Annotated in this window: 41 protein-coding genes, 16 tRNA genes, 6 rRNA genes, 1 other RNA gene, 1 pseudogene and 1 other annotated feature; of the genes and pseudogenes, 61 read left to right on the plus strand and 4 right to left on the minus strand. The window is 33.4% G+C overall.

Going from position 1 to position 57671, the window contains the following annotated elements:
• From dnaA to G9F70_RS00150, 30 genes and pseudogenes are all read left to right on the plus strand, one after another.
• A partial coding sequence (gene dnaA / locus G9F70_RS00005; protein ID WP_224617358.1) for a chromosomal replication initiator protein DnaA occupies positions 1 to 1029 on the plus strand: 1029 nt, incomplete at its 5' end.
• A gap of 271 nt (positions 1030 to 1300) precedes the next feature.
• The gene (gene dnaN, locus G9F70_RS00010) at positions 1301 to 2410 is read left to right on the plus strand and encodes a DNA polymerase III subunit beta (protein WP_164945977.1); all 1110 of its coding nucleotides are present in this window, start codon (positions 1301 to 1303) and stop codon (positions 2408 to 2410) included.
• Positions 2411 to 2448: 38 nt separating this feature from the next.
• The gene (locus G9F70_RS00015) at positions 2449 to 2655 is read left to right on the plus strand and encodes an RNA-binding S4 domain-containing protein (RefSeq protein ID WP_124998850.1); all 207 of its coding nucleotides are present in this window, start codon (positions 2449 to 2451) and stop codon (positions 2653 to 2655) included.
• A gap of 144 nt (positions 2656 to 2799) precedes the next feature.
• Positions 2800 to 3891: a DNA replication/repair protein RecF gene (gene recF, locus G9F70_RS00020; RefSeq protein WP_164945978.1), complete on the plus strand. Its 1092-nt coding sequence runs from the start codon at positions 2800 to 2802 to the stop codon at positions 3889 to 3891.
• A gap of 40 nt (positions 3892 to 3931) precedes the next feature.
• Positions 3932 to 4195 (plus strand): extracellular matrix regulator RemB, encoded by a 264-nt coding sequence (remB, locus tag G9F70_RS00025; protein ID WP_124998854.1) that lies wholly within the window; start codon positions 3932 to 3934, stop codon positions 4193 to 4195.
• A 20-nt stretch (positions 4196 to 4215) separates the two neighbouring features.
• Positions 4216 to 6120, plus strand: a complete 1905-nt coding sequence (gyrB, locus tag G9F70_RS00030; RefSeq protein ID WP_164945979.1) for a DNA topoisomerase (ATP-hydrolyzing) subunit B — start codon at positions 4216 to 4218, stop codon at positions 6118 to 6120.
• An 89-nt stretch (positions 6121 to 6209) separates the two neighbouring features.
• Positions 6210 to 8780: a DNA gyrase subunit A gene (gene gyrA, locus G9F70_RS00035; RefSeq protein ID WP_164945980.1), complete on the plus strand. Its 2571-nt coding sequence runs from the start codon at positions 6210 to 6212 to the stop codon at positions 8778 to 8780.
• A 154-nt stretch (positions 8781 to 8934) separates the two neighbouring features.
• On the plus strand, positions 8935 to 10158 hold the full coding sequence (locus G9F70_RS00040) for a transposase (protein ID WP_224617359.1): 1224 nt from the start codon (positions 8935 to 8937) through the stop codon (positions 10156 to 10158).
• Positions 10127 to 10381: a hypothetical protein gene (locus G9F70_RS00045; RefSeq protein ID WP_224617360.1), complete on the plus strand. Its 255-nt coding sequence runs from the start codon at positions 10127 to 10129 to the stop codon at positions 10379 to 10381. Before G9F70_RS00040 ends, G9F70_RS00045 begins: the two co-directional genes overlap by 32 nt.
• Positions 10382 to 10913: 532 nt before the next feature.
• Positions 10914 to 12432, plus strand: a 16S ribosomal RNA gene (locus G9F70_RS00050).
• A 336-nt stretch (positions 12433 to 12768) separates the two neighbouring features.
• Positions 12769 to 15694, plus strand: a 23S ribosomal RNA gene (locus G9F70_RS00055).
• Between the two features lie 139 nt (positions 15695 to 15833).
• Positions 15834 to 15950, plus strand: a 5S ribosomal RNA gene (rrf, locus tag G9F70_RS00060).
• The 16S, 23S and 5S rRNA genes sit together here with 2 tRNA genes alongside, the layout of an rRNA operon.
• A 7-nt stretch (positions 15951 to 15957) precedes the next feature.
• Positions 15958 to 16034, plus strand: a tRNA-Ile gene (locus G9F70_RS00065).
• A 3-nt stretch (positions 16035 to 16037) separates the two neighbouring features.
• Positions 16038 to 16113 (plus strand) — tRNA-Ala (locus G9F70_RS00070).
• Between the two features lie 137 nt (positions 16114 to 16250).
• Positions 16251 to 16745: an HDIG domain-containing metalloprotein gene (locus G9F70_RS00075; protein WP_164947157.1), complete on the plus strand. Its 495-nt coding sequence runs from the start codon at positions 16251 to 16253 to the stop codon at positions 16743 to 16745.
• Positions 16746 to 16871: 126 nt separating this feature from the next.
• On the plus strand, positions 16872 to 17387 hold the full coding sequence (locus G9F70_RS00080) for a transcription repressor NadR (RefSeq protein WP_164947158.1): 516 nt from the start codon (positions 16872 to 16874) through the stop codon (positions 17385 to 17387).
• Positions 17388 to 17436: 49 nt separating this feature from the next.
• On the plus strand, positions 17437 to 18603 hold the full coding sequence (locus G9F70_RS00085) for a DUF362 domain-containing protein (RefSeq protein WP_164947159.1): 1167 nt from the start codon (positions 17437 to 17439) through the stop codon (positions 18601 to 18603).
• A gap of 5 nt (positions 18604 to 18608) precedes the next feature.
• Positions 18609 to 21320 (plus strand): UPF0182 family protein, encoded by a 2712-nt coding sequence (locus G9F70_RS00090; RefSeq protein WP_164947160.1) that lies wholly within the window; start codon positions 18609 to 18611, stop codon positions 21318 to 21320.
• A 262-nt stretch (positions 21321 to 21582) separates the two neighbouring features.
• Positions 21583 to 23802, plus strand: a complete 2220-nt coding sequence (locus G9F70_RS00095; protein ID WP_164947161.1) for a hybrid sensor histidine kinase/response regulator — start codon at positions 21583 to 21585, stop codon at positions 23800 to 23802.
• A 91-nt stretch (positions 23803 to 23893) separates the two neighbouring features.
• On the plus strand, positions 23894 to 25291 hold the full coding sequence (locus G9F70_RS00100) for an NAD(P)/FAD-dependent oxidoreductase (protein WP_164947162.1): 1398 nt from the start codon (positions 23894 to 23896) through the stop codon (positions 25289 to 25291).
• A 16-nt stretch (positions 25292 to 25307) separates the two neighbouring features.
• Positions 25308 to 25556, plus strand: a pseudogene (locus G9F70_RS00105) (DUF1667 domain-containing protein); the annotation flags it as partial.
• 137 nt (positions 25557 to 25693) lie between these two features.
• Positions 25694 to 25895: a binding site (T-box leader), on the plus strand.
• 102 nt (positions 25896 to 25997) lie between these two features.
• Positions 25998 to 27281 carry a serine--tRNA ligase gene (gene serS, locus G9F70_RS00110; protein WP_164947164.1) on the plus strand — a complete coding sequence of 428 codons (1284 nt, stop codon included), beginning with the start codon at positions 25998 to 26000 and terminating at the stop codon, positions 27279 to 27281.
• A 220-nt stretch (positions 27282 to 27501) separates the two neighbouring features.
• Positions 27502 to 27592: transfer RNA gene (locus G9F70_RS00115), tRNA-Ser, on the plus strand.
• Positions 27593 to 27624: 32 nt separating this feature from the next.
• A tRNA-Ser gene (locus G9F70_RS00120) sits at positions 27625 to 27715 on the plus strand.
• Between the two features lie 117 nt (positions 27716 to 27832).
• Positions 27833 to 27923 (plus strand) — tRNA-Ser (locus tag G9F70_RS00125).
• Between the two features lie 31 nt (positions 27924 to 27954).
• Positions 27955 to 28045, plus strand: a tRNA-Ser gene (locus tag G9F70_RS00130).
• A gap of 165 nt (positions 28046 to 28210) precedes the next feature.
• Positions 28211 to 28756, plus strand: a complete 546-nt coding sequence (locus G9F70_RS00135; RefSeq protein WP_164947165.1) for a GNAT family N-acetyltransferase — start codon at positions 28211 to 28213, stop codon at positions 28754 to 28756.
• Positions 28757 to 28789: 33 nt separating this feature from the next.
• Positions 28790 to 28866, plus strand: a tRNA-Arg gene (locus G9F70_RS00140).
• 390 nt (positions 28867 to 29256) lie between these two features.
• Positions 29257 to 29442 carry a hypothetical protein gene (locus G9F70_RS00145; RefSeq protein WP_164947166.1) on the plus strand — a complete coding sequence of 62 codons (186 nt, stop codon included), beginning with the start codon at positions 29257 to 29259 and terminating at the stop codon, positions 29440 to 29442.
• 210 nt (positions 29443 to 29652) lie between these two features.
• Entirely contained in the window at positions 29653 to 30018 is a 366-nt protein-coding gene (locus G9F70_RS00150) for a hypothetical protein (protein WP_164947167.1), read from the plus strand.
• Positions 30019 to 30112: 94 nt separating this feature from the next.
• On the opposite strand, the gene G9F70_RS00155 is transcribed toward G9F70_RS00150, so the two are convergent.
• Entirely contained in the window at positions 30113 to 30280 is a 168-nt protein-coding gene (locus G9F70_RS00155; RefSeq protein ID WP_164947168.1) for a hypothetical protein, read from the minus strand.
• A 343-nt stretch (positions 30281 to 30623) separates the two neighbouring features.
• Between G9F70_RS00155 and G9F70_RS00160 the strand changes: the two genes are divergently transcribed.
• Positions 30624 to 32882, plus strand: a complete 2259-nt coding sequence (locus G9F70_RS00160; protein ID WP_164947169.1) for a methyl-accepting chemotaxis protein — start codon at positions 30624 to 30626, stop codon at positions 32880 to 32882.
• Positions 32883 to 32901: 19 nt separating this feature from the next.
• Here the strand turns inward: G9F70_RS00160 and G9F70_RS00165 are convergent, their stop codons facing one another.
• From G9F70_RS00165 to G9F70_RS00175, 3 genes are all read right to left on the minus strand, one after another.
• The gene (locus G9F70_RS00165; RefSeq protein WP_164947170.1) at positions 32902 to 33786 is read right to left on the minus strand and encodes a phosphatidylserine decarboxylase; all 885 of its coding nucleotides are present in this window, start codon (positions 33784 to 33786) and stop codon (positions 32902 to 32904) included.
• Between the two features lie 21 nt (positions 33787 to 33807).
• On the minus strand, positions 33808 to 35409 hold the full coding sequence (locus tag G9F70_RS00170; RefSeq protein ID WP_164947188.1) for an ABC1 kinase family protein: 1602 nt from the start codon (positions 35407 to 35409) through the stop codon (positions 33808 to 33810).
• A gap of 101 nt (positions 35410 to 35510) precedes the next feature.
• Complete coding sequence (locus G9F70_RS00175; protein WP_164947171.1) at positions 35511 to 35825, minus strand: phasin family protein; 315 nt, start codon at positions 35823 to 35825, stop codon at positions 35511 to 35513.
• A gap of 316 nt (positions 35826 to 36141) precedes the next feature.
• Between G9F70_RS00175 and G9F70_RS00180 the strand changes: the two genes are divergently transcribed.
• The 30 genes from G9F70_RS00180 (at position 36142) to G9F70_RS00325 (ending at position 57514) form a co-directional block, all read left to right on the plus strand.
• Positions 36142 to 36218 (plus strand) — tRNA-Arg (locus G9F70_RS00180).
• 159 nt (positions 36219 to 36377) lie between these two features.
• Positions 36378 to 37052, plus strand: a complete 675-nt coding sequence (locus G9F70_RS00185; RefSeq protein WP_164947172.1) for a response regulator transcription factor — start codon at positions 36378 to 36380, stop codon at positions 37050 to 37052.
• Positions 37049 to 38080, plus strand: coding sequence for a sensor histidine kinase (locus G9F70_RS00190; protein ID WP_224617361.1), 1032 nt, complete (start codon positions 37049 to 37051; stop codon positions 38078 to 38080). The genes G9F70_RS00185 and G9F70_RS00190 overlap by 4 nt, the downstream gene beginning before the upstream one ends.
• 176 nt (positions 38081 to 38256) lie before the next feature.
• Complete coding sequence (locus tag G9F70_RS00195; RefSeq protein WP_164947174.1) at positions 38257 to 39027, plus strand: ABC transporter ATP-binding protein; 771 nt, start codon at positions 38257 to 38259, stop codon at positions 39025 to 39027.
• Positions 39028 to 39048: 21 nt separating this feature from the next.
• On the plus strand, positions 39049 to 40974 hold the full coding sequence (locus G9F70_RS00200; RefSeq protein WP_164947175.1) for an FtsX-like permease family protein: 1926 nt from the start codon (positions 39049 to 39051) through the stop codon (positions 40972 to 40974).
• 92 nt (positions 40975 to 41066) lie between these two features.
• Positions 41067 to 41507: a nucleoside deaminase gene (locus G9F70_RS00205; protein WP_164947176.1), complete on the plus strand. Its 441-nt coding sequence runs from the start codon at positions 41067 to 41069 to the stop codon at positions 41505 to 41507.
• A 20-nt stretch (positions 41508 to 41527) separates the two neighbouring features.
• On the plus strand, positions 41528 to 41743 hold the full coding sequence (locus tag G9F70_RS00210) for a (2Fe-2S)-binding protein (RefSeq protein WP_164947177.1): 216 nt from the start codon (positions 41528 to 41530) through the stop codon (positions 41741 to 41743).
• Positions 41744 to 41994: 251 nt separating this feature from the next.
• Entirely contained in the window at positions 41995 to 42756 is a 762-nt protein-coding gene (locus tag G9F70_RS00215; protein WP_164947178.1) for a DeoR/GlpR family DNA-binding transcription regulator, read from the plus strand.
• A gap of 14 nt (positions 42757 to 42770) precedes the next feature.
• Complete coding sequence (pfkB, locus tag G9F70_RS00220) at positions 42771 to 43721, plus strand: 1-phosphofructokinase (protein WP_164947179.1); 951 nt, start codon at positions 42771 to 42773, stop codon at positions 43719 to 43721.
• A complete protein-coding gene (locus G9F70_RS00225) occupies positions 43711 to 43884 on the plus strand; it encodes a hypothetical protein (RefSeq protein WP_164947180.1) in 174 nt (57 codons plus the stop codon). The genes pfkB and G9F70_RS00225 overlap by 11 nt, the downstream gene beginning before the upstream one ends.
• 127 nt (positions 43885 to 44011) lie before the next feature.
• On the plus strand, positions 44012 to 44278 hold the full coding sequence (locus G9F70_RS00230) for an HPr family phosphocarrier protein (protein WP_164947181.1): 267 nt from the start codon (positions 44012 to 44014) through the stop codon (positions 44276 to 44278).
• Positions 44279 to 44387: 109 nt separating this feature from the next.
• Positions 44388 to 46100: a phosphoenolpyruvate--protein phosphotransferase gene (gene ptsP / locus G9F70_RS00235; protein WP_164947182.1), complete on the plus strand. Its 1713-nt coding sequence runs from the start codon at positions 44388 to 44390 to the stop codon at positions 46098 to 46100.
• Between the two features lie 109 nt (positions 46101 to 46209).
• Positions 46210 to 46974: a prolipoprotein diacylglyceryl transferase gene (gene lgt, locus G9F70_RS00240; protein ID WP_164947183.1), complete on the plus strand. Its 765-nt coding sequence runs from the start codon at positions 46210 to 46212 to the stop codon at positions 46972 to 46974.
• Between the two features lie 123 nt (positions 46975 to 47097).
• A tRNA-Ser gene (locus G9F70_RS00245) sits at positions 47098 to 47187 on the plus strand.
• A gap of 10 nt (positions 47188 to 47197) precedes the next feature.
• Positions 47198 to 47463, plus strand: an RNA gene (ffs, locus tag G9F70_RS00250) — signal recognition particle sRNA large type.
• 168 nt (positions 47464 to 47631) lie between these two features.
• Positions 47632 to 49248, plus strand: a complete 1617-nt coding sequence (dnaX, locus tag G9F70_RS00255; RefSeq protein ID WP_164947184.1) for a DNA polymerase III subunit gamma/tau — start codon at positions 47632 to 47634, stop codon at positions 49246 to 49248.
• Positions 49249 to 49453: 205 nt separating this feature from the next.
• Positions 49454 to 49792 (plus strand): YbaB/EbfC family nucleoid-associated protein, encoded by a 339-nt coding sequence (locus G9F70_RS00260; protein WP_164947185.1) that lies wholly within the window; start codon positions 49454 to 49456, stop codon positions 49790 to 49792.
• A 43-nt stretch (positions 49793 to 49835) separates the two neighbouring features.
• Positions 49836 to 50432, plus strand: coding sequence for a recombination mediator RecR (gene recR, locus G9F70_RS00265; RefSeq protein WP_164947186.1), 597 nt, complete (start codon positions 49836 to 49838; stop codon positions 50430 to 50432).
• Positions 50433 to 50494: 62 nt separating this feature from the next.
• Positions 50495 to 50773 (plus strand): DUF2508 family protein, encoded by a 279-nt coding sequence (locus G9F70_RS00270; RefSeq protein ID WP_164947187.1) that lies wholly within the window; start codon positions 50495 to 50497, stop codon positions 50771 to 50773.
• Between the two features lie 101 nt (positions 50774 to 50874).
• Positions 50875 to 51129 carry a pro-sigmaK processing inhibitor BofA family protein gene (locus tag G9F70_RS00275; RefSeq protein WP_125006112.1) on the plus strand — a complete coding sequence of 85 codons (255 nt, stop codon included), beginning with the start codon at positions 50875 to 50877 and terminating at the stop codon, positions 51127 to 51129.
• A 697-nt stretch (positions 51130 to 51826) separates the two neighbouring features.
• Positions 51827 to 53345, plus strand: a 16S ribosomal RNA gene (locus tag G9F70_RS00280).
• 341 nt (positions 53346 to 53686) lie between these two features.
• Positions 53687 to 56612, plus strand: a 23S ribosomal RNA gene (locus G9F70_RS00285).
• Positions 56613 to 56797: 185 nt separating this feature from the next.
• Positions 56798 to 56914: ribosomal RNA gene (gene rrf / locus G9F70_RS00290) — 5S ribosomal RNA — on the plus strand.
• A gap of 5 nt (positions 56915 to 56919) precedes the next feature.
• Positions 56920 to 56994: transfer RNA gene (locus G9F70_RS00295), tRNA-Glu, on the plus strand.
• Between the two features lie 10 nt (positions 56995 to 57004).
• Positions 57005 to 57088: transfer RNA gene (locus tag G9F70_RS00300), tRNA-Leu, on the plus strand.
• Positions 57089 to 57098: 10 nt separating this feature from the next.
• Positions 57099 to 57172, plus strand: a tRNA-Gly gene (locus G9F70_RS00305).
• A gap of 16 nt (positions 57173 to 57188) precedes the next feature.
• A tRNA-Arg gene (locus G9F70_RS00310) sits at positions 57189 to 57265 on the plus strand.
• A 9-nt stretch (positions 57266 to 57274) separates the two neighbouring features.
• Positions 57275 to 57349 (plus strand) — tRNA-Gln (locus G9F70_RS00315).
• 4 nt (positions 57350 to 57353) lie between these two features.
• Positions 57354 to 57429, plus strand: a tRNA-Lys gene (locus G9F70_RS00320).
• A gap of 10 nt (positions 57430 to 57439) precedes the next feature.
• Positions 57440 to 57514 (plus strand) — tRNA-Glu (locus G9F70_RS00325).
• The last annotated feature ends 157 nt before the right edge of the window (positions 57515 to 57671 follow it).

A 57671-nucleotide genomic window follows, 5' to 3' on the forward strand; every position in this document is an offset into this window, starting at 1 on the left:
ATGTCTGCAACACTAAACCCAAAGTATACATTTGATTCTTTTGTAATTGGAAATAGTAATAGATTTGCCCATGCTGCGTCTCTTGCTGTAGCCGAATCACCTGCTAAGGCCTATAACCCGCTATTTATTTATGGAGGCGTTGGTCTTGGAAAAACACATTTAATGCATGCTATTGGTCATTATATATTATCAAACAACCCAAAATCCAAGGTTGTTTACGTTTCTTCTGAAAAATTTACAAATGAACTTATAAATTCTATTAAAGATGACAAAAACGTAGAATTTAGAAATAAGTACAGAAATGTAGATGTACTTCTAATCGATGATATTCAATTTATTGCAGGAAAAGAACGTACACAGGAGGAATTCTTTCATACATTTAACGATCTTCATGAAGCAAATAAGCAAATTATCTTATCTAGTGATAGACCTCCTAAAGAGATCCCAACCCTAGAGGATAGGCTGCGTTCTAGATTTGAATGGGGTCTTATAGCTGATATACAACCACCTGATTTTGAAACTAGAATCGCCATATTAAAGAAGAAAGCAGATGTAGAAAATTTAAATATTCCAAATGAAGTAATGGTCTATATTGCTACTAAAATAAAATCCAATATACGGGAACTAGAAGGTGCTCTTATTAGAATAGTAGCTTTTTCTTCTCTAACTAATAAAGAAATTGGAATAGATTTAGCATCAGAAGCACTTAAAGATATTATTTCTAGTAGAAATTCAAAGCAAGTAACTATCGAGCTAATCCAAGATATAGTTTCTAGCTATTTTAATTTAAAAGTTGAGGATTTTAAATCTTCAAGAAGGACTAGGAACATAACCTTCCCAAGACAAATCGCAATGTATTTATGTAGAAAGCTTACAGATATGTCACTGCCTAAAATAGGTGAGGAATTTGGAGGTCGCGATCATACAACTGTAATCCATGCCTGTGAGAAAATTTCAAAAGGTCTTAAAGAAGATGAAAATTTGCAAGATAACGTAGCAGAACTCACTAAAAAGATAAGTCAAAAATAGTAAATTTTTTTTACTAACAGGTGTTGATACTCTTTATATATAATCCTGTGTATAAAATAATACATAAAACCTAGCTGTGGGTATTGTGGATAACTATGATTTTTTTTTGCATACTTATCCACAAATAGTTTTACCTAGCTTTGTTGCTGTATAAAGCCTAAGATAGGTTCCTAACATATCAACAGGCCCTACTACTATTACTACTATTTTTAGATTATTATCTTACCTATCTTTAATAAATTTCCCATGTGGATAAGGAGGTCTTTTTTTTATGAAATTTATATGTGAAAAAAATATATTACAAGAAGCAATTTCAAATGTTCAAAAAGCTATTACTGGAAAATCAACTATGCCTGTACTTCAAGGTATATTACTGGTTGCTAAAGACAGCGAAGTAACTCTTATAGGATCTGATATTGACTTAAGCATTGAAGCTAAGATTACTGCAGAAGTTATAGAAGACGGAAGTATAGTATTAGATTCAAAGCTATTCGGTGAAATAATAAGGAAATTACCTAATAATACAATTGAGATAACAACAGACGATAATAATGCTATTAAAATAGTTTGCCAAAAATCCTACGCTACTATAATTCACATGAACAGTGAGGACTATCCAAGTTTACCTAATATAATAGAAAATATGATTTTTTCAATTTCTCAAAAAGTGTTGAAGAACATGATGAAAGGTACTATTTTTGCAGTTGCTCAAGATGAAACTAGACCAATTCTTACAGGAGTCCTATTTGAAATAAAAGATAAAAAGCTTAATCTTGTAGCACTAGATGGTTATAGAGTTGCATTTAGAAGTGAACCAGTAGATAATGATTCTTTTATAACTGCTGTAATTCCAGGCAAAACATTAAGTGAAGTATCAAAAATATTAGAAGAAACAGATGAGCCCGTTAATATAACTTTCACACCAAACCATATACTATTTAATATTGGGAAAACAAAAGTTATATCAAGATTACTAGAAGGTGAATTCATAAAATATAATTCGATAATACCTGAAGAATATAATTTAAAAATAACAGCTAAAAGATCTGAATTATTAAACTGTATAGAAAGAGCTTCTCTTATGGCAAAAGAAGGAAATACGAATTTAGTTAAATTTAACATAGAAGAAGATAATATGATAATAACTTCTAATTCTCAATTGGGAAAATCAAGAGAAGAAATTAATATAATTTTGCAAGGAGAACCTCTTCAAATTGCATTTAATTCAAAATATCTAATAGAACTTCTTAAAATAATGGAAGAGGACGAAATACTTATGGAATTTTCTAGTGGTGTTAATCCTTGTGTAGTAAGAAATAAAGAAAAAAATAATTGTACCTATATGGTATTGCCAGTAAGAATAAGAGCTACAAATAATTAAAATATTTATAATAATAATTAAGAAAAGAAGGTTTTAAAATGAATGAAATAAAAATTGAAACAGATATAATAAAATTAGATTCTTTTCTAAAGTGGGCTGGAATAGCTTGTTTAGGAACAGAGGCAAAATACTATATCAAAAATCAAGATATCAAAGTTAATGGTGAAATAGAAACTCAAAGGGGTAAAAAATTAACTAAAGGCGATATAATAGAATTTAATGGTGAAGGTTATAAAATAGTTTAAAATTATATGAATGCACCGGAAAATCTTTAGATATTATCCGGTGCACAATTTATGTCTATAATTTTTTAAATTAAGTGAATTTATTTATACATATTAAATAATAAAATTATATATATATATGTTATAATTGTATTAGGTGATTGTATGCATATAAAATATTTACAGCTTCTAAATTTTAGAAATTTTGACGGGTTATTTATAGAATTAAATAAAGGAACTAATGTATTTGTGGGAGATAATGCCCAAGGTAAAACAAATATTTTAGAAGCAATTTATTATTGTAGTTTAGCTAAATCTCACAGGACCAATAGAGATAAAGAATTAATAAACTGGAATGGAACAGAAGCATATATAAAGCTTTATGTATGCAAAACCAGACTCGATAAAAAGATAGAAATAAAAATTTTTAAAGAAGGCAGAAAAGGCGTTAATATAAATTCTATAAAAATTCAAAAATTGTCAGAATTGGTAGGAAGCTTCAATGTTATTATGTTTTCTCCTGAAGATTTAAGTATTGTTAAAGAATCTCCATCATACAGACGAAAATTTTTAGATATAGAACTATGTAAATTAAGCCGCCGGTACTACCATAGCTTAACTCAATATAAAAAAGTTTTAAATGAGAGGAATCTGACTATAAAAAAATGGAACACAAACAGTGATATTATAGATGTATATGATAAACAACTTAGTGAATTTGGTGCAATTATAATAAAAAATAGAATTAATTATATAGAGAAATTAAACCAAAAGGGAAAAATAATACATAGTGATATAACATCTAAAAGTGAAGAAATAGAAATTAAATATTTAACACCTATTAGGGATTTAGATAATATACAAGAAAATTTATATATGCTCCTATGTAAGAATAGAAAAAGAGATATAGAAACTAAAACCACATCAATAGGTCCACATAGAGAGGATTTTTCTATAGAACTTAATGGCACAGATGCTAAGACATTTGGGTCTCAAGGACAACAGAGAACTGCAGTTTTAACCATTAAATTTGCAGCGCTGGCAATAATAAAAGAACTAACTGGAGAATATCCAGTATTATTACTTGATGATGTTTTGTCTGAATTAGATACAAAAAGGCAAGAATATATATTAAATTCTATAAAAGAAATTCAAACATTAATTACTTGTACTGGAACTTTCGATATAAGAAAATATTTAAAACCTGAAAATAAGATATTTGAGGTTATGTCGGGCAAATTAAAAGAAATTACATAGATTGAAATAAGGTACGATGTATTATTAAGGAGGATATTATATGTTTTTACATTTAGGAGAAAATGTAGTAGTACCTATAAAAGACATTATAGGTATATTTGACATGGAAACTACTATGTATAGTTCGGACACTATTCAATTTTTAAGAATGGCTGAAGAAGATGGTTTTGTAGAAAGGATAACAAAAAATACGGCTAAATCATTTGTTATTGCTGAGGTAGATAAAAAAAGTAAAATATATCTATCGCCCATATCATCACAAACGCTATGCAAGAGAACAGAAACTGTATATTATGCGCTGTAGATTAGATTAGGAGGATATACATGGAAATAAATAATATTTATGACGAGAGTCAAATACAAGTACTTGAAGGATTAGAAGCAGTAAGAAAAAGACCTGGTATGTATATAGGAAGCACCAGTATTCGTGGACTTCATCATCTAGTTTATGAAATTGTAGACAATAGTATAGATGAGGCAATGGCAGGTTTTTGTAAAAATATTGATGTATTTATACATCCAGATAATTCTATAACTGTTATGGATGATGGTCGAGGTATGCCTGTAGGAATGCATCATAAAATGAAAATACCTACTGTAGAAGTTATAATGACTGTACTTCATGCAGGTGGAAAATTTGGTGGTGGAGCGTACAAAGTATCTGGTGGCCTCCATGGTGTTGGGGCATCTGTAGTTAATGCACTGTCTGAAATTTGTGAAGTTGAAGTTAGCGTTGATGGAGAAATATGGAAACAAACATTTTCAAAGGGAAAAACTACTAGTACACTAGTAAACATAGGAACAACTCAGGAACATGGAACAAAAATTTTCTTTATGCCTGATGCAGAAATTTTTGAGGAAATTGATTTTGATTATGAAACAGTATCTCAAAGACTTAGAGAGCTCGCTTTCTTAAATAAAGGTATAAGAATAACACTTACAGATGAGAGAGAAGATAAAAAACAAGAATTTTTATATGAAGGTGGAATAAGATCCTTTGTAGATTATCTAAATAGAAATAAAGGTAAAATCCACGATACTATATACATTGAAGGACGTAAGAATGAGTATATTGTTGAAATAGCATTGCAATACAATGATACATACACTGAAAACTTATTTTCTTTTGCTAATAATATAGATACAGTGGAAGGTGGAACGCACCTAGTTGGTTTTAAGTCTGCTTTAACAAGAATAGTAAATGATTATGCTAAAAAATTTGGTTTCTTAAAAGAAAATGATAAAAATCTATCTGGTGAGGATGTACGAGAAGGTCTTACTGCAGTAATATCTATAAAGCTTACAGATCCTCAATTTGAAGGTCAAACAAAAACTAAACTTGGAAATAGCGAAGTAAGAGGCATAGTTGATGGAATAGTTGGCGAGGCAATCAGTAATGTTCTAGAGGAAAATCCTGAGCTTGGTAAAAAAATAATAGATAAATCATTAAATGCAGCTAGAGCTCGTGATGCAGCAAAAAAAGCAAGAGAACTTACAAGACGAAAATCTATACTTGAAAGTACTACTCTTCCTGGAAAATTATCAGATTGTGCTTCAAAAGATCCTATGGAATGTGAAATATACTTGGTCGAAGGAGATTCCGCTGGAGGATCTGCAAAGCAGGGTAGAGATAGAAAATTCCAAGCTATACTTCCCCTTAAAGGAAAAATAATGAATGTTGAAAAGCAAAGAATTGATAAGATGCTGGCATCACTCGAAATTCGGGCTATGATAACAGCATTTGGTGCTGGTATAGGTAAGGATTTTGATGTAAAAAAAATAAGATACGATCGTATTATTATTATGACAGATGCGGACGTAGATGGAGCACATATTAGAACGCTACTACTAACATTCTTCTATAGATACATGAAAGAATTAGTAGAAGGCGGACACGTATATGTAGCTCAACCTCCACTATTTAAGGTTACTAAAGGTAAGAAAGATCACTATGTATATAGTGATGAACAGTTAAAGAATTATCTTGAGGAAATCGGTGGAAAAGATAGTAACATTGATATCCAAAGATATAAAGGTCTTGGAGAAATGGATGCACATCAACTTTGGGATACAACAATGAACCCAGAGGAGAGAGTCCTCCTTCAGGTCCATGTAGAGGATGCAATGGCAGCAGACGAGATATTTACTATTCTTATGGGCGATAAAGTAGAACCTCGCAGAGAGTTTATACAAGAAAATGCTAAGAAAGTGCTTAACTTAGATATATAGTAGATTAGTACAATTACAGAAGCGCATGGAGAATAACGGTATCATTTTCTGTGTGTTGTTAAAATATTTTGTTTGAAGAGGTGTAACAGATGAATAATCAGGGAAAAATTTTACCTATTGATATAAGGTCCGAAATGAAAAAATCTTATATAGATTATGCTATGAGCGTTATCGTAAGTCGTGCGCTTCCAGATGTACGGGATGGACTTAAACCTGTTCATAGAAGAATATTATTCTCTATGCATGAACTAGGATTAACACCAGAAAAGGGATATAGAAAGTGTGCCAGAATTGTTGGAGACGTTTTAGGTAAGTATCATCCACATGGTGATACTGCAGTATATGGCGCATTAGTTAGAATGGCTCAAGACTTTTCTCAAAGATGTATTTTGGTTGATGGTCATGGAAATTTTGGTTCTGTAGATGGTGACGGAGCGGCTGCAATGAGATATACAGAAGCTAAAATGAGCAAAATTACAACACAGATGCTTCGTGATATTAATAAAGAGACAGTAGATTTTGTTCCTAACTTTGATGAAGAAGAAAAAGAACCATCAGTTCTACCATCAAGATTCCCCAATCTTCTAGTTAATGGATCAACTGGTATTGCAGTAGGTATGGCAACCAATATACCTCCCCATAACTTAATAGAAGTTATAGATGGAGTATTAATGCTTATTGAAGATTCAGAAGTTGAAATAAGTGAGTTAATGACAAAAATAAAAGGACCAGATTTTCCTACAGCAGGAATTATTCTAGGGAGAGCGGGAATAAAAAGTGCTTATGAAACAGGGCGAGGAAGAATCCTGGTAAGAGCTAAAACAGACATTGAAGAGAATAAGGGCAGGAATTCAATAATAGTAACAGAATTACCTTATCAAGTTAATAAAGCAAAACTTATAGAAGGTATTGCAGATTTAGTAAAAGATAAGAAAATAGATGGAATATCCGACCTTCGAGATGAATCAGATAGAGAAGGCATGAGAATTGTTATAGAATTAAAAAGGGATGCAAATTCTAATATAGTATTAAATAGGCTATTTAAACATACTAGGATGCAAGACACTTTTGGAGTTATAATGATAGCCCTTGTAAATGGAGAGCCACAAACATTAAACTTAAAACAATGTTTAGTACATTATTTAGATCATCAAAAGGACGTAGTAAGAAGGAGAACTCAATTTGATTTAGATAAAGCATTAGCTAGGGCCCATATCTTAGAAGGTATGAAAATAGCACTAGACCACATTGATGAAGTAATTCGTTTAATAAGAGCATCTAAAAGCATTAGTGAAGCCAAAGAAAGTTTAATAAATGCGTTTGAACTATCAGAAAAACAAGCCGTTGCTATTGTTGAAATGAGACTTGGAAGACTTACAGGGCTTGAAAGAGATAAGATTGAAGATGAGTATAACGAAATAATGAAAACCGTTAATTATTTAAAAGGAATCTTAGCAGATGAAACAGTATTACTTAACATAATAAAAGATGAGCTTATAGAGATTAGAAATAAATATGGTGATACTAGAAGAACAGCAATAGAAAAAAATCCATATAGCATAGATGAGGAAGATTTAATTCAAGAAACAGATGTTGTAATAACGCTAACTCATGCAGGTTATATAAAGAGGCTTCCAGCTGATACTTATAGTGCCCAAAAAAGAGGGGGTAGAGGAATACAAGGTGTTACTACGAAAGAAGATGACTTTGTAGAACATATATTTATAACCTCCACTCATAATAATCTTTTGTTATTTACAAACAAAGGAAAAGCATTTAGATTAAAGGCATATGAAATTCCTGAAGGTGGAAGAACAGCTAAGGGAACAAACTTAGTAAATATTATACCACTCGCTAATGACGATAAAATTCAAGCGGTTATATCTCTTAAAGAATTTACAGAGGATAATTTTCTTATAATGGGAACAAAACATGGTTTAATTAAGAAAACATCACTTGATAAATATTCTTCTATAAGGAAGAATGGTTTAAATGCAATCAATTTAAGAGAAGATGATGAACTAATCGGAGCTGCGATAACCACTGGAGATAGTGAAATGCTATTTGCTACAAAAAATGGTTATTCTATAAGATTTAGTGAAAAAGATGTAAGAGATATGGGAAGAACTGCAACTGGAGTTAAGGCATTAACTTTGAGACAAGATGACATCGTAGTGTCTATGAATATTGTTAAACCTGAAGAAGAACTGTTAGTTATAAGTGAAAAGGGTTTTGGAAAAAGAACCCTAGTTTCGCAATACACACTTCAACATAGAGGTGGTAAAGGCGTAATAACTTATAAGGTATCAGAGAAAACAGGAAAACTTGTAGGTGCTAGAATAGTAAAAGACGGAGATGAAATGATACTTATAAACAGTAATGGTGTTGTTATAAGGTTGAATGTATCTGGCATATCAACTACAAGTAGAAATACCATGGGAGTTACTTTAATGAAGAATGGAGAAGGAGATAATATCGTTGCTATAGCTAAAATAAATTGTAGTGATGAAATTAATTTAGAGCATGATTCATGTAAATTGGAGGATTCTTTACTAGAAGAAATGGAAGAAACGCATTTCAAGGCAGAAGAAGACATAGATATAAATGATGAAGTAAATGACGATATAGCTGATGATACAGCTTCTGAAACAGAAGATTAAAACATAATATTATAAAATTAAAGTACTTATCTCAAAAAAAATGGGATAAGTACTTTTTTTATTATATAGGAAACAGCTTGCGGAAGCCGCTGTGGATAACATTCTAGCTAAAAGATATATAGAAAAAATCAGATAAATATGAGATGATTAAATCATGAGAAAAAATAAGATTACCATAAAACAAATATTTGAAGATAATTATTCAAAGTTTTGGAAATTGAATAAAGAAAAGTATCCTGAAAAGATGAGAGAACATATGAATATCGAAGTAATGAAAATGATAGGATGTGGAGATATTTCATTAGGTTTTGTTGCGTACATATGTTTAAAATGTCTGGAAGTATTTAAAATAGGATTTACATGTAAAAGTAGGTTTTGTAGTAAATGTGGTAAAAAATACATAAGCGAATGGGTAGAGAAACAAGTAAGTAAAATCTTGGATGTTCCACATAGGCATTGTGTTTTTACGATACCGACTGAGTACAGAAAATATTTTTTTTGGAATAGAGAGAGTCTGAAAGACCTGCAAGACATGGTATATGAGGTTATAAATGAGTTTGCAAATGGTGTAAACTATAAAAATAGAGAAGAATATAAAAAGAAGAAAAGAAGCAAAAAAGGTGGAGTGCTTTGGCAAAGTGGAATGATTGGCGTAGTGCATACTTTTGGAAGGAATATAGGGTTTAACCCACATGTGCATGCATTGGTTCCAGAAATAAAAACAAGGGATAATGAAGTTAAGGATATGGAATTCTTTGACTATAAATATTTTAGAAAAGTTTGGCAGTACAAATTAATAAATTATATGGTTAGTAAAAACCCAGATAAAAAAGCAGAGTACTTAAAAATGTTCAAAGATTATCCTAACGGATTTTACATAAATGCCAAATCAAGAATGAAAAGTGCAAGAGGTGCAGCAAGATATATCGGTAGATATTTAGCAAGACCTGCGATAGCAGAATATAGAATACTTAGCTATGATGGGAAAAATGTAACGTTTTGGTATAAGAGTCATGAAACTAATGAGAGAGTAGAAGAAACAGTTACGGCACAAGTGTTTATAGGCAGGTTACTAATGCATATATCGCCTAAATATTTTAAAATGGTTAGATTATATGGAGTATATGCTGGAAGTATAAGTATAAAGATTAGAAAATGTTTTGGTTTATTGCAATACATAAAAAGTGGGCTTAAAGCAATTCAGTACACATTAAAAATAAATTGGAAAAAGGAAATAAGAAAAATGAAGTATAGAGAATTAATGATTATTAATTTTTCTAAAGATCCAGGGAAATGTTCAAAATGCGGTCAGCTAATGGAGTTATTCCAAATTTGGCACAGAAAGTATGGGTATATTTATGATATGGGAACGTATTAAAAGGATTTTTAAAATTAAAATGGATGAAAGGGAGATACCATTTCAAACAGAGGGGCCCGATAAGATGATACTTTTTAAATGTAAGAAATGTGGGTATGAAGAAGAGGTACCAGAATTTGTTGCGTTTGAATGTTATACACCTGAGGAATTTGACAAGAAGAGTGGTAGTCCTATTGTTCTATGCCCAGAATGTGATGCAAATATGATAATTAAAGGACGATGAAATTATCATATTTGCTTGGCATAAGGGTTTTTACTCGACCGTAGGGAGATTTTGTTCTTTATAATATAATGAACCTAGTGTATCTTAAGCAGTAAAATAGAGAAAAATAAAGATATATATAGAAAAATGAGTTTAATCTACTAAGAAATAGAGTTACTTAAAATATATGATGGGATATATTTGGTACAATACTCTTTGTCGTCACGAAGAAGAAACAGTAGCGATTTAGTTTTAAAAGTTAAGTAGTTTTCTAAAATTAAAATAATATTTAAAAAAATAGAAAAATATATTGACAAATTAAGAATTAAATAGTAGAATTGTAGAAGTCGTCACATGATGACAAAACAAGTTGGTCTTTGAAAATTAAACAGAGAAATAGGTAAAATAGCGAAATGATATTTCGCTTGATCAGTTAATTACTTTAGATAAAAAAAGTAATTTTAGTCGTAAGACTAAAAAGTATGTAATGAGCTTGCTAACCAGCTTAACAGTGGTTGCAGATTATTCATTTCAAATAAAAAGTGTAAACTTTTAAATTGAGAGTTTGATCCTGGCTCAGGACGAACGCTGGCGGCGTGCCTAACACATGCAAGTCGAGCGATGAAACCCTTCGGGGTGGATTAGCGGCGGACGGGTGAGTAACACGTGGGTAACCTGCCTCAAAGAGGGGAATAGCCTCCCGAAAGGGAGATTAATACCGCATAATATGTTTTGGTCGCATGATCGAAACATCAAAGGATTTTTCTTTTAGAAGATTCCACTTTGAGATGGACCCGCGGCGCATTAGCTAGTTGGTGAGGTAACGGCCCACCAAGGCAACGATGCGTAGCCGACCTGAGAGGGTGATCGGCCACATTGGAACTGAGACACGGTCCAGACTCCTACGGGAGGCAGCAGTGGGGAATATTGCGCAATGGGGGAAACCCTGACGCAGCAACGCCGCGTGAATGATGAAGGCCTTCGGGTTGTAAAGTTCTGTCTTCTGGGACGATAATGACGGTACCAGAGGAGGAAGCCACGGCTAACTACGTGCCAGCAGCCGCGGTAATACGTAGGTGGCAAGCGTTGTCCGGATTTACTGGGCGTAAAGGATGCGTAGGCGGACATTTAAGTCAGATGTGAAATACCCGAGCTTAACTTGGGTGCTGCATTTGAAACTGGGTGTCTAGAGTGCAGGAGAGGTAAGTGGAATTCCTAGTGTAGCGGTGAAATGCGTAGAGATTAGGAAGAACACCAGTGGCGAAGGCGACTTACTGGACTGTAACTGACGCTGAGGCATGAAAGCGTGGGGAGCAAACAGGATTAGATACCCTGGTAGTCCACGCCGTAAACGATGAATACTAGGTGTCGGGGGTCGAACCTCGGTGCCGCAGTTAACACAATAAGTATTCCGCCTGGGGAGTACGATCGCAAGATTAAAACTCAAAGGAATTGACGGGGGCCCGCACAAGCAGCGGAGCATGTGGTTTAATTCGAAGCAACGCGAAGAACCTTACCTAGACTTGACATCCCCTGCATAACCCAGAGATGGGCGAAGTCCTTCGGGACAGGGTGACAGGTGGTGCATGGTTGTCGTCAGCTCGTGTCGTGAGATGTTGGGTTAAGTCCCGCAACGAGCGCAACCCTTATCATTAGTTGCTACCATTTAGTTGAGCACTCTAGTGAGACTGCCCGGGTTAACCGGGAGGAAGGTGGGGATGACGTCAAATCATCATGCCCCTTATGTCTAGGGCTACACACGTGCTACAATGGTGAGTACAAAGAGATGCAAGACCGCAAGGTGGAGCCAAACTCAAAAACTCATCCCAGTTCGGATTGTAGGCTGCAACTCGCCTACATGAAGCCGGAGTTGCTAGTAATCGCGAATCAGCATGTCGCGGTGAATACGTTCCCGGGCCTTGTACACACCGCCCGTCACACCATGAGAGTTGGTAACACCCGAAGTCCGTGAGGTAACCGTAAGGAGCCAGCGGCCGAAGGTGGGATTGATGATTGGGGTGAAGTCGTAACAAGGTAGCCGTAGGAGAACCTGCGGCTGGATCACCTCCTTTCTAGGGAGTAGATGCAAAGACTTCGGTCAATGCAACAAGAAGAATTTAGTTATTCTTCAAAACATCTACTGTAATTACTCGTAACCTATTCTCTGTTTAATTTTGAGAGACTAATTTAGTTAACTCTTTGGAGCTTACTAATAATTTAATCTTTCTAAAAATGTTCTTTGAAAATTGCACAGTGAAATTAAAGTTGTTTTAATAAGTTAAAGCCATGTAAGTGGTGTATAGATGAATTTAATACAATTTCGCAAAATGAATTAAAAGGTTTATGTAAATAAACGAAATTATCTACGCAAGTAGATAAGCTTGTCTATGATAATAGACAAGAATAAAGGTTAAGCTACAAAGGGCGCATGGCGAATGCCTTGGCACTAGGAGCCGAAGAAGGACGCGTTAAGCTGCGATAAGCTTTGGGTAGGCGCAAATAGCCAGTGATCCAAAGATTTCCGAATGGGGGAACCCACATAGTAACAACTATGTACTGCATACTGAATAAATAGGTATGCAGAGGTAGACCCGGGGAACTGAAACATCTAAGTACCCGGAGGAAGAGAAAGAAACATCGATTTCCTAAGTAGCGGCGAGCGAAAGGGAAAGAGCCCAAACCTAGGTCTTTGACCTAGGGGTTGAGGATAGATCATAAATACTGCAATTCCTTAATTGAAGATAGCTGGAAAGCTGCTCCGCAGAAGGTAATAGGCCTGTAAATGAAAAGGAAAAACAGTCAGATCTAATCCAGAGTACCACGAGACACGTGAAACCTTGTGGGAAGCAGGGAGGACCACCTCCCAAGGCTAAATACTACCTAGTGACCGATAGTGAAGAAGTACCGTGAGGGAAAGGTGAAAAGAACCCCGGAAGGGGAGTGAAATAGAACCTGAAACCGTGTGCCTACAACCGGTCGGAGCACTTTTTATGTGTGACGGCGTGCTTTTTGTAGAACGAGCCAACGAGTTACGATATGTAGCAAGGTTAAGTACTTAAGGTACGGAGCCGAAGGGAAACCAAGTCTGAATAGGGCGCTATAGTTGCATGTCGTAGACCCGAAACCGGGTGACCTATCCATGGCCAGGATGAAGCGGAAGTAAAATTCCGTGGAGGTCCGAACCACGTTGGTGTTGAAAAACCATGGGATGAGCTGTGGATAGCGGAGAAATTCCAATCGAACTCGGAGATAGCTGGTTCTCCTCGAAATAGCTTTAGGGCTAGCGTCGATTAATTGAGTAATGGAGGTAGAGCACTGAATGGGCTAGGGGCTGACAACAGTTACTGAACCCTATCAAACTCCGAATGCCATATACTTTTATTTCGGCAGTCAGACTGCGAATGATAAGATCCGTAGTCAAAAGGGAAACAGCCCAGACCATCAGCTAAGGTCCCAAAGTGTAAGTTAAGTGGAAAAGGATGTGGGATTTCTAAGACAACTAGGATGTTGGCTCAGAAGCAGCCACTCATTCAAAGAGTGCGTAATAGCTCACTAGTCAAGAGATCCTGCGCCGAAGATGTCCGGGGCTAAAACTTACCACCGAAGCTATGGGTGTACACTATGTGTACGCGGTAGAGGAGCTTTCTGTACTGGCTGAAGTCATACCGTAAGGAGTGGTGGACGGTACAGAAGTGAGAATGTTGGCATAAGTAGCGAGAGTTAAGTGAGAATCTTAACGGTCGAAAACCTAAGGTTTCCTGAGGAAGGCTCGTCCTCTCAGGGTTAGTCGGGACCTAAGCCGAGGCCGAAAGGCGTAGGTGATGGACAATCGGTTGATATTCCGATACCACCAATGGACGTTATTAGAAATGGGATGACGCAGGAGGATAAGATGTGCACACTATTGGATGTGTGTCTAAGCATTTAGGCGGAGCAAGCAGGCAAATCCGTTTGCTCGGAACGTTGAGATGTTATGGGGAAGGGAATTTATTCCTGAAGTATCTGATTCCACGCTGCCAAGAAAAGTCTCTATCGAGGATATTGGTGCCCGTACCGCAAACCGACACAGGTAGGTGAGGAGAGAATCCTAAGACCATCGGAAGAATTGCTGTTAAGGAACTCGGCAAATTGACCCCGTAACTTCGGGAGAAGGGGTGCCTACGAAAGTAGGTCGCAGAGAATAGGCCCAAGCAACTGTTTAGCAAAAACACAGGTCTCTGCTAAAGCGAAAGCTGATGTATAGGGGCTGACGCCTGCCCGGTGCTGGAAGGTTAAGGGGATTACTTAGCGCAAGCGAAGGTATGAACTTAAGCCCCAGTAAACGGCGGCCGTAACTATAACGGTCCTAAGGTAGCGAAATTCCTTGTCGGGTAAGTTCCGACCCGCACGAATGGCGTAATGATTTGGGCACTGTCTCAACAGCACATCCGGCGAAATTGTAGTGCCAGTGAAGATGCTGGCTACCCGCGATTGGACGGAAAGACCCCGTAGAGCTTTACTGTAGCTTAGCATTGAATTTCGGTATTGTCTGTACAGGATAGGTGGGAGACTGAGAAACATGGGCGTCAGCCTGTGTGGAGTCATCCTTGGGATACCACCCTGACAGTACTGAGGTTCTAACTGGAGGCCATGAATCTGGTCACAGGACATTGTTAGGTGGGCAGTTTGACTGGGGCGGTCGCCTCCAAAAAAGTAACGGAGGCGCTCAAAGGTTCCCTCAGCGCGGTTGGAAATCGCGCGAAGAGTGCAAAGGCAGAAGGGAGCCTGACTGCGACACCTACAAGTGGAGCAGGGACGAAAGTCGGACTTAGTGATCCGGTGGTACCTCGTGGGAGGGCCATCGCTCAACGGATAAAAGCTACCTCGGGGATAACAGGCTGATCTCCCCCAAGAGTCCACATCGACGGGGAGGTTTGGCACCTCGATGTCGGCTCGTCGCATCCTGGGGCTGAAGTAGGTCCCAAGGGTTGGGCTGTTCGCCCATTAAAGCGGCACGCGAGCTGGGTTCAGAACGTCGTGAGACAGTTCGGTCCCTATCCGTCGCGGGCGTAGGAAATTTGAAGGGAGCTGTCCTTAGTACGAGAGGACCGGGATGGACAAACCTCTGGTGCACCAGTTGTCACGCCAGTGGCATCGCTGGGTAGCTATGTTTGGAAGGGATAAACGCTGAAAGCATCTAAGCGTGAAGCCCACCCTGAGATGAGATTTCCCATAACTCGTGCGTAAGCACGGTGTTAGTAAGACTCCTGGAAGAACACCAGGTTGATAGGTTAGAGGTGTAAGCATGGTAACATGTTCAGCTGACTAATACTAATAAGTCGAGGGCTTGACCTTAATATATATAAAGCGTAAGCTTCAAGCGAAAGCGAGAAGATAATTTCACTGTGCAATTTTGAGAGAATATCTCATAAAGTGTATTGACAAGTTAGCGATAACTTGATATACTCTTAATGTAAGGATTATACCTTATAAATCTGGTGATTATGGCATGAAGGTAACACCCCTTCCCATACCGAACAGGTAGGTTAAGCTTCAATGCGCTAATGGTACTGCAGGGGCAACCTTGTGGGAGAGTAAGTCATCGCCAGGTCATGTATGGATCTTTAGCTCAGTTGGTTAGAGCTACCGGCTCATAACCGGTCGGTCCGGGGTTCGAATCCCTGAAGGTCCACCATACGGGGATATAGCTCAGCTGGGAGAGCACCTGCCTTGCACGCAGGGGGTCAAGGGTTCGATTCCCTTTATCTCCACCAAAAAAACAGTCCAATATGGACTGTTTTTTTATTTTGTTTAAAATTAATCTGAAATTTAATTTTTTATAGATTTATAACAAAAAAAGTATTACAATATAACAGTAATAATATAATTTATTTGTGAAAGGGGTTTGATGATGTCGCTATATAGATTAAAGCAGTTTTACTGGTCAATGGTTTCTAAGATTAATGATGAAGATATAGATTTTCTTAAAATGCATTTAGAAACTTATGAATTGCAATTATTCCATCAATTACCTACTCATGAGCAAAAACACTCTATAAATGTAGCTAGGGATGTAAAATCAACTTGTAATCAAAGAGTATTACAATCAGAAAACTTGATAAAAGTTGCGCTGTTACATGATATAGGTAAAATATATAGTAATATGAATCCAATAGACAAATCTATAATGGTTATAGTAGATAATATAACAAATGGAAAAATTAAATTACATAAGAAGAGTAAAAATGTTAATATGTACTATAATCATGGAGATATAGGATATAATTTATTAAGAAAATATGGTTATGATGATAGGTTTTTGTTTTTAGTGAAAAATCATCATAACAATAATATAATGCAAGATATAGAATTAAACTTATTAAAAGAATGTGATGATAGAAATTAAGAAGCTAGCGAATAGTTTCTTTTTTATTACCATAATTTAGTGGTATAATTTAGTACTATAAGAAATTATTTCTAAAATATATAAAAAGTGATAGAATGTAATTAATACAAAAAATAGGAGGGGAAAATGAATTCAAAGCAAAGAAGAGAATATATTAAAAATTTATTAATTAAAAATAATGCTACATATAAAGGTCAGTTTCTAGCAGAGGAATTAGGCGTTACAAGACAAGTTATAGTAAAAGATATTGCAATTACGAGAGCTGAGGGAGTAAATATAATTGCAACTCCGGAAGGGTATTTAATACCTAATGAAGAAAGCAATTATGTAAAAAGAGTAATAGCTGTGGCGCATAGCCGAGATGACATATATAATGAGCTTGAATGCATTGTTAAGTTTGGTGGAATAGTAGAGGATGTAACCGTAGAACACTCTTTATATGGTGAAATAAGAGCAATGCTTATGATAAAAACATTAATGGATATTGAAAGATTTACAAGGAAATTTAAAGAGTTTAATGCACAGCCCTTATCGGCGCTAACTAAAGGAGTACATTTGCATACTATAAGAGCCGATAATGAGGAAATCATAGAAAGTATTATAAAAGAGCTAAAAGATAAAAATTATTTGATTTCTGATTAGTGTACCCTTAAATAATATTATTTAAATTAATCACAAAGGAGTGAAAATAATGGAGAATGTTGCGCTTTTAAAATGTATGGAATATGATGTTGATTTAGTAGAAAAAAAACTGAGACAGGGCTTTGAACTACTGGGTGGAAATGATTTTTTAACGAAATTAATACCAAAGGATAGTAAGGTGCTTTTAAAGCCTAATATGTTAAGTATTGAGAATAAAGAATCACCGGTAGTAACTCATTATGTTGTTTTTGAAGCAGTTATTAGAATTATTATGGAATATTCCAATGATATTAGCTTTGGTGATTCACCTGGTTTTGGAGATTCAAGAAAAGCAGCAGAGCGTTGTGGGCTTATGGAAGTTGCGAATAGATATGGAGTTAAATTCGAAGACTTTAAAGAATCAGTGCATGTTAAATTAGATAATTCTATTTTATGTAAATCTTGGGATATAGCTAAAGCAGCTTTTGAGGCAGACGTTGTAATATCATTACCAAAGCTTAAAACACATGCTATGGCATATTATACTGGTGCTGTAAAAAATCAGTTCGGTTGTATACCAGGAACGCAAAAGGCGACCTGGCATACAAGAATGCCTGATGCAAATAATTTTTGTAAGATGCTACTAGATTTGAATACTGCTGTTGGAACTAATTTTGCTATTTTAGACGGCATAATAGCTATGGAAGGTAATGGACCTAAAAGTGGAAATGCATATAAAATGAATACTTTAATTATGGGAAAGTCTCTAACTGCGGTAGATTCTACTGCTGTTAGACTTATAGGTTATGACAACCCTTTAGATACACCTGTTTTAAAAGAGGCATATGATAGCAAATGGGGAGTAGTGCTTCCGGGCGATATAAATATACTTGGTGAAAAATTAGAATCTATGAAAGCTAAAAATTTTAAACTTTGTAGAAAAGGAGGTAATTTCTATTTTATAAATCCAAAAGTAACTAATTTTCTAAGAGGAATGATAGCTCCAAATCCAACACTTATAATAGATAAATGTATAGGGTGTGGAAGGTGCAAGGAGGTTTGCCCAGAGAAACCATCGGCAATTGATATGGTAACAAAAGGACACATATTAAATCCTAAATGGAACATGAATCAATGTATAAGATGTTTTTGCTGTCAGGAATTATGCCCAGTAGGTGCAATTGAAACTAAATATTCAAATTTAGGTAAATTATTATCAAAATTAGATAAGAGGTGATTTTTATGAAAAAAAACATGACTATAGCTATCATAATAGGAATTATATTAATAACAATAGCTTTTTTAGGCAACATAGTTAATTTAGCTATAAATATACAGTGGTTTAGGGAAGTAGGATATTTATCAGTATACTTTACTAAATTAATATGGATTTTAAAAATAATGGTTCCAGTATTCATAGTGTCTTATATTGCAATATGGACATATTATAAAGCTTTTAAAGTTAGTATTTTAAGATTTAAAAAAGTTGTTGAAGTAAATAAGAAAAAAGAAAAATTGGAATATAAAATCAGTATTTTAATAAACATTATAATTTCTTGTATGATATCCATAAGCTTTTCATTTAACTATTGGTATAAAATACTTCAGTTTTCAAATGCTACAAGTTTTAACACCTTAGATCCATTATTTAAAAAAGATATTTCTTTTTTTATTTTTAAACTTCCATTAATTGAATCATTATATCAAATGTTCATAATTTTGCTAGGCGTAATTGTAATTATTACGGTAGTAACATATCTTATACTAACTGCAAAGGATCATATATTAAGCATCAATAAAGGAAGTACATTTTCTAGATTTAAAAACTTTAATAACGGAATAACTAAATTTGCAGGAAGACAACTTGCTATCGTATCTTCACTAATATTATTGATGCTATCTTTGGGATATATAATAAAAGCATGGCAATTAGTATATTCGCCAAGAGGAATAGTTTTTGGGGCAAGCTATACAGATGTACATGTAACATTAAGGTTTTATCAAATAATAACAGTAGCATCATTTATCGCAGCCATAATTACGTTTATAAGCCTTATATCACACAAATCAAAACCAATGGTTATATCCATTATTGTGATTGCTTTACTAATATTTGGAGAAAATTTAGCAGCAACTGGAGTTCAGAAATTTGCGGTTCAGTCAAATGAAAAAACTTTAGAAAAACCATATATTCAATATAATATAGATAATACAAGAAAAGCTTTTAACATTGATAACATAAAAGAAGTGCCTTTTGAAATAAAAAATGATTTAACTAAAGAGGATATTAATTCAAATAAAGATACTATTGATAATATAAAAATCAATTCTTTTAAACCAGCGCTAGAGTTTTATAATCAATTTGAATATATGAGATTTTATTATGGTTTTAATGATATAGATATTGATAGATATAATATCAATGGAAAGTACACTCAAGTGTTTATTGCACCAAGAGAAATTAATTTAAACTCACTAAAAGATAATGCGAACACTTGGCAAAATAGACATTTAGTCTATACTCATGGATATGGAGTGGTTATGAGTAAAGTGAATTCCGTAACAAGTGAGGGACAACCGGATTTTGTTATTAATAATATCCCCTTAGAGAATAAAACAGGTTTAAAATTAGATAATCCTAGAATATATTTTGGTGAGAGTACCAATGATTATAGTGTAGTCAATACAAAGATTGGAGAGTTAGATTACCCTAAAGGCGGAGAAAACCAGATGAACAACTATGCGGGGAAGGCTGGTATAGAGATGAATATGGCAAATAGAATTTTGTTTGCTATAAACAAAAAAAGCACTAAGTTTTTATTATCCAACGATATAACCTCTAATAGTAAAATATTAATTAATAGAAATATAGTTGAAAGAGTAAATAAAATTGCTCCATTTTTAACATATGATAGCGATCCATACACTGTAATAAATGAAGGGAGATTATATTGGGTTATAGATGCATATACAACTTCTAATAAATATCCTTTTTCACAGCCAGAGAGCGGCGTGAATTATATTAGGAACTCAATTAAGGTTGTTATTGATGCAGTAGATGGAACCCCTAAATTTTATATAGTTGATAAAAACGATCCTATAGCAAATGCTTATTCAAATATATTTCCAAAACTATTTTCGGATTCAGAGTCAATTCCTAGTGGTATAAAAGAACACTTTAGATATCCAGAAGACATATATAATTTACAATCTAATGTACTCGGAAGATACCACGTAACAGATCCAGGAGTATTTTATAATGGAGATGATGTATGGTCTATAGCAACTAACCAAGTGAAGGTTGAGGGTAAAAAAGATAAAAATGAGGCCTCTTACCTAATAATGAAATTACCAAAGGAAAACAAAGAAGAAATGGTTTTACTTGAATATTTTAACACAAAAGGAAGAGACAACATGGTAGCTTTACTGGGAGCAAGGATGGATGCTGATAATTACGGAAAAATGGTTTTATATAAATTTCCACCAAAGGAAACAGTATATAGCCCAGTACTATTTAAACAAAGGATGAATCAGGACACAATAATATCGAAAGAACTATCACTTTGGAATACACAAGGTTCAGAAGTTCAATTTGGAGAAACCACAATTATACCAATTAAAAATTCACTACTTTATATAGAACCTATGTATCTGAGAGCTAAAGGTGAAAAAAGTATCCCGGAGATGAAAAAAATTGTAGTGTCTTATGGTGGTAAAATAATTTTAGCTAATAACATAGAGTCAGCACTCCAGCAGATATTTGATTATACTGATAAAAATAATGCATCAAAAGTTGAAGTTAACTCAAATGTAGATACAAAAGTATTAGAAAATATAAAAATTGCTAAAGATTTATATAACAAGGCAATAGAATCTCAAAAGAAGGGAAATTGGACTGAATATGGTACATTTATAAAACAATTAGGTGATATATTAGATAAAATAAGTAAGTAAAATATATCTAAATTTATTTAACATAATGTAACTATATTAAAAAATTTATGTGTTTTATAAGTGATTTATATTACATTGTATCAGCATAAAATGATAACTTAGGGCATATATACTTATATGCCCTTATTTTTATGTTATAATTTCATTTAATTTATATAAAAATGTATAGAATAGAACACATAAAGTATAAAACAAAGGAATTTGAAATAAAATGTCGAATATAATTATGTATACGAGAGTATGGGAGTATGAGGGGTATATTATGAAATATATAAACAATGATTTGTATAAAGATGGTAAAAATTCATTATGTATAGGTACAGATGTTTTAAATATAAATAATTTATCTAAGATAATAAAAAAATACATTTATGATGCTCTTATAAACGGAGAAAAAATTATATTTTTTACAGATGATATATTCTATAAAAATATTGGAAAGAATTTTAACAGCGATGAAGAATTTATAAGGCATAATATAAATATAGGTAATTTCAAAATAAAAACATATAATATTACTGCATTTAATTATGACTATAAAGAATTTATAGACATTATAGATATTATTTCTGTTGCTAAACAAAAATTGAAAATAATATGGGATTTTAAAAATGTAATTAAAAGAGCTTATAAATTAGAAACTGTAATTAAATGTGTTGAAAAAATAATAGAGTGTTCAAAAGATAATGTTTCTAATATGGTTTATATTGAAAATAGTGGTTACAGCTTTAATAGGTTATATAGATTTACTGATTTATTTGAAAAATTAATTATTATAGACAGAAATAAAGAAATGGAATTTAGGAGCAAAGATGAAATAGAAAAAGCAATATGGATGCTTCAGTCTAATTCACAGTTAAAATATCAAAATAAAAATTTAGTTTTATTTAATGATGTTTTTTCTAATATACCTAAAAGTACGGATGAAAATGAATTCAAAAAAATTATAATGAGTAAAATTAAGGGCGTATGTGATGTAGATTTTTGTATTTTAAGCAGTTCGCTTAAAGAACAAGAAAATATAATAGCTATGGATAGCTATTATGGAATAAGTAAGAAGCATAAGTACTACTTAATTAATGACCCAGAAATAATTAAGTATATTAATAAATCCAATGAAATTATATCCAGGGATAATGTAGATATATTATTGAATTTAAGTGAAGTAGTGGATTTAAAATTAGCAGATAAATTTAAATTAATGGGCATAGTAAGCTATATGGCTATTGCTGTAGAATATTATGATATCGCTAAAGGAGTAATATGGATAGGCAGATATGAAAATAATAAAGAGCTTTCTAAAAATAATATAGAACACTTAAAATCAATATGTAAAACAGCCTTTTATTTAATTCAAGAGCAAAAAAGATTTTGTGATATGCAAAATAGACTAATACAAAACGAAAAACTAAAAGCTATGGGTGAAATGGCTGCAGGAATAACTCATGACATTAATAATATACTTACGCCAATTTTAGGATCTGTTCAACTTTTAAAGGATACAGCTCAGGAAAAAGAAAATTTAAAATTACTTAGTGTTATCGAAATTTGTGCTTATGATGGAATGAATATAACTAATAAAGTTAAAAAATTAACAAAGAAATATAATGATGATGATTTTCAGACATTTAGTATAGATGGTGCAATAACAGATGCAATAGATTTAACTAAAAGTAAGTGGCTAACTGAAAGTGTTTTTAAAGGCATAAAAGTAGACATAATCAAATCATTAAAATCTAATGAAATAGTAAAAGGAAATATAACAGAAATAAGAGAGGTATTTATAAACATAATAACAAATGCCGTAGATGCTATGCCAAAAGGTGGCACAATTGAGGTTATTACAAAAAACAAAGACAATAGAGTTATTATAGAAATAAGAGATAATGGAATGGGAATGAATATAGATATTCAAAAGCGGATATTTGAGCCATTCTTCACAACCAAAGGTAATAATGGTTCAGGGCTTGGATTAAGTATTTCTTATAATATAATACTTTCACATAGTGGAAGTATGAAAATTGAAAGCGAAGAAAATGTAGGAACCTCTTTTATTGTTAAACTACCTATATGTGAAAACATGGTTAAAAATTATGATGAAATATCAAGGAATGTAATAGAGTTTGAGGGGAATGTTCTAATTATTGATGATCAAGAGCAAATAAGAAATGTTGTTGCTAGTATGATAAAATCAATTGCAAAATGTAAAATAAAGACCTGTGGATGTGAAGATTTAGATTCAGAGTTAAATAGAAGAAAATATGATATAATAGTTTGTGATTTTACTATGCCAATTATTAATGGATTACAAGTGGCGCAAAAAATTAAAGAGATAAATAAGCATATATATTTTTGTCTTATGACAGGTTGGGTAGGTTCTTTCGAGGGTCAAGAAATGAATAATGTTGATTTTGTTTTAAACAAGCCTATAAATAAAGATAGTTTGAAGCAAATGTTTTTTGATTATAAAACCAGCTTTTAATTTTTTTGCACAAATCGTGCCTCTTTTTTTAAAAAAGGATATAATAATAAGGTAAAGTAAAAAAACTTTTGTTTTATTGTGGAGGGTTACCATGGATTATGATGTACTTATTCTGGGTGGAGGTATTATAGGTTGCGCTGTGGCTTATGAAATCTCAAAATATAATCTTAATATAGCTGTAATTGAGAAAGATTATGATATAGCTGATGATGTAGCATTAATAAATACTGCTATGATATATGATGGCGTTGAAAGTGAAGATACTTTAACTGCTAGGCTTGAACGTATGGGAAATAAAATGATGGATACTATAACTGCTAAATTTAATGTTCCTTTTAAAAGATGTGGCTCCTTAATAATTGCTCAAACCGATGAAGAGGCTGCCATGATTGAAAAAACATATAATAGAGCAATAGATAGGGGCAACAAAGATGTATTAATTTTAGAATCTAAATATATATATGAAATGGAACCGAATTTAAAAGTTCATATAAAAAAAGGACTATATTCTAAAAATACAGGTGTAATTTGCCCATTTGACTTAGCTCTAGCTTATGGCGAAGTAGCTTTTGATAATGGTGTAAAATTTAGGTTAGAAGAAGAAGTAATAGACATTCAACCTATATCAAAAGGGTTCAGAGTTATTACTAATAAAAACAAATTTACTTGTAAAATGGTAATAAATACAACTCCTTCAGAAAATTATAGTATAGTAAATGAAAAAAAACTTGAAGTAAATAATAATGAAGGAATATTAAAATATATACTCTTAGATAACAATGAAAAACAAAAATTTTCTCATGCACTGTTTATGTTTAATGCTAAGGGCGAGCGCATTTACACACTTCCAACTATTGAGGGAGATACTGTTGCCGCTGTTAGTACAAAAGAGAATGTTAGTTATAATGAAGTAGTAGATAGAATATCTAAAATAACAAATGGTGTAGATAATATGGATGTTAAAATGTTTTTGGATTGGCCTTTCTTTGATGAACCTATGGTAATCGATGATAGTGGTATTGATGATGGACTTATTCAAATTAAGGGAAAACATTATGGACAGATAACAATGACTCCTGCTATAGCAAATATTGTATGTGAGAGTGTAGTTAGTAAGATGCAATGTAATCTTAAAAAAGATTTTAATGATAAGAGAAGAGAGTCTTATAAATTTAGAGAAATGTCTGATGAAGAAAGAAAAAGTATTATTAGTGTAGATGAAAAATATGGAAAAATAATATGTGCATGTGAAAAAGTAACTGAAGGGGAAATAGTGGACGCTATACGGAGACCTTTAGGTGCAAGAACAGTAGAGGGAGTTAAAAGGAGAACTGGTGCTGCCTTCGGAAATTGTCAAGGGGCGCATTGTTTAAATAAAATTGTTTCTATTTTAGCAAGAGAAACAAATAAGAAAATGACGGAAATAGTTAAGGACTCAAAAAATTCTAGTATTGTACTATATAGAATAAAAGAATTTGATAGTATGTAGGAGATGAGTTTATTTGATAGAACAACCTGATTGTAATTTAAATGAAGATGAAGCAATTTTAACAACTTTAGTTAGGGTAAAAGGTTCTAATTTGTGCAATGTGGTTTCAGTAAAAACTAGTAAGCCCATTGATAGGAAGTTATGGATTGAATGCTCAAAAGCATTAAGTAGAATACATGTAGGCCCACCTTTAAGAATAGGGGATGTAGTATGTAAGAATATACTTAATACTGGAGTTGATATTATCTGTACAAAGAATATTTAAGTAAATAACATTTAAGAGAATAATTAGTAAAGTGGCTTTAGTAATGGCTAAACTAAATATATATATATTGACTTTGTAAAAAGTGTGATGTAAAATTATTCTTAAAATAATAGCATAAAATTAAAACATAATAATGCATAAAACCTATGATGAGAATAGTAACAAAATATAAAGGTTAAGAGAGTCAGTGTTTGGTGTAAACTGATACCTTTTATTTTGTGAATCCACCTTCGAGGGACTGTGAAAAGCAGTACGGTATAACCGTTATATTTGTTAAAGAGGATTAAATATTTATATTTAATCAAGTAGGGTGGCAACGCGGAGTCTTTCGTCCCTTTTTCATGGGGATGAAGACTCTTTTTTTATATTCAAAAATAACTAAAGTATGACAATTAACACTTGTGAATAAAAAATTAATAATATATTTAAGGAGGAATATTTATGTTAGATTTAAAAAGAATAAGAAATAATCCAGAAGAGATAAAAGCATTAATGGCAGATAGAGGTGAAAATTTTGATATATCAATAATTGATGAGGTTGTAGCTCTTGATAAAAGAAGAAGAGATGTGTTAATGGAGGTTGAAGAATTAAAAAATAGAAGAAACACTCAATCTGCACTTATACCAAAGCTTAAAAAAAGCGGAGAAAATGTAGATGAAATTATGGGGCAAATGAAAAAACTTTCAGATGAAATTAAAAATTTCGATGTTGAATTGTCTGGTGTGGATGAAAAAATTAAAAATATTATGCTAAGGATACCTAATATACCGAGTGTAAATGTGCCACAAGGTGATACAGAGGAAGATAATGTTGAAGTAAGAAGATGGGGACAGCCCAAAAACTTCAATTTTGAAACTAAAGCTCATTGGGATTTAGGAATAGACAATGATATTTTAGATTTTGAAAGAGGTGGAAAGATTACAGGTTCAAGATTTACAGTATATAAAGGACAGGGTGCAAGACTTGAAAGAGCACTAATAAGTTATTTTTTAGATTGTCATGTAGATATAAATGGATATACAGAAATATTGCCTCCCTATATGGTTAATAGACAAAGTATGGTAGGAACGGGTCAATTACCTAAATTCGAAGAAGATGCCTTTAAAGTGGCTAATACAGACTATTTTTTAATACCTACAGCTGAAGTACCCGTTACAAATATTTATAGAGATGAAATATTAAATGGTGAGGATTTGCCTATAAGACATGTTGCTTATAGTGCGTGTTTTAGATCAGAAGCAGGATCTGCAGGAAGAGATACTAGAGGACTTATAAGGCAACACCAATTTAATAAGGTAGAACTACTTAAATTTACAAAACCTGAGGATTCCTATGCAGAACTTGAAAAATTACTTGTAGATGCAGAGTCGGTATTACAAGGACTTGGGCTACCTTATAGGATAGTTAAGATATGTAAGGGCGATTTAGGATTTACAGCATCATTTAAATATGATATTGAAGTTTGGATGCCAAGTTATAAGAAGTATGTTGAAATATCAAGCTGTAGTAATTTTGAGGACTACCAAGCAAGGCGTGCAAATATAAGGTATAAAGATGATAAAAAAGATAAACCTAAGTATATTCATACACTAAATGGATCAGGAGTAGCAGTAGGAAGGGCATTAGCCGCAGTACTTGAAAATTATCAAAATGTAGATGGATCAGTAACTATTCCAGAGGCATTAGTGAAATATATGGGTGGTAAAAATATAATTTCAAAATAAATGGTTAATTTAATATATACTATAATAAGTATAAAGAAATAACTTGAATATTTATAACTTAGGTACCTTTAAAAAAATGTATATTATATTTTTCTAAAGGTACCTAAGTTGTTTACTTATCATAAATTTTAAAATTTTATATAGGATATTGTAAGAAAAACAGAAATTATGTTGACAGATTATATTTATGCTGATATAATAAATATTGTTGTTAGTATGTGGAGGAATGGTCGAGTTGGTTTAAGGCACCAGTCTTGAAAACTGGCGTACGTGTGAGCGTACCGTGGGTTCGAACCCCACTTCCTCCTCCATTTTTTTTTGTAAGCACATAAAATTAAGCTGTGGAGAAGTACTCAAGTGGCTGAAGAGGCGCCCCTGCTAAGGGTGTAGACCGGGTAACCGGTGCGAGGGTTCAAATCCCTCTTTCTCCGCCAGAAACATCTAACATTTGTTAGGTATTTTTTTATTTTTAGATGTGAAAATAAATAATTTTTAACAAATACATTGACAGGTTATATTTATGATGATATAATAAATCTTGTCGTGGACATGGAGGAATGGTCGAGTTGGTTTAAGGCACCAGTCTTGAAAACTGGCGTACGTGTGAGCGTACCGTGGGTTCGAACCCCACTTCCTCCTCCATTTTTTTTATAAGCACATAAAATTAAGCCGTGGAGAAGTACTCAAGTGGCTGAAGAGGCGCCCCTGCTAAGGGTGTAGACCGGGTAACCGGTGCGAGGGTTCAAATCCCTCCTTCTCCGCCAGAAACATCTAACATTTGTTAGGTGTTTTTTTATGTTTATTTTTAATGAATTATCCAATTAAATTACAAAAATAAATTCACAATTTATTGAATTAAGTATAAAAAAAGGGTATAATTATAATAGTTAAATAATAAAAAAATTTAAGATTATTAATAAGGAGAGAATATGCTAAAAGGAAATAAAGTATTATTGAGAAGTGTTGAGAGACGGGATTTGAATATATTTTATGATATTTGGTGTGATGAAGAAGTTAGAAAACTTGATGGTAATTTTATATTACCTCCATCTAAAGAGGACATATTAAATAATTTTAATAAATTTGTTAATATTGATAAAAAATATATCAGTATTGTGAATGAAAAAGGTGTAGTTGTAGGCTATATAACTTATAAAGAAGTTAGTGGATGTAAAAATGTATACGTGTTAGGTATAGCTATAGGCCAGAACTTTTGGAATAGAGGATATGGACAAGACTCTATAAAGACATTGCTTAAGTATTTGTTCATGGATATGGCTGCACATAGAGTAGAACTAGAAGTACTAGACTTTAATTTAAGAGCGATTCAGTGTTATAAAAAATGTGGATTTTTAGAAGAAGGAAAGAAGAGAAAAACTTGCTTTTCCTATGGGGATTATAGGGATGTAATTATTATGGGAATCCTTGGAGATGAATTTATAAAGGGAATTTTGAAAATAAACCTTTACTCCTAACGTATAATATGTTAGTATTGTAATGAAGTTTATGCGTTGGTAGCTCAGTTGGATAGAGTAGCTGGCTACGAACCAGTTGGTCGCAGGTTCGACTCCTGTCCGACGCACCATAACAAATGTAGGTACCTCAATGATTTGAGGTACCTATTGCTTTTTTTGATAAAACAGGATAAATATCAATTTGGTATTTATTGTTACAATAGATTAGTATAAATTATTAAGATTACTATAGAATATGATAAGAAAGCAGAGATCTTATTTTCTCTGCTTTTTATTTTACATAAAATAAGTTCAGAATATATAATTTTAGGTATATATTATACTAATAAAATGGAAAAGCAAAGATGTGTTGTAAAAATAACCTATTTAGCTATGAAGTATAAAAAACTATTAATTCATAATAACTTTCAAATGAGCTTACGATCTTAATTAATATCTAATTATATTAATATTTAATAAAGATGTTAAATGGAACGCAGAAAATTAGGGGGCAAAAAAACATGAAACAAATGAAAAACACACTAATGATATTTATAGTGGCAATTTTTGTAATGGCCGGAGTTTTAGGCAATGTTGTAGCAAAAGCTGAAGTAGTTAATTCAGTTACTCCAATAATAAATTATGTTGGAGTAGACCATTCACCGCTAGTAGTAGGAGATACTGAAACTTTTACAGTAACTTCATAAAAGTTTGTAGGTAAAGTACAATACAGAGCATTCCTTTTCGACGGCAAAACATGGAATGAATTAACCAGCGGATATAGCGTTGCAGTAGATGCTAAAACTCCATATGTATTACCAGAAACACCAGCATTTAAATCAGGAAAATACGAGTTATCAGTTTGGGTAAAAAGAGCAGGAACTCCATCATACATATTTAAAGAAGCGGGAACTTATATGGTTATTGTACACGCAAACACAGTTAATTCACCAACTTGGAAAAATTATATAGTTGGCAAAACAACGGGAGCCTATGAAGCATTTAAAACAATTATGGTAACTGTTAATGATTCATCAGTAGCTTTAGGAAAACCCGGAACAATAAATGCTATTAGTGATGGAACAGATATAACAAATAAGTTTACTGATAAATATTTTAAAAGTTATGTATATTCTCTGATAGGAAAAACTAGTCCGAGTCCAATACTTTATTCTGATGTGAAAGGCATTAAAACCTTAAGTTTCTATAGTGAAAATATAAGTAATTTATGTGGGATTGAGTATTTTAAAGCATTAACTGAGTTAGTTGTTCTAATAAGGTAGGAAGCGATTTAAGTAAAGATATAGTATTAGCTGATTTAACTTGTACTAATAATCAACTAACAACCCAGTAACTATAATGGTTACTGGGTTTGTTTTATTGTTTAATTTCTTTTTCTTCTAAATTAACATCACTAATGTCACTAGTCATATTGGACAGCTTATACATAATAGCCATCTCAGTGTTTGAAACGCCACTATTGCTTTTATTAGCATCTAATTGATTAATTGAATTTTTTGATTTTCCTAACTTATTTTTATTCATAATTATCTGCTCCCTTCAAAACAAAAATCACATTACATATATCAGATGCATTATATAGCTTAACCATTTTCTTAGAAAGTATGACTTAATACTTCATTTAAAAATATAGGAAGAAGTCAGTTAGAATTATAAAATAGCAGTTTATAATTGAAATAAAAAGTAAATACACTAATATAGAAAAAATAATATATATTATACCGATAATAGGGAAATATATATTATTATGTAATTACAAATTACAGGTTTTATGTTAATATATATGAAGAAATATTTTTTTGGATTATTCAAAATATTTATACAATATTGTAATATTTTTTATTAAAAATGAATTAGGGGGGACTTTATGAGTTTTAAAAATTGGAATCTTAGAAAAAAACATGAAAGTAAAGATATTGTGCAAAAGGAAAACAAAACTTCCAAACTATTCAAGACGATTAAAAGTATGAATATTAAGAAAGATTCTTTGGAATTACCAAACAATGATAACAAAGCAGTAAAATCATTTAAAAGTGGAACATCCAAAACATCTATAAAAAACAATAATAAAAAAGGTATTTCCATTAGAAAGAAAATACCACTTCTTATTGGTACATTAATAATTATATCCATGGTGGCGACCTCTGTTTTTACTTATATAAAGTCATCAACTATAATATTTGATCAAAGTAAAGCAGAAATGATGTCTGTTAATAAAGGAGCAATAGAAACTATTTCCGTTATGATAGAAAAGCAGCAAGCTCAAGTACAGGCCATATGCAATACTAAGCAAATAATGGAGATTATGAAATTAAAGGGTAAACCTGATGCAATTTCCTTGGGACAATATAAAAATGTGGTTAATGAAAATAATGACAAGTTTTCTGCATATATTTCTAATAATACAAATGTTGAAAGAGTTTTTTTAGTTGATGTAAATGGGAATATAATATCAGATAGTAATAAAGGGGCTATAGGAAAAAATGTAGCAGACCAAACTTATCATTCCATTAGCGCAAGTGGTGGACTAGCTGTAAGTGAGACTATGAAATCTGAAATATCAGGAAATGCGGTTATGGTTTTTACAAGCCCCGTGATAACTGAGGATAAATATGGTCAACCATTAGGTTACGTAGCAGTATCTGTATATGCAGAGAGCTTTTCAAAGTATATGAAAAATATAGGTGTATCTAATAGTAAATCAAGCTATGCTTTTTTAGTTGATGAAAAAGGAAAAATGTTATACCACAAAACCAAAGAAAAGATAGGAAAAGATGTTGAAAATGTAGTTATAAAGGCTATAGTGGATAAAGTTGTAAAAGGACAAAAGGTTGTAGCTGGAACGGAGCAGTATACTTTTGAGGGAGTTAAAAAGTTCTCCTCTTATGGAATTGTTCCAATTACAAATTGGACATTGGTTGTTACTGGAGATATGAATGAGATTAGACAACCGGTGAATAAAATGACAGAGGGGATTTTGATAATAGCAGCAATTATAGGTATATTTTCCATATTAATTGGATTGGTTGTATCGAATATTATAGTAAATCCATTAACAAAGGTAACACTACTAGTGGATAAAACTTCTAAATTGGATTTAAGCGAGGACAAGGGTATAGAGGATTTAATTAAAACTAATGATGAAATTGGGACTATATCTAGAGCTATAGTTAATATGAGAAAGACATTAAAAGATGTTGTACTTGATTTAATTGAGGCTTCAGAAAATATAACTAATAATGCTCTTACCGTTGAAGAACTTACGGATATATTAAAAGTGAAAGCAGAAGAGAGCTCTATTGAAACTGAAAGTCTATCAGCTGGAATGGAACAAACAGCAGCTACAGCGGAGGAAATTTCTGCTTCTTCAGGAGAGATGGAAAGCATGGTTAATACAATAGCCAAGAAAGCTTCAGAAGGATCTAATATAGCAGAAGGTATTGTTCAAAAGGCGATGGGAATTACTGTTTCTACTAAAGAGTCTAAAAAAGATACAGATAAGATTTATAATGATGTAAAGAAGCAATTAGAAGTTGCAATAGCAGGTTCAAGAGCAGTTGAGGAAATACATGGATTAGCAACCTCTATATTGCATATAACTAGCCAAACTAATTTATTAGCATTAAATGCTGCTATTGAAGCTGCCAGGGCGGGAGAAGCAGGGAGAGGTTTTGCAGTAGTAGCAGATGAGGTTAGAAAGCTAGCAGAGCAATCTGGAGCTACAGCAGCCAACATCCAAAATGTAGTTAAAGCTGTAAATGATTCTGTAAAAAATTTATCTAATAGTTCTACTAAAATGTTAAATTTTATGGATGAAGAGGTATCTCTAAATTATGAGATTATTATGGGTACGGGAAAAGAATATATGGATGATGCAGAAAATTTCAATAAATTTATGAAAGAATTTAATCAAACAGCACAACATTTGAATATATCAATAAATGGAGTTACTACTGCAATAAATCAAGTAGCAGGTACTGTTAATGAAGGTGCGGAAGGTATATCTAGTATATCAAGCAAGGGAATTGATATAGTAAGTAAAATGGAAGAAATAAAAAGCACTACCGGTGGAAATAAAATTAGTGCGGAAAAATTAAAAGATATAACCTCAAAATTTAAAATATAATAAAAATAGGACTGAAAGATTATTTCAGTCCTATTTTTTCGCCTAATGTTACAGAAGTTTCAAAACCTAATTTTGTTTGGGCGAGTATTTCTTCATTTATTTTTACAACGTCTTTTTTAAAGAATAGGATAACGGTGGAGCCACCAAATTTGAAATAACCTTTTTCCTCTCCCTTTGTAATTCGCGCATTTGGAGTATAACCTTGAATAATTGAGCCCACGCAAGTGGCACCAACCTCCATATAAATAACATCTGAAAAATTATCTGAGTGAAATATACTCCATTCTCTTTTATTCTGACAAAATAGTTTTTTTACATTTTTTAAGGCTATAGGATTTACAGAATAATAATGACCCTTAATTTTAGTTGTCTCGCCACATACTCCACTATCAATAAAATGAAACCTATGATAATCAGTTGGGCATAATCTAAAAATTAAGCAAGTACCACCATGATATAAATTGTATATTTCGTTATTTTCCACTAGTTCTTTAAGGGAATAAGTAAATCCTTTTATTTGAACCAAACCATCTAGGTCAATATTCTCATAAGCAGAGATTTTGCCATCACAAGGTGAAATTAAAACATTATCATCCTTAGGGATTATTCGACCAGCTGGATTTAATTCTCTTATAAAAAATTCATTAAAAGAGGAATATTGATCAGACGTCTTTTGGTACAATGACATATCAATATTGAAATCTTCAATAAAACCCTCAATTTTTTTACAACTTATTTTTGTGTCACAGTAATAACCATATAATTTTGAAAATAGCTTTTTCTTAAGTAATAACTCAACTAGTCCAATTCCTACAGGAGAGCAGTAAGACCAATTCAAATATTTTTCACCAGCTACCTTTTCGATTTCATATTTATTTTCTTTTCTATTGTAATATTTAATCATAAAATACCTCGTTCTTATAGTTTATAGTTTTCCAGATTTTATTATAGAAATTAATAACCAAAAGCCCATAAATGCTGCAGTTACAAAACCAGTTATACCAATAAGGGATATATTATATATTTTAGGGCCTATATTGGAATTTAAAATTGTAGAAGAACCTATAATCATAGAAGAAATAATAAGTCCAAAAACTAATCTGTTTATACCTTTATTTAACTCGTTTATAGGAGTGTTTAGGTTCTTATGCTCTAGTTGTAACTTGGCTCTTCCGCTTATTAGACTATCAGATAGTTCTATGATTTTTGATGGAAGTCTAAAGGAGTCTTTTATAAATGCATATGAACGGATAAGCAAAGTGTTAAGGTCTAAATCGGCTAATAGTGAAAATTTACTATTGGCTTTAACATAAGGTATAGCTATATCTATTATTTTTATATCTGGAGCAATACTTGCAATTACACCTTCTAAAATCACAAGGCCGCGTATTAGGAGTGTTAAATCACGGGGCAAACGGATATTGTTTTGTTTTGCTATATCAAAAATTTCAGAGAGCATAACTGAAACTTGGATATTGCTTAGCGATACTGAAAGGTAATTAATAAGAAGATAATCTAAATCCTCATATAGTTTATTTCTATCTACATATCCTTTTTTTATCCCTATAGATAAAAGAGCAGAAATCATTTTGTTTATGTCATTAAAAGCAACTGCAGATATCATATCGTTTAGCGTGGATTTTATAGAACTTGAGAGACTTCCCATAATTCCAAAATCGATAAAGCAAATTTTGCCTTCACATACAAAAATATTTCCAGGATGTGGATCTCCGTGAAAAAAACCATCTTCTAGCACTTGTTTTAAATAAGACAAAGCTAATTTTTTACCTAAATCATCAAGATCATAATGGCCGTTTTTCAGTTTATTCATATCATCTACTTTAAAACCATAAACTCGTTCCATAGTTAGAACCTTGGTACTACATAATTCGCAAACTACGTAAGGTACATATAAAAATGCAACATCCTTGTTGAAAGCTTTAAAAGTATTTATGTTTTTTGCTTCATTATTAAAATCAAGTTCAAGCTCCGTAATTAAAAGTATTTCATGTAAGGCTTCTTCTGGATCAATAAGTGCATCAGAAAATCTTGCCTTTGTAAGCTTTATTATGCGAACCAGTATAGAGATATCCAGTTTCATCTTTTCAGCAATATCTGGTCTTTGCACCTTTACTACAACTTCTCTACCGTCTTTTAATATAGCTTTATGTACTTGAGAAATAGATGCTGAGGCTAGTGGTTTTTCATTAAACTTTTCAAAACACTCAGTTGTTGATACTTTAAATTCATCAAAAAATACTTTGTTTATGGTTTCAATATTTTCTGGAGCAACATTATCTTGAAGCTTTGAAAGTTCTGCTATATACTCTGGGGATAACAAATCTGGCCTTGTACTAAGTATTTGGCCAATTTTTATAAAAGTAGGGCCAAGCTCTTCAAAGGCTTTCCTTAAATTTTCAGGGAGTTTATTTTTTTTATTAAAATTATAGTCTACAATATAGCCAAAGCCATAGGAACCAAGAACTTTAACAATTTCTCTAAATCTATTAACAGATTTTCGTCGCATTTTATACCTCACTTAAATCATCACCTGCAGTGCTGAAATGTTGTTAAAGTGAAAAGCCCTAGAGTTAATAGTAGGACTTTCATTTTAATTATAATATTTATTTATGGTAGGGTTATTTCCAAATGTGCTAACCTTTTATCTAGTTTATCAATATCTTCTTTAGTTGCAAAGTTCATTTCTTTTAGGAGTAAAACCATATCTTCCTTTGTAAGCGGGGTGTGCTCTTTTTTGAAAGTGGGACCTCCATCTTTTTTTTCTTTTACAGTTCTTTTTAGTTCTTCAGATAAATCTTTGCCCTCTTCAAAGGTTATCTTACCCTTTTTTACAAAATCATCTATTAGACTTGTAGCTTTCTCATAAGTGTAAGCTGCAGATCCAAGGCCAGCTAGGAAAAAATTCTTGATATCGTTACTCAATCAAAACACCTCCAATTAATAGTATATAATGTACATTATATACTATTTCATATATTAAAATACTAACAATAAATTAACACCCTCAATTTTTAATATTAAGGGCGTTATTTCACTATTATATAGGCTCACTTTTAGTTTCGTCTATAGCAACTCTTATATTTGATAAATCATTTAGAGCATCAAATATCTTAAACAAGAATCAAATGTGGTATATTAAGACATTATCATAAATGAATCATAAAAATTTAAGTTTTAAACATCCATAGGTTGACATATTTATAAAAGTGTAATACTATATTATAGTACAAATAAATATGCACCCGTAGCTCAGTAGGATAGAGCGTCCCCCTCCTAAGGGGAAGGCCGGAGGTTCGACTCCTCTCGTGTGCACCAGAAAAAGCTAGCAAAGTAATACTTTGCTAGCTTTTTCTTATTTCCTTGGAAATTAAAAAGCACATAAAATTTTTGAAAGAACATAAATTAAATTTTTTTATAACCCTTTTATAGTACAATAGAAATAACCAAAGTCCAAATTTAAAGCGAGGTTTTCACATGTTTAAAATAATGATAGTAGAAGATGATGTTAGGATAAAAGAAATATTGCTTGAAAATATAGTAAGATGGGGCTTTGATGGAAAAGCCGTTGAGAACTTTAATGAGGTGTTTGTAGAGTTTTCGAAATATTCTCCCCATTTAATTCTTATGGATATAAACCTGCCATTTTTTGATGGCTATTATTGGTGTGGTAAGATCAGAGAAATATCAAAGGTTCCTATTATATTTGTTTCTTCAAGAAATAATAATATGGATGTAATAATGGCAATTAATATGGGTGGGGATGATTTTATTCAAAAGCCTTTTTCACTAGAAATATTGATGGCCAAAATAAACGCATTGATAAGAAGAACATATTCCTACGCAGATGCGCAGACTAATGTGCTCCAGTATAAAAATATTGTTTTAAATATGAAGGATAACAGCGTATTTTTTAAAGATAAGAGAGTAGAACTTAGCAGAAATGAATTTAGCATTCTATACTTACTTATGAAAAACAATGGTAATTTAATAAGCAGAGATAAAATTATGCGAAGTCTCTGGGAGGATGAAAGTTTTGTTGATGATAATACCCTTACAGTGAACATTAATAGATTGCGTAAAAAATTAGAGAATATTGAACTGGAAGACCTAATTAAAACAAAAAAAGGGCAAGGGTATATAATACTATGAAATTTAGAAATTTTTTAAGGGACAGGATATTTTTAATTTTGTTTTATTTTATGTTGATGATATTTATTTCATCTGTAGTGTATTTTAATAATGTAGTAAAAATAAGTATTGAAAATATAGTCTATATCAATATAGTAGGTTTTATTATGTTTATACTTTACTTAATATTTGAGTATATAAAAAATAAAAGATATTATGATGTCATTAAATATATTATAGAAAACCAGGAAGAAAATAGTATTAATTCTTTGCCTAAATCATTAAATTATGAACAAAAGCTATATGGAGAACTTCTTATGAAGGTTAATGAAGAATTTAATTTAAAAATCAATGAATTATATGAAGCAAAAAAAGAAAATGCAGACTTTATAAATTCCTGGGTTCATGAGATAAAAACACCTATTTCTGCATGCAGATTGGTTATAGAAAATAGTGCGTATAAGTCTAAGGAGGAAACCTTAAGTAACCTAGAAGATGAAATAGATCACATAGAGAATTATGTTGAACAAGCATTATACTATTCACGATTAGACAGCTTTTCAAAGGACTATTTAATAAATGAAATAAATATGCATAGTCTAATTATGGGAGTTGTAAAAAAACATGCAAAGGAGTTTATAGGTAAAAAAATAAAGATAGAAATAAATGACTTAGAATTTACTATAGACTCAGATAAAAAGTGGCTTTTCTTTATTCTAGATCAGATTTTATCAAATTCATTAAAATATACAGGTAGCAATGGACTTATAAAAATCAGTGGAACATTAAATTTGAATGGAAAGCAGCTTATTATTGAAGATAATGGTATTGGAATAAAAGCTGAGGATATTCAAAGGGTTTTTGATAAAGGATTTACTGGATATAATGGACGAGAAGATTTTAAAGCTACAGGCATGGGACTCTATTTATCAAAAAATCTTGCCACAAAGCTTGGACATCACATAACTATTGAATCTAAACCTTCTAAATTTACTAGGGTAACAGTTCATTTTCCAAAGCTTATAGATTATTACAGGGTTACAAGCTAAAAATATGGTTTGTAGCCTTATTTTTTTAAAACTTACAACAATGTAAGTTTTAAGGTCACTTTGTAACCTTATACAATGGATTGAATACTTGGTTTGTTATAAGATTTAATTGTAATAAGCGAAAGGTCTTAACGACATTTCAGCACCGCAGGTGATGATTTAAGGAGGAAATATAAATGGAAAATGTATTAGTTGCCAGAAATTTAAAAAAGGTATATGGCTCAAGGGGTAATGTTTATACTGCTTTAAATGATATAAACCTTGAGATAAAAGAGGGAGAGTTTATTGGAATAATGGGTCCCTCAGGTGCAGGGAAAACTACATTGTTAAACATTATATCAACTATAGATAAGCCAACTTCAGGAGTAGTAACTATTGATAAGGAAGATTTAGCAAAAATGAATGAAGACAAGTTAGCTTCTTTTAGAAGAGATAAATTAGGTTTTATATTTCAAGATTTCAATTTGCTTGATACTTTAACTTTAAAAGAGAATGTGGTACTTCCTTTAGCACTTGCTAGAGTAAACATAAAAGATATTGAAGAACGGGCTAGTATTATAGGAACTACTTTAGGTATAAAGGATATATTTAATAAATATCCTTATGAGGTATCTGGTGGACAAAAACAAAGAGCGGCTGCTGCTAGAGCTATTATTACTAAACCAAAACTTATATTAGCGGATGAACCTACAGGAGCCTTAGATTCTAAGTCTTCCACTGAGCTTTTGCAGGCTCTAAGTGATTTAAACCAGGTTCAGAAAGCTACTATTATGATGGTAACTCATGATGCCTTTGCTGCCAGCTATTGCAAACGAATAATATTTATAAAAGATGGTTCCTTATTTACGGAGCTTGTAAAGGGCACAACGACGCGAAAAGAATTTTTTAAAAAAATACTAGATGTGCTGGCTGCCTTAGGCGGTAACTTTGATGAAGTAACAATTTAACTTAGAGAGGATGTGATAAAGATGACTTTATTTAATATTACTTTTAGAAACATAAAAAGAAATTTTCATAACTATTTAATATATTTTGTATCCATGGTATTTTGTATAATGATTTATTATACTTTTACATCTATAGAATATAATAAACAGGTTGCGGACTTAGCAGCGGATTCTATGAAAGTAAGTACAGCTTTTAATGCAGCTTCAATTGTCATAGCAGTTTTCGTAGCTATGTTTATATGGTATTCAAACTCCTTTTTTACTAAAAAGAGAAAAAAGGAAGTAGCTTTATACTCCATGCTGGGAGTTAAGAAAAAGCAGATAGGAAGAATGTTGTTTTATGAGAATCTAGTAATGGGAGCACTGGCCCTTGCTTGCGGCATATTAATAGGAACTTTATTTTCAAAGCTATTTGTAATGATTTTAATTCATATTATGAGCTTTGATGTAAATGTTAAATTTGCTATATCCTTAAAGGCTATTATTAGTACAATTGAAGTATTTTTAGTAATATTTATTATAGCATCTGTCCATTCCTATACACTAATTTATAGATTTCAGCTTATAGAATTGTTTAAATCAGAGAAGGTGGCACAGAAGCAACCAAAAGCCTCACTAGTATTAGCTCTACTTTCAATAATTTTTATTGGAACAGGTTATTACATGGCATTAACTTATAAATTTGATAACTTAGCTATATTGATAGTTATACTAGTTAGTACAGTAATTGGAACTTACATGTTTTTCTCTTCCTTGATAATATTTATAGTTAAACTTTCTAAGAAAAATAAGGTTAAATATTTTAGAGGCTTAAACATGATAGGTACTTCTCAACTTTTATATAGAATAAAAGCGAATGGAAGATCTTTAGCTACTATTGCGGTGCTTAGTGCTACCACCATTACGGCTATGGGAACTGCAGCATCACTTTATTATGATCAAGTAAATAGTATAGATAAAGTGACCCCTTTTAGTTATGATTATAAGAGTAATGGAAAAAGTATGGATGAACAAATTAAGCAAATCATAAATAAGTATCCCAGTAATAAAATTAAAAGTTCTACGAATAGTGAATTTATGATTATAGATAGTAAATGGCCTGAGTTATCGAAGATGGAATTGCATCCAGTAACAAATTCAAAATCCTTTGTTATATCAGAAAGTACCATGAAAGAATTATCAAAAGCACGAGGAATGGATTACAATATATCTTTAAAGTCAGATGAAGTTCTTTTTTTTATGAGTATGTATTCAGATAAGATAATGGAAAATCCTGTGGGAAAGAATATAGAACTTAAAATAAAGGGAAAAAAAGTACCATTAAGAATAAAATATTTTAAGGAAGGACTTTTAACCAATGTACTTTCTATAAATAACGTACATATGCAGGATACTGTAGTCGTAACGGATGACATTTACAGTAAATTATATGATAAAGATAAGGTTGTAAAAAGCACATTCATAAACATTGAAAATCAAAGGGAAAGTAAGGACCTTACAGCAGAAATAGACAGAACTTTAGGTGGTAATGCCCTATCGTCATATTATGGATGGTACAGGGATACTATGACTAACATGGGTATTATAATATTTTTAGCTTCCTTTATAGGTTTTGTATTTTTGATTTGCACAGGAAGTATAATATTTTTCAAACAACTGTCAGAGGCTGGCGAGGATAAAGAAAGATACGACATACTAAAGAAAATCGGTGTAAAAAAATCAGAGATAAGAATTTCTATAGCAAGGCAGATGGCCTTTATATTTGCGCTACCCTTAATCATTGGAATAACACATAGTATTATTGCATTAACAATTCTGCAAATTGTACTTAGTTCAAGCTTAGTATATCCAGTATTTATAACTGTAGGACTATATACTCTAATTTATTTAATATATTATATACTAACAGTTAATTCTTATTGCAAAATAGTAGATGCAAAAGCATAGATGTAAATGCTAAAATAAATGTATTGAAAGTCTGACAGTTTTAAAGTATAATAATTACTAAAGAATAATCATTAAACAATAAAGGGGTTAACATGATAAAAGATTTTATGCATGAATCATTAGAAGAAGCGAAAAGATCATTATTTTTAAATGAAGTACCTGTAGGTGCAGTTATAGTTAAAGATAACAAAATAATTGCTAGAGCACACAACCTCCGCGAAACGCTTCAAGATGCAACTGCTCATGCGGAGATTTTAGCTATAAAAAAAGCCTGTGACGTCTTAGGCACTTGGAGATTAACAGGATGTGATATGTACGTAACCCTAGAACCTTGTCCTATGTGTGCAGGAGCTATATTACAGTCTAGGATAAGTAAATTATACATAGGAATCTTTGATCCTAGCGTAGGGGCTTGTGGTTCAGTTATAAATCTTATTCAAAATGATGCATTAAATCACTGGACAGAAATAAATTGGTTATATAACGCGGAATGTGGAAATTTATTGACTGATTTTTTTAAAGATAAAAGATAAAGTGAAAGGAGATAAATATAATGGATGGGAATATAAATAATGAAATAATGGATAAACTTACAAAGGTATGTTTATGTAAGGCTATACCAAGATCTACAATAAAAAAGGCTATTCAAAATGGCGCAACAACGCTAGAAGAGGTTCAAAAAGCTACAGGAGCTGGGTCAGGTGGATGCAAAGGCCATAGGTGTACTCCTAAGATAGAGGAACTCTTAAAAAGTCAATTGGAGAACTAGTCACATAGGTTAAGAAATATATATTAAAAGCGAAGCCAAGTGGTTTCGTTTTTGTTTTTTGAAGATTATTTATTGTAATATGGCTTAAACTATAAAATAAAAGTAGAATTAGCATAAAAAAATATTTTTTATGTATTGACAACGATATCATAATATACTAAAATGAACACAAGTGAAAGCAAATGAAACTAAAACAAATACAAACGAACATTAATGTTATTCCAAATATGATAAAAGGAAGTTTTTAAATTATGTTTGCCGAGGAAAGAAAATCGAAAATATTAGATATTTTAAATAAAGATGGGAAGGTAAAAGTATGTGAGTTATCCCAGATATACGAAGTGTCAGAAGTTACCATTAGACGTGATCTTCAAGAATTAGAAGAGGCAGAACTTATAAAAAGAGTACATGGTGGAGCGGTATTAAATGATAATACTAAATTTGAACCTACTTTTTCAGAAAAGATAGATAAGTTTTATGATGAGAAAGAATCTGTAGGAAAGCTTGCAGCATCCATGATAGTAGATGGGGAGACAATAGTTTTAGATGCAGGTACAACTACTCTTAACATTGCCAGGCATATAGCAGCTAAAAATGTAACGATTTTAACAAATTCTGTGGATATAGCTTTTGAACTTGCTAAAAAACAGAATGTGGAAGTAATTGTTACTGGTGGTACATTGCGATGGGAAACTAGAGCACTGGTAGGACCTGTAGCAGATAATACATTTAAAAATTTCAAGGTAGACAAAGCATTTATAGGCGTTAATGGTGTATGCATTATTAATGGACTTACCACACCAAATGTTATAGAAGCTAGCACTAAAAGAGAAATGATAAAAATAGCCAGGAAAATTATAGTAGTATGTGATCATACTAAGTTTAACAAAGTTTCCTTTGCTAAAATTGTTGACCTAGATAGTATTGATACAATTATTACAGACAATCAATTAGATGACGAATTAATAGAAAAGTTTGAAGAAAAAGATGTAAAAGTTATCAAAGCAAAATAAATTGGGGTGATAAAATGATAATAACAGTTACTCTAAACCCAGCTTTAGACAAAACTATTGATATAGACGGATTTAAAATTGATACTGTCAATAGAATTGTGTCTACAAGAGTTGATGCTGGAGGTAAAGGCATCAATGTATCTAAAGTTATTAAGGAGTTAAAGCATAAGAGTATAGCCTTGGGTTTTTTAGGTGGAAGCAGTGGAAATCAAATAAAAAATTATTTGGATGATTTAAATATTGACAATAATTTTTTAACTGTAAAAGGAGAAACTAGAACTAATTTAAAAATTTTTGATAAGGTTAATAATACATATACAGATATAAACGAAAATGGACCTAGGTTAGGAGAAAAAGATATCACTAATATAAAACAGGAAATTATGAAACATTGTAAAGATGATTCTATAGTAGTTCTTTCAGGTAGTGTGCCAAGTGGAGTGAGTACTTCCATATATGCTGACATAATTAAAAGCATAAAAACCAAGGGTGGTAAGGCTATATTAGATGCAGAGGGGCAGCTGCTAATGCAAGGAATTAAAGCTGGTCCATATATGGTAAAACCAAATATAGACGAACTTGAAAAAGCATTTGATATAAGCATTAATAGCGAAGATGAAGTTATTGAAACTGCAAAAAAAATATTAGAGCATGGAGTAAAATATGTAGTGATTTCATTAGGCTCTAAGGGGTCCATATTCATAAGTGACCATAAAGTAGCAAAAGTAACAGGTATAAAGGTAGAAGTTAAGAGTACAGTGGGCGCTGGTGACTCTATGGTTGCAGCAATGGCTGTAGCGGTTCAGGAAGACTACAGTTTTGAGCAAGCTATAAAACTAGCTTGTGCAACAAGTACAGCTAATGTAATGACGGAAGGAACACAAACAGGAAGATTCCTTGACATAGAGAAATTGAAAAAGGAAATAACTATAAATTATATAACGAAAGGATACTATGGTATTTAAAGCAGCTATAGCTATTCCACATGGTGGTATATTTATATTATTGATTCCAAATGCAGTTACTAATGTGGGTGCATATATATTATCCATAGTAGTTGGTACAGTAATAACGGCTCTTATGATTTTATTATTGAAAAAAGATATTATTGTTAAAGAAGTAAATTAATAATTAATTTAGGAAGCGCTAATGAATTTAATCATTGTTTATACATGTGCAATAGGGTAAAATATATATATAATTTTAAAAATAACTTAGTTTTAGGAAGAATCTAAGATGAAAAGGAGATGTCTTTATGTACGAAGCAGAAATTGTGTTAATGAATGAGCAAGGTTTGCATGCAAGACCAGCAAGTATTGTGGCTAAAAAAGCATCTAAGTTTGCTTCACATATAACTTTAATCAAAGACGATAAAGAGTATAATGCAAAAAGTATAATAAATATATTAAGTATGGCAGCTTCAAAAGGTGATAAAATTAAGATTGTAGCGTCTGGAGACGATGAAAAAAAAGCAGTAGAAGAATTAAAAATAGTAATTGAAAAAGAAATCGTAGAACTTTAAAAAATAATGGTTTATAAAGAATCATATATAAAGTAATATTCACTCCTAGGCTAGTAAAATACTTAAATTTACTGCAAGGAGTGAATTTCGCTTATAAGGAGGTTATTTAATGAAAGGCATTGGAGTTTCACCTGGAATAGTAATAGGAAAAGTACTATTAAAAGAAGAAAAGAAGATCATTATAGAAAAAAAAGATATTATAAATTATAAAGATGAAATTAAAAGATATAAGGTGGCTATGGAAAATAGCAAGAGTGAAATTCAGGACATATATAATAATGTGTTAAAAAGTATGGGTGAAAAAGAAGCTACCATATTTGAAGCTCATTTAATGATCCTGGAAGATCCAGAAATGCTTCAGCAAATCGAGAAAAAAATTCAAGATGATAAAGTTAATGCTGAGTGGGCACTAAAAGAGATTTCAGAAATGTTTATAGCTATGTTTGATGCTATGGATAATGAATATATGAAAGAAAGAGCAGCAGATATAAAAGATGTAACAACAAGACTTATGAAAAAATTATTAAATATAGAGGATGTTAACTTTGCACAATTAGCTAATGAAGTTGTAATTGTGGCGCGTGACTTAACTCCATCTGATACATCACAGATAGATAAAAAAAAGGTTTTAGGTTTTATAACGGAAATTGGTGGAAGAACTTCACATTCCGCTATAATGGCTAGAACTTTAGAAATACCAGCAATAGTTGCAGTTAAGGATATAACCAGTATTGTTAAAAATGGAGATTTAATTGTTTTTGATGGTGAAGAAGGGTTAATATACATTAATCCAGAGGAAAAAATAGTAAAGCTTTATGAAGAAAAAAAAGAAGAATATAATAAATCTCAAAAAGAACTAGATTTATTAATAGGAAAAGAAAGCATCACTACTGATGGAATAAAAGTAGAATTATCTGCAAATATTGGAACACCAAAAGATTTAGAGAGTGTTTTAAATAATGATGGTGAAGGTATAGGATTATATAGGTCTGAGTTTTTATATATGGATAGGGCATCAGCACCAACAGAGCAGGAACAGTATGAAGCCTACAAGGAAGTTGCGCAGAAAATGAAAAACAAACCTGTGGTTATTAGAACACTAGATGTTGGTGGCGATAAGGAATTAGATTATTTAAATCTGCCCAGCGAGATGAATCCTTTTTTAGGATATAGAGCTATAAGAGTTTGTTTAGATAAGGTAGATATATTTAAAACTCAATTAAGAGCTATACTAAGAGCTAGTGCCTATGGAAATATTAAAATAATGTTCCCAATGATTTCAAGTATTGAAGAATTAAGAGCAGCAAAGGCAATTTTACAGGGAGTAAAAAATGATTTACATAAAGAAAATATAGAATTTAATGAAAAGTTAGAAGTAGGAATTATGATAGAGATACCTGCAGCTGCTATTATTTCTGATTTGTTTGCGAGTGAGGTAGACTTTTTTAGTATAGGAACTAATGATCTTATTCAATACACAACTGCAGTAGATAGAATGAATGAAAAAATATCTCATTTGTATAACCCATTTCATCCTGCATTACTAAGGCTAGTAAAAATGGTTATAGATAATGCTCATAAGGAAAATAAATGGGTGGGTATGTGTGGAGAAGTAGCAGGAGATCCTAAACTAATTCCTATTTTAATTGGAATGGGACTTGATGAATTCAGCATGAGTCCTATATCCATCTTAAGAGCAAGAGGGATTATTAGAAATATATCTCAGGAAAAAATGAGAGATTTAGCGCAGCAAGTTGTTAATCTTCCTACAGCTACGGAAGTTGAGAAATTCATAGAAAAAAATATAAATCTAAAAAATTAAAACAAAAAAACAAAAATGAAATTCTAAAATTTTAGAATTTTGTTTTTGTTTGCTTGTATTTAGTAGTTTGAGCAAAGCATAAACAGTGATATAAAAGGAGAGAACAATTATGGAACCAATAGCATTCAATATATTTGGATTATCCGTTGCATGGTATGGTGTTTTTATTGCAACAGGAATGATGGTTGGAATTTTATTAGCTAATTTTACGTCTAAGCTAAAAAGTATTGATTATGATGAACTTTTAAATATTATATTAATATCTTTTCCTATAGCTATTATTGGAGCTAGAGCCTATTATGTAATATTTGAGTTTGATCAATATAAAGATAACCTAATAGAAGTATTCAATACACGTCAAGGTGGGCTTGCTATACATGGGGGAATTATATTTGGTATGTTAGCTGCAATAATATATACGAGATATAAAAAAGAGAATTTTCTGCAATTTGCAGATGTAGCCGCACCATCTATAATTATTGCACAGGCTATAGGCAGATGGGGAAATTTCTTCAATAGTGAGGCCCATGGTGGACCAGTTACTAAGGGATTTATAAGTAAATTTCCGGAGTTTATACAAAATGGAATGCTAATAGATGGAGTTTATTATCATCCAACCTTTCTTTATGAATCAGTATGGAATGTTATAGTATGCTTATTATTAATTTATTTATTGAAAAAGACATTTAAACATGGAACTGTGTTTTTTACCTATATAGGATTATATTCCTTAGGAAGATTTTTTATAGAAGGACTCCGAACTGATAGTTTAATGTTTGGAAGTATAAGGGTGGCACAATTAATAAGTTTAGCGGGAATTGCACTATGGATTATATTCCTTGCAATTAATTATAAAAGGAAGACATTGAAATAATTTCAATGGTTGGGATAAGTTTCAAAAATATTTAAATAAAAAACTATTGAAATAACTACTTATTAATAGTATAATTGTTTTTGTTGCACTACTTTGGTGTAAGCAAAGCAAGAAGTACTTTATGGAGAGATGTCCGAGTGGCTTAAGGAGCACGCCTGGAAAGCGTGTGTAGGGGCAACTCTACCGAGGGTTCGAATCCCTCTCTTTCCGCCAGTTTATATTTCCGTACTAGCCGGGGAGTTAGCGGTGCCCTGTAACCTGCAACCCGCTACAGCAGGGGTGAATTCCTCGCCTAGGTTATAAAATGTGTGGTCTGACCTATATAAGTGGCGTTGAGAACTGGGCCCCACGCAATGGAAACTCATGAACCCCGTCAGGTCCGGAAGGAAGCAGCGGTAAGTGAATCTTTCCATGTGCCGTGGATCAACCTGGTTTGAGTTAACTGTATAGGTAACGCGCATAGTTTATTCATCGAAGCGAGGTGTACGGTCTACATAAGAATTATAAGATACCTACAAAGGTGTCTTTTTTTTATTTACCCGTAAACTATAAAGTTTTAATAAAAACAAACTAATAATTTGATTTAAATGATATAATTATTTAATGACATTTCCGCAGGAGATGATTTAATGATTAATTTTAAAAGAGGTGAAATTTGTGGCATATAAGGCTTTATATAGAGAATGGAGACCAAAAACTTTTCATGATGTAGTAGGTCAGGAGCATGTTACTATAACCTTAAAAAATCAAATAAATAACCAGCGAATAGCTCATGCATATCTTTTATGTGGTACAAGAGGAACTGGAAAAACCTCCACAGCTAAGATACTTGCAAAAGCCGTTAACTGCACAAATTCGGATCATGGAGAGCCTTGCAATGAATGTGAAATGTGTATCAATATAAATTCAGGAACAGCAATAGATGTTACTGAGATAGATGCAGCGTCCCATAATGGAGTAGATAATATCCGGGATATAATTGAAGATGTTCAGTATCCACCACAAGAAGCTAAGTATAAAGTTTATATCATAGATGAGGTTCATATGTTATCTATAGGGGCAGTTAATGCTTTCTTAAAAACACTAGAGGAACCACCAAGTAATATAATATTTATATTAGCCACAACGGATCCTCAAAAATTGCCAATAACAATATTATCTAGATGCCAAAGATTTGACTTTAAAAGAATAAAAAGTTCAGATATATTTGAAAGACTTAGAAAGATTGTTACGGAGCAAGGTGTTCTTGTGGAAGATAATAGTTTGAAATTAATATCAAGAGTTTCTGATGGAGCCATGAGAGATGCCTTAAGTATTTTAGATCAAGCTATATCAATGAATGAAGGTAAGGTAGAATATGACAGTGTTATAGACATGTTAGGTCTTGTAACCTCTGAGAGTCTTACAATACTTTCAGACAGCGTAATAGACAGAAACGTTGAAAGGTCAATAAAGGCTATAAATGAAATAGTTATGAGTGGTAAGGATATATATGTATTTATAAAAGATATGACTACTCATATGAGAAATCTACTTATGGCTAAAGTAAGTGAAGATGTAGAAGAAATTTTAGATATGTCTAGTGAAAATATAGGCATTATAAAGCAACAAGCAGCGAAGATAAGAGTAGAAGAAATTATGAGGAATATAAAGATATTACAAGATGCAGAGGAACAAGCTAAATGGAGCAAACAAAATAGAATTTATTTAGAACTTGCAGTTATTAAAATGTGCAAAATAGAATATGATACTTCAAAAGAAGTTCTATTATCTAGAATAAACAAATTAGAAGAAATAATAAAACAAGGAAAGATAACCGTAGCTTGCGAAAGTATAATTCCTGGGGCTACTGAAAAGAATGATGGGAAAAAAGAAATTAGGGCAAATAAAAAAACGCAAGTAAGACCAGTGCAAACTCACAATCCTAATTCTACTTTAACCGTAGAAACGGTTAAAAAGTCCTTTAAGGATATTTTAGATATGTTTAAAGCACGAAGACACATGGTTATCTATGCTTCTTTACTTACAGGGGAAATTGTATCTTGTCATGGGGGCGTAATAGAGCTAAGTTACGAAAAACAATATGCCTTTAATAAAATTAGATTAAATAAAGAAGAAAATAGAAATATAATAGAAGAAATATTTTCCGAATCACTAAAAGAACCAGTAAAAATAAAATATACCGTAGAATCCGATGAAAAAGAGGTTAGGTCACCGGAGGATATACTAATAGAAACATTTGGAGAAGATCTTGTAGAAATACTAGATGAATAGATTTTATAAAAAATATTTACTGTTTTAATGGAAATTATTATAGGTATTAGTATATAATAATATAGAAAAGTTATAGTTGAGTAGCAATATATATATCCTTTTAGATTATAAATATCTAAATTAGATTTAAGTTTTTGTTATGAATCTAGAAGATATAAATATAATAATATTAAGATGAATAACTAATAAATAGGAGGTAACTATTATGGCAAAAGGTGGATTTCCAGGTATGGGCGGAAATATGAATAGTCTAATGAAACAAGCTCAAAAATTTCAACAACAAATGGAAGAAATGCAAAAAGATTTAGGTGATAAAAGATTTGAAGCATCTGTTGGTGGTGGAGCGGTAACTGCAATAGCTAATGGAAAGAGGCAACTTGTTGACGTAAAGATAAAACCAGAAGTAGTAGATCCAGATGATGTTGAAATGCTTCAAGATTTAATTATGAGCGCTTGCAATGAAGCACTAAAAAAGGCAGAAGATGAAACAAGTAATGAAATGGGTAAATTAACAGGCGGACTTAATATGCCAGGAATGTTTTAATAAACGGTAGAGTTAAAAGCTACATTGTTATGAGGTGAATAGATTGGATTTTTATCCAGTGGCAATAGAAAAACTTATAGAAGAATTTGCAAAGCTCCCTGGTATAGGGCGAAAAACAGCTCAGAGGCTTGCATTATTTGTACTAAATCTTCCGAAGGAAGAAGTAGAGGAGTTTGCGGGTGCACTGGTTAAAGCTCGTGGAACATTGAAATTTTGCTGTATATGTGGATGTTTTACAGATACAGACCCCTGCGCAATTTGTTCTAATCCAAATAGGGATAAAAGCATGATATGCGTAGTTGAAAACCCAAAAGATATTATTACAATGGAAAGAGTAAGAGAATTTAATGGGGTTTATCATGTTCTTCATGGAACAATATCACCAATGTCTGGGAGAGGTCCTGAAGATATAAAGTTAAGAGAACTTATAAGAAGGATTAATGGGGAAGTTCATGAAGTGATAGTAGCAACTAATCCAAACATAGAGGGAGAAGCTACAGCTATGTATATATCTAAAATATTAAAACCACTAGGCCCGAAAGTTACAAGAATTGCACATGGCATCCCAGTTGGTGGAGATTTAGAATATACAGATGAAGTAACACTTTCTAAAGCTATGGAAGGAAGAAAAGAAATATAGAATAATACTCCTATTTTATGTCAAGAATTTAGAAAAGATATAAAATAGGAGGTTTTTTTATTATGAATAGAAAAAAAATAATTGAAATAATATTTTCAAACCTAAAATATACCCAGGAAGAGAAAGATATTATTATGCAATTGGAAGAAGCCAAGATCCAGTGGGAAATTGCAAAAAAATACTTTGCAGTGGTAGATGATCCGAAACTTGTAGATTATGCGATTTATAGCGAAGATCAATGTAAAGCTAAATACATATATTTTTTATTAGAAGCTAGAAGAAAAGGAGTTACTATTGATGCCAGTTATATGATAGAAGAGTTAGATTCTATTAATGTATAAAAAAAATTTAAGAAAATTAATAATATATTGGAGAGCTGTGAAATATATTATTAATAAAACATAACAAATAAGAGTTGAGATTAACATAGGGGGAGTTGGATATGGAAGTTATATTATATTTTTTAATTGCCATAGTAGGCATGGTAATTGTGGTAAAGCTCTTTTCTTGGCCATTAAAGATATTAGGTAAGTTAATATTGAACGGAGCTTTGGGTGTCTTACTTTTATTACTTGTTAATTTTGTAGGAGAATATGTGGGAATAAGTATAGCAATAAATGCTGTAACCGCGCTTATAGCAGGATTTTTAGGAGTGCCAGGAGTAATATTTTTAATCATTTTCAATAAATTAATGTAATATTACCTATAGTAGAATCTATTTATATTAATTATGAATTTACGATAGATCAAGGCACTTTAAGATAAATAACTAGTATGCTGACTAGTTATTTATCTTAAAGTGCCTTATATTTTTCTTTTCCATAAAAAAAGGCTTAGAAATAGTATATTTTTAAGCTATTAAGGTGAATACTTAATATATATGATAACTGCTGAAGTTATTATATTTAGTAGATAGTTATAGGAAGGTAGCAAGTAGAGAAAATAACTATCCTGGTGTATCAATATAAGCTACAGTTAGATAAAGTTTAAAAATTCAAGAATACGCCACCTGTTTTATTTTAATTACTCTAAACTAAACTATATTATAAATATTATATGATAAGATATTACATGTCGCTGATGACAAGTAACGACATATTAAAAGTAGAGTTAACAAGTTTGCGAAAGTTATTAAAAAACATTTAAAAACAAGTTGACAAAATGAAAGTAAACTGATAAAATAGTAGAAGTCGTCACATGATGACATATAAATTGGTCTTTGAAAATTAAACAGAGAAATAGGTAAAATAGCGAAATAATATTTCGTTAGACCAGTTAATTACTTTAGATAAAAAAGTAATTTTAGTCGTAAGACTAAAAAGTATGTAATGAGCTTGCTAACCAGCTTAACAGTGGTTGCAGATTATTCATTTCAAATAAAAAGTGTAAACTTTTAAATTGAGAGTTTGATCCTGGCTCAGGACGAACGCTGGCGGCGTGCCTAACACATGCAAGTCGAGCGATGAAACCCTTCGGGGTGGATTAGCGGCGGACGGGTGAGTAACACGTGGGTAACCTGCCTCAAAGAGGGGAATAGCCTCCCGAAAGGGAGATTAATACCGCATAATATGTTTTGGTCGCATGACCTTTACATCAAAGGAATTTTCTTTTAGAGAATTCCACTTTGAGATGGACCCGCGGCGCATTAGCTAGTTGGTGAGGTAACGGCCCACCAAGGCAACGATGCGTAGCCGACCTGAGAGGGTGATCGGCCACATTGGAACTGAGACACGGTCCAGACTCCTACGGGAGGCAGCAGTGGGGAATATTGCGCAATGGGGGAAACCCTGACGCAGCAACGCCGCGTGAATGATGAAGGCCTTCGGGTTGTAAAGTTCTGTCTTCTGGGACGATAATGACGGTACCAGAGGAGGAAGCCACGGCTAACTACGTGCCAGCAGCCGCGGTAATACGTAGGTGGCAAGCGTTGTCCGGATTTACTGGGCGTAAAGGATGCGTAGGCGGACATTTAAGTCAGATGTGAAATACCCGAGCTTAACTTGGGTGCTGCATTTGAAACTGGGTGTCTAGAGTGCAGGAGAGGTAAGTGGAATTCCTAGTGTAGCGGTGAAATGCGTAGAGATTAGGAAGAACACCAGTGGCGAAGGCGACTTACTGGACTGTAACTGACGCTGAGGCATGAAAGCGTGGGGAGCAAACAGGATTAGATACCCTGGTAGTCCACGCCGTAAACGATGAATACTAGGTGTCGGGGGTCGAACCTCGGTGCCGCAGTTAACACAATAAGTATTCCGCCTGGGGAGTACGATCGCAAGATTAAAACTCAAAGGAATTGACGGGGGCCCGCACAAGCAGCGGAGCATGTGGTTTAATTCGAAGCAACGCGAAGAACCTTACCTAGACTTGACATCCCCTGCATAACCCAGAGATGGGCGAAGTCCTTCGGGACAGGGTGACAGGTGGTGCATGGTTGTCGTCAGCTCGTGTCGTGAGATGTTGGGTTAAGTCCCGCAACGAGCGCAACCCTTATCATTAGTTGCTACCATTTAGTTGAGCACTCTAGTGAGACTGCCCGGGTTAACCGGGAGGAAGGTGGGGATGACGTCAAATCATCATGCCCCTTATGTCTAGGGCTACACACGTGCTACAATGGTGAGTACAAAGAGATGCAAGACCGCAAGGTGGAGCCAAACTCAAAAACTCATCCCAGTTCGGATTGTAGGCTGCAACTCGCCTACATGAAGCCGGAGTTGCTAGTAATCGCGAATCAGCATGTCGCGGTGAATACGTTCCCGGGCCTTGTACACACCGCCCGTCACACCATGAGAGTTGGTAACACCCGAAGTCCGTGAGGTAACCGTAAGGAGCCAGCGGCCGAAGGTGGGATTGATGATTGGGGTGAAGTCGTAACAAGGTAGCCGTAGGAGAACCTGCGGCTGGATCACCTCCTTTCTAGGGAGTAGATGCAAAGACTTCGGTCAATGCAACAAGAAGAATAATTAATTTTATTTTTCAAAATGTCTACTGTAATTACTCGTAACCTATTCTCTGTTTAATTTTGAGAGACTAATTTTAGTAAACTCTTAAGAGCTTACTAATAATTTAATCTTTCTAAAAATGTTCTTTGAAAATTGCACAGTGAAATTAAAGTTGTTTTAATAAGTTAAAGCCATGTAAATGGTGTATAGATGAATTTAATACAATTTCGCAAAATGAATTAAAAAGTTTATGTAAATAAACGAAATTATCTACGCAAGTAGATAAGCTTGTCTATGATAATAGACAAGAATAAAGGTTAAGCTACAAAGGGCGCATGGCGAATGCCTTGGCACTAGGAGCCGAAGAAGGACGCGTTAAGCTGCGATAAGCTTTGGGTAGGCGCAAATAGCCAGTGATCCAAAGATTTCCGAATGGGGGAACCCACATAGTAACAACTATGTACTGCATACTGAATAAATAGGTATGCAGAGGTAGACCCGGGGAACTGAAACATCTAAGTACCCGGAGGAAGAGAAAGAAACATCGATTTCCTAAGTAGCGGCGAGCGAAAGGGAAAGAGCCCAAACCTAGGTCTTTGACCTAGGGGTTGAGGATAGATCATAAATACTGCAATTCCTTAATTGAAGATAGCTGGAAAGCTGCTCCGCAGAAGGTAATAGGCCTGTAAATGAAAAGGAAAAACAGTCAGATCTAATCCAGAGTACCACGAGACACGTGAAACCTTGTGGGAAGCAGGGAGGACCACCTCCCAAGGCTAAATACTACCTAGTGACCGATAGTGAAGAAGTACCGTGAGGGAAAGGTGAAAAGAACCCCGGAAGGGGAGTGAAATAGAACCTGAAACCGTGTGCCTACAACCGGTCGGAGCACTTTTTATGTGTGACGGCGTGCTTTTTGTAGAACGAGCCAACGAGTTACGATATGTAGCAAGGTTAAGTACTTAAGGTACGGAGCCGAAGGGAAACCAAGTCTGAATAGGGCGCTATAGTTGCATGTCGTAGACCCGAAACCGGGTGACCTATCCATGGCCAGGATGAAGCGGAAGTAAAATTCCGTGGAGGTCCGAACCACGTTGGTGTTGAAAAACCATGGGATGAGCTGTGGATAGCGGAGAAATTCCAATCGAACTCGGAGATAGCTGGTTCTCCTCGAAATAGCTTTAGGGCTAGCGTCGATTAATTGAGTAATGGAGGTAGAGCACTGAATGGGCTAGGGGCTGACAACAGTTACTGAACCCTATCAAACTCCGAATGCCATATACTTTTATTTCGGCAGTCAGACTGCGAATGATAAGATCCGTAGTCAAAAGGGAAACAGCCCAGACCATCAGCTAAGGTCCCAAAGTGTAAGTTAAGTGGAAAAGGATGTGGGATTTCTAAGACAACTAGGATGTTGGCTCAGAAGCAGCCACTCATTCAAAGAGTGCGTAATAGCTCACTAGTCAAGAGATCCTGCGCCGAAGATGTCCGGGGCTAAAACTTACCACCGAAGCTATGGGTGTACACTATGTGTACGCGGTAGAGGAGCTTTCTGTACTGGCTGAAGTCATACCGTAAGGAGTGGTGGACGGTACAGAAGTGAGAATGTTGGCATAAGTAGCGAGAGTTAAGTGAGAATCTTAACGGTCGAAAACCTAAGGTTTCCTGAGGAAGGCTCGTCCTCTCAGGGTTAGTCGGGACCTAAGCCGAGGCCGAAAGGCGTAGGTGATGGACAATCGGTTGATATTCCGATACCACCAATGGACGTTATTAGAAATGGGATGACGCAGGAGGATAAGATGTGCACACTATTGGATGTGTGTCTAAGCATTTAGGCGGAGCAAGCAGGCAAATCCGTTTGCTCGGAACGTTGAGATGTTATGGGGAAGGGAATTTATTCCTGAAGTATCTGATTCCACGCTGCCAAGAAAAGTCTCTATCGAGGATATTGGTGCCCGTACCGCAAACCGACACAGGTAGGTGAGGAGAGAATCCTAAGACCATCGGAAGAATTGCTGTTAAGGAACTCGGCAAATTGACCCCGTAACTTCGGGAGAAGGGGTGCCTACGAAAGTAGGTCGCAGAGAATAGGCCCAAGCAACTGTTTAGCAAAAACACAGGTCTCTGCTAAAGCGAAAGCTGATGTATAGGGGCTGACGCCTGCCCGGTGCTGGAAGGTTAAGGGGATTACTTAGCGCAAGCGAAGGTATGAACTTAAGCCCCAGTAAACGGCGGCCGTAACTATAACGGTCCTAAGGTAGCGAAATTCCTTGTCGGGTAAGTTCCGACCCGCACGAATGGCGTAATGATTTGGGCACTGTCTCAACAGCACATCCGGCGAAATTGTAGTGCCAGTGAAGATGCTGGCTACCCGCGATTGGACGGAAAGACCCCGTAGAGCTTTACTGTAGCTTAGCATTGAATTTCGGTATTGTCTGTACAGGATAGGTGGGAGACTGAGAAACATGGGCGTCAGCCTGTGTGGAGTCATCCTTGGGATACCACCCTGACAGTACTGAGGTTCTAACTGGAGGCCATGAATCTGGTCACAGGACATTGTTAGGTGGGCAGTTTGACTGGGGCGGTCGCCTCCAAAAAAGTAACGGAGGCGCTCAAAGGTTCCCTCAGCGCGGTTGGAAATCGCGCGAAGAGTGCAAAGGCAGAAGGGAGCCTGACTGCGACACCTACAAGTGGAGCAGGGACGAAAGTCGGACTTAGTGATCCGGTGGTACCTCGTGGGAGGGCCATCGCTCAACGGATAAAAGCTACCTCGGGGATAACAGGCTGATCTCCCCCAAGAGTCCACATCGACGGGGAGGTTTGGCACCTCGATGTCGGCTCGTCGCATCCTGGGGCTGAAGTAGGTCCCAAGGGTTGGGCTGTTCGCCCATTAAAGCGGCACGCGAGCTGGGTTCAGAACGTCGTGAGACAGTTCGGTCCCTATCCGTCGCGGGCGTAGGAAATTTGAAGGGAGCTGTCCTTAGTACGAGAGGACCGGGATGGACAAACCTCTGGTGCACCAGTTGTCACGCCAGTGGCATCGCTGGGTAGCTATGTTTGGAAGGGATAAACGCTGAAAGCATCTAAGCGTGAAGCCCACCCTGAGATGAGATTTCCCATAACTCGTGCGTAAGCACGGTGTTAGTAAGACTCCTGGAAGAACACCAGGTTGATAGGTTAGAGGTGTAAGCATGGTAACATGTTCAGCTGACTAATACTAATAAGTCGAGGGCTTGACCTTAATATATATAAAGCGTAAGCTTCAAGCGAAAGCGAGAAGATAATTTCACTGTGCAATTTTGAGAGAATATTTTTCTGTAAAGAAAAAAATTATCTCTATATAGGGATAATAATGAGAAGATATTTTATATCTAGTATCCGTAGTCAACGACGGTAGATTCTCAATTATTGTTTCTAAAAAACAAATCTGGTGATTATGGCATGAATGTAACACCCCTTCCCATACCGAACAGGTAGGTTAAGCTTCAATGCGCCAATGGTACTGCAGGGGTAACTTTGTGGGAGAGTAGGTTGTCGCCAGGTCATAAGGCTCCTTGGTCAAGCGGTTAAGACACCACCCTTTCACGGTGGTAACAGGGGTTCAATTCCCCTAGGAGTCACCATATATATATTGCAGGTGTGGCGGAATGGCAGACGCACTAGACTTAGGATCTAGCGCTTTACGGTGTAAGGGTTCAAGTCCCTTCACCTGCACCATATTTATTAAGCGGGTATAACTCAATGGTAGAGTGTTAGCCTTCCAAGCTAATTACGAGGGTTCGATTCCCTCTACCCGCTCCATTTTATTTTTTAATATGTGTCTTTAGCTCAGTTGGATAGAGCAACGCCCTTCTAAGGCGTGGGCCGGGGGTTCAAATCCCTTAAGACACACCATTATATTGTTGGGATGTCGCCAAGCGGTAAGGCACCACACTTTGACTGTGGCATTCGTAGGTTCAAATCCTGCCATCCCAGCCAATATGGTTTACTAGCTCAGTTGGTAGAGCACATGACTTTTAATCATGGTGTCCGGGGTTCGATTCCCCGGTAAGCCACCAAACTTTATAAGGCTCCTTGGTCAAGAGGTTAAGACACCACCCTTTCACGGTAGTAACAGGGGTTCAATTCCCCTAGGAGTCACCATAAAAAAAGTCCTTGCAAATGCAAGGGCTTTTTTGATTACATTTTTTTTTGCTTTATAAGATAATGACCAATGTATCCACATAAAATACTATTATAACTGTGGATAATGTTGATAACTTTTATAAATTAGTGTATATTTATAAAAATGGAGATGAAA

It is taken from the genome of Clostridium sp. FP1, from assembly GCF_011065975.2.
Classification (GTDB): Bacteria; Bacillota; Clostridia; order Clostridiales; family Clostridiaceae; genus Clostridium_AD; species Clostridium_AD tagluense.

What these genes read in the sequence shown, in the direction of transcription:
- dnaN (WP_164945977.1), top strand. Translation starts at nt 1,301, where the DNA reads ATGAAATTTATATGTGAAAAAAATATATTACAAGAAGCAATTTCAAAT.
- G9F70_RS00015 (WP_124998850.1), top strand. Translation starts at nt 2,449, where the DNA reads ATGAATGAAATAAAAATTGAAACAGATATAATAAAATTAGATTCTTTT.
- recF (WP_164945978.1), top strand. Translation starts at nt 2,800, where the DNA reads ATGCATATAAAATATTTACAGCTTCTAAATTTTAGAAATTTTGACGGG.
- remB (WP_124998854.1), top strand. Translation starts at nt 3,932, where the DNA reads ATGTTTTTACATTTAGGAGAAAATGTAGTAGTACCTATAAAAGACATT.
- gyrB (WP_164945979.1), top strand. Translation starts at nt 4,216, where the DNA reads ATGGAAATAAATAATATTTATGACGAGAGTCAAATACAAGTACTTGAA.
- gyrA (WP_164945980.1), top strand. Translation starts at nt 6,210, where the DNA reads ATGAATAATCAGGGAAAAATTTTACCTATTGATATAAGGTCCGAAATG.
- G9F70_RS00040 (WP_224617359.1), top strand. Translation starts at nt 8,935, where the DNA reads ATGAGAAAAAATAAGATTACCATAAAACAAATATTTGAAGATAATTAT.
- G9F70_RS00045 (WP_224617360.1), top strand. Translation starts at nt 10,127, where the DNA reads ATGGGTATATTTATGATATGGGAACGTATTAAAAGGATTTTTAAAATT.
- G9F70_RS00075 (WP_164947157.1), top strand. Translation starts at nt 16,251, where the DNA reads ATGTCGCTATATAGATTAAAGCAGTTTTACTGGTCAATGGTTTCTAAG.
- G9F70_RS00080 (WP_164947158.1), top strand. Translation starts at nt 16,872, where the DNA reads ATGAATTCAAAGCAAAGAAGAGAATATATTAAAAATTTATTAATTAAA.
- G9F70_RS00085 (WP_164947159.1), top strand. Translation starts at nt 17,437, where the DNA reads ATGGAGAATGTTGCGCTTTTAAAATGTATGGAATATGATGTTGATTTA.
- G9F70_RS00090 (WP_164947160.1), top strand. Translation starts at nt 18,609, where the DNA reads ATGAAAAAAAACATGACTATAGCTATCATAATAGGAATTATATTAATA.
- G9F70_RS00095 (WP_164947161.1), top strand. Translation starts at nt 21,583, where the DNA reads ATGAAATATATAAACAATGATTTGTATAAAGATGGTAAAAATTCATTA.
- G9F70_RS00100 (WP_164947162.1), top strand. Translation starts at nt 23,894, where the DNA reads ATGGATTATGATGTACTTATTCTGGGTGGAGGTATTATAGGTTGCGCT.
- serS (WP_164947164.1), top strand. Translation starts at nt 25,998, where the DNA reads ATGTTAGATTTAAAAAGAATAAGAAATAATCCAGAAGAGATAAAAGCA.
- G9F70_RS00135 (WP_164947165.1), top strand. Translation starts at nt 28,211, where the DNA reads ATGCTAAAAGGAAATAAAGTATTATTGAGAAGTGTTGAGAGACGGGAT.
- G9F70_RS00145 (WP_164947166.1), top strand. Translation starts at nt 29,257, where the DNA reads ATGAAACAAATGAAAAACACACTAATGATATTTATAGTGGCAATTTTT.
- G9F70_RS00150 (WP_164947167.1), top strand. Translation starts at nt 29,653, where the DNA reads ATGGTTATTGTACACGCAAACACAGTTAATTCACCAACTTGGAAAAAT.
- G9F70_RS00155 (WP_164947168.1), bottom strand. Translation starts at nt 30,280, where the DNA reads ATGAATAAAAATAAGTTAGGAAAATCAAAAAATTCAATTAATCAATTA.
- G9F70_RS00160 (WP_164947169.1), top strand. Translation starts at nt 30,624, where the DNA reads ATGAGTTTTAAAAATTGGAATCTTAGAAAAAAACATGAAAGTAAAGAT.
- G9F70_RS00165 (WP_164947170.1), bottom strand. Translation starts at nt 33,786, where the DNA reads ATGATTAAATATTACAATAGAAAAGAAAATAAATATGAAATCGAAAAG.
- G9F70_RS00170 (WP_164947188.1), bottom strand. Translation starts at nt 35,409, where the DNA reads ATGCGACGAAAATCTGTTAATAGATTTAGAGAAATTGTTAAAGTTCTT.
- G9F70_RS00185 (WP_164947172.1), top strand. Translation starts at nt 36,378, where the DNA reads ATGTTTAAAATAATGATAGTAGAAGATGATGTTAGGATAAAAGAAATA.
- G9F70_RS00190 (WP_224617361.1), top strand. Translation starts at nt 37,049, where the DNA reads ATGAAATTTAGAAATTTTTTAAGGGACAGGATATTTTTAATTTTGTTT.
- G9F70_RS00195 (WP_164947174.1), top strand. Translation starts at nt 38,257, where the DNA reads ATGGAAAATGTATTAGTTGCCAGAAATTTAAAAAAGGTATATGGCTCA.
- G9F70_RS00200 (WP_164947175.1), top strand. Translation starts at nt 39,049, where the DNA reads ATGACTTTATTTAATATTACTTTTAGAAACATAAAAAGAAATTTTCAT.
- G9F70_RS00205 (WP_164947176.1), top strand. Translation starts at nt 41,067, where the DNA reads ATGATAAAAGATTTTATGCATGAATCATTAGAAGAAGCGAAAAGATCA.
- G9F70_RS00210 (WP_164947177.1), top strand. Translation starts at nt 41,528, where the DNA reads ATGGATGGGAATATAAATAATGAAATAATGGATAAACTTACAAAGGTA.
- G9F70_RS00215 (WP_164947178.1), top strand. Translation starts at nt 41,995, where the DNA reads ATGTTTGCCGAGGAAAGAAAATCGAAAATATTAGATATTTTAAATAAA.
- pfkB (WP_164947179.1), top strand. Translation starts at nt 42,771, where the DNA reads ATGATAATAACAGTTACTCTAAACCCAGCTTTAGACAAAACTATTGAT.
- G9F70_RS00225 (WP_164947180.1), top strand. Translation starts at nt 43,711, where the DNA reads ATGGTATTTAAAGCAGCTATAGCTATTCCACATGGTGGTATATTTATA.
- G9F70_RS00230 (WP_164947181.1), top strand. Translation starts at nt 44,012, where the DNA reads ATGTACGAAGCAGAAATTGTGTTAATGAATGAGCAAGGTTTGCATGCA.
- ptsP (WP_164947182.1), top strand. Translation starts at nt 44,388, where the DNA reads ATGAAAGGCATTGGAGTTTCACCTGGAATAGTAATAGGAAAAGTACTA.
- lgt (WP_164947183.1), top strand. Translation starts at nt 46,210, where the DNA reads ATGGAACCAATAGCATTCAATATATTTGGATTATCCGTTGCATGGTAT.
- G9F70_RS00260 (WP_164947185.1), top strand. Translation starts at nt 49,454, where the DNA reads ATGGCAAAAGGTGGATTTCCAGGTATGGGCGGAAATATGAATAGTCTA.
- G9F70_RS00270 (WP_164947187.1), top strand. Translation starts at nt 50,495, where the DNA reads ATGAATAGAAAAAAAATAATTGAAATAATATTTTCAAACCTAAAATAT.
- G9F70_RS00275 (WP_125006112.1), top strand. Translation starts at nt 50,875, where the DNA reads ATGGAAGTTATATTATATTTTTTAATTGCCATAGTAGGCATGGTAATT.